Below are 57,251 nucleotides of genomic sequence, written 5' to 3'. Positions count from 1 at the left end.
GGGCACAGACGCGGCCGCACTGATCGTCCCCAGCCTGGCTACCTCGCTGACCGCTGTCCTCGACCAGCGCAAACTCCTCGCCACCAGGATCGAGGAACAGCTGGAAAGCCACCCTCTTTCCAAGGTCCTAACGTCATGCCGGGGATCGGCGTCAGGACCGGAGCCAGGATCCTCATCGACGTCGGCGACGGCAGTTTGTTCCCGTCCGCCGCCCACCTCGCCGCCTATGCCGGGCTCGCCCCGGCGACCCGCAGTTCGGGCTCCTCGATCCGCGGTGAGCAACCATCCCGACGGGGAAACAAGCAGCTCAAACGGGCCTTCTTCCTGTCCGCGTTCGCGACCCTCGCCGACCCGGTCTCCCGGGGCTACTACGACAAGAAGATCAGCCAGGGCAAGCACCACACTCAAGCCCTCCTCTGTCTCGCCCGACGACGAGCCGACGTCCTCTTCGCCATGCTCCGCGACGGCACCTTCTACGAACCACGTCCAGCAGCCGCATGAGAGGCAGGAGATCTGACCAGCGCCTACCGGTTCTGCCCGGCGCCGGGCACGTGAACGGCCACGTCGTAATTGCCGATCAGATCGGCAAGACCGCGCGGGCTCACGCCCTTCGCGTTCTGCTGCTCGGGATCGGCTCCGGCTTCCAGCAGTACCTGGAGCGTTGCCGGTCACCTCGGTAGTTGAACACCGCGTAGAACAAAGCGGTGTTGCCGTTGCTGTCGCCGACGTCCACGGGCGCAACCGCCGCCAGGAGGATCTCTGCGGCCGGCGCAGCCTGGGACTGCGCGGCAAAATGCAGCGGCGTCATCCCCGTCTTGTCCGCAAGGCCTGGATCCGCCCCATCCGCCAGGGCCGCCCTCAAGCCAGCGACGTCTCCATGCAAGGCGCCGTAGTGCACCAAAGTGCGAAGCACGATCGCCGCGTCCAGCGCCAGCACCGAGGCCGGCGGAACGTACGGCAAGGCTCCCCACGCCTTCCCCACCGCACGGGCTTACGGTGCGTGGGCGGCGGACCTGCTGCTCCCCAACGTCATCACGTTCACACCCGGCACCGTCGCCCACTGGGACCCCTGGTGCGACATGCGCAACGGCAAGGGCGTGAGCGAGGACATCGCGTCCGACATCATCAAGATGATCGTGAACCAGGACTTCTCCTCGGGCCTCGAACCTGGGCCGCTCCTGGACTACTTCCCCTACCTCTCTCCTCCTCCGAACAGCTGACCCGGTGGGGCTCGCGAGCCGGATCGCGGAACAGCGGCAAGTGAGCTCCGTCATGGACTATCTGACGCCCGATCAGTTCTACTTGCGGTGAGCGATGGCCGTGGGCGGTGCGGGGGCGGAGGGCGACGGGATGACAGGCAGTCAGGACGAACAGGGCCGGCCGGACGAGACGGCGGCGGCGCGGTCGGCGGCGGGCGTGCGGGACCACGGTGGCGGTGTGCGGTCCGTCGCCGTACCCATTCCGGACAATCCCCTGGGCCACACGCTGGTGTACGTCGTGGAAACCGACCGCGGGCCGGTCCTCGTCGACACCGGGTGGGACGATCCCGGATCGTGGGACGTGCTGGTGGCGGGCCTGGAGGTGTGCGGTACAGGGGTCGGTGAGGTGCACGGGGTCGTCATCACGCACCATCACCCCGACCATCACGGGCTGTCGGGGCGGGTGCGGGAGGCCTCGGGTGCCTGGATCGCCATGCACGCCGCCGACGCGGCCATCGTGCGGCGGGCCCGGGAGACCCGGCCCGAGCGGTGGTTCACCTACATGGCGGCGAAGCTGACGGCCGCCGGTGCGCCCGAGGAACACGTGGCGCCGCTGCGGGGCGGCCCCCGTAGGCGCAACTCTCCGCCGGGCCTGTCCCCTGCCCTTCCCGATCGCGAGATCCTTCCCGGCGAACTCCTCGACCTGCCTGGACGCCGGCTGCGGGGCGTCTGGACGCCGGGGCACACGCCGGGCCATGTCTGTCTGCATCTGGAGGAGGAGCATCCAGCCCAACTGCCGGGACATGGCCGCCTGTTCTCCGGTGACCATCTGCTCCCGGAGATCACGCCGCACATCGGCCTGTACGAGGACCCCGACGACACCACGGTCACCGACCCCCTCGGCGACTACCTCGACTCCCTGGAACGCATCGCCCGCCTCGCCCCCGCCGAGGTCCTCCCGGCCCACCAGTACACCTTCCCCGACGCGCCGGCACGGGTACGGGAACTCCTGAACCACCACGAGGAACGCCTCACGGCCCTCCGTATACTTCTCCAACAACCTCTGACCCTATGGGAGTTGGCCGTACGCATGGAGTGGAACCGACCCTGGGACCAGATCCCCTACGGATCGCGGAACATCGCCGTCTCGGAGGCGGAGGCCCATCTGCGGCGCCTGGTGAAACTGGGGCTCGTGGAGCCGGTGGCGGGGAGCGAGCCGGTCACGTACGTGGCGGTGCGGTGACAACTCCCGTGGACTCCTTGGAGCGGCTCCTCGCCGAACGTGCCTGTGAGCGTCTCGTCATCGACTTCGTCCGTCGGCTCGATCTCGGCGAGCCGTCCTCAGTCGCCGAGTTGTTCACGGAGGACGGGCGGTGGGAATGGCCGCCGCCGGGAGACGGACGGCGGGTGGAAGGTCGGGATGCGCTGGCCGCCTACTTCGGGTCCCGGCCGGCGGATCGGCTCTCCCGCCGGGTCATGTCCAACATCCTGGTCACGGTGAGCGGTCCAAAGACGGCAACCGCGACGTCGTACTTCCAGACGTATCGCGTCGACGGCTACGAGGGGGGCATGGTTCCGGCCGGGCCGCCTGCCCAGGTCGGACACTACGAGGACACGTTCCGCCGCGTCAGCGGGCGATGGCTGCTGGCCGCCCGCTCCCTTGTCCTGCCCTTCGGGGGCTGAACGACGCCCCTCGGCGATCGCGGCGGTCTCGACACCACGCGCTCACCGGCGCCCAAAGGAGGCATGCCGACTCGGCCTGGCAGCGATGTACAGCTGCCCCGGCACCAGTTGACGGATATCTGGTCCGCGCAGCGGGCCGGACGCCATACTCAGGGCACCGCTTTCGGGGAGGGCGCTGTGGCACGTGTGCTGAGCGGGTACTGGTTTCCGGGATTGTGGGTACGGCTGCTGGCACTGCAGCGACTGCTCCTCGTGCAATCGGAGTCAGTCTTTGGCTCGGCAGGCCAACTGCAGAACGGAGCGTGGGTCTTCGTGTGCTCCGACCCCCTGTGTGACGCGGGCACGGACCGCGTCCGCACGGTCTCGTCGAACGCGACACAGATGTGCTGCGCCCGGCCGATGGACTCCGCGGTGTACCGACAAGCAGAGGAGGTCGGACAACTCGGGACGCTCATGGGTGAGACGAACCTCGATGTCTTCATCTGTATCGGTTGCGTCGCATCCCTCCACTTCCCCAACTTCGCCATCGCGGCGGCAGCTGTGAATCCCGGGCAGCCGTGTCCACAGTGCGAGCTGCAACTCCTGGTGAAGTTCGGCACCTCGAGGAAGTCCTGAACATGCTCAAGGGACTGGTCTCCGCAAGTACCAAAGCCCTCGGCGGCTCACGCTTCAGCCTGCTCAATGTCCTTCCGGCCACCGTGAGCCGAACCGCCATCGAGCAACCACGCAGTGCCCGTGATCACGACGACAAGCCCGAACGCAATGCGCAAACGGTCCACCAGCGTCCCCTCCCGCGATGCGCTGAAGAGTACTGAAGCCCTGTCAGCGGCGATGGCCCGGCCCGCCAGGCCATATGCGGGTACTCGTGCTTGAGCCCTTCGGCAGCACGTCGATTCCGGTGTTCCGCGCGACGGCGGCTTCGCGCCCGCGTTCACCACCGCCGTCACCTCGATACCGGAGCGCAGCTCCTCGCGCTACCGACGTCGCAATCGGCCGTGCCTTTTCGCAGGTCCCCAGGGAGACGGCACTGGTCGTGACACGGCCCCGCTCAAGGCCTAGTTGGCGGCGGCGCTCTCGGACGTGATGAGCATCTCCGCCAGGTCGGCGAGGGTGGCGAGTTGGCGCGCGTTCATCTGCGGTGCGCGGGCGGCCAGCCGGACCAGGCCGCTCTCGCGCAGCCGGGACAGCGGGTCGGCCTGTGCCTCCAGCCCCTGCAGTACCGGCTGGAGCGCCTCGTAGAGCGCCTCGGGTTCGTCGGCGGTGAAGAAACCGGGCGGCAGTCCGAAGAACCGCCGCAGCCGGTCGGTGTGTTCGAGGCCCGGCATGCCGCTCTTGCGCCACTCGCTCAGCCACTGCCTGCTGGTGCCGGCGATCGCCGCGAGCTCGCCCAGCGAGTACCGCTTGCCGTCGGGCCGGCGCCGGTTCTCGCGGATGAAGTCCAGCCGCTGCCGCACCCGTTCGGCGAGCCCCGCCTCGGGCGCGGCCCCGTCGGCGAGCAGTTCGGCGACGGTCCCGACGGGGATCCCGGTGCGGTACGACAGGTCGGCCACGTCCAGTACCTCGGACAGCCGCCCCGGCCGTCCGGTCAGTTCCCCGAGCCGTGCCAGTACGCCGGTCAGCGGGGCATGGGCGTCACTCACCAAGGTCCCCCTGGAAAAACGTCGTTGACCGTTCGGCCCCCCGAGTGATCGATCGGCCGAACAGACGCGAGGTTATCGAATTCCCCCTCCCGCTCACCAGACATGACAAGGGCCACTGCGGAATTTGGCAGCAATCGTTGACATATGACGGTTCGCCAGGCAAGGATCGGGAAAGGATCACGTCACTTGGCCAGGGTCGAACCGACCCGTCCCGGGTGCCGCCTATGGGGGAGCGGCATCCGGGGCGACCAGCCGCCCGCCTCCTCCCGGAAGGTGAGGCGCACCGATGTCGCAGCCCGTCCTGCTCCTCGGCGCCGGCCGTCGGCGCGCGTACGACGAGTTCGTGCTGACGCGCGTCGCCGCGGCCCGCCCCGTGGTGCTGGTGGACGCCGCGCCGCCCGCCTGGGCCCGCCCCTGCCTGGCCGGTCAGCTGGCGGCGGACCCCGGCAAGGACGGGGCGACGGCGTCGGCGGTGGTGCGGTTCGCGGCCCGGCACCGGGTCCGCGGGGTGCTGGCCCACTCGGCCGAGTACACGGTCGCCGCCGCCAGGATCGCCGGGCAGCTGGGGCTCCCCGGCCCCTCCCTCGCCGCGGTCGCCGCCTGCGCCGACCCGGCCGCGCTGCGGGCCTCGCTCGTCGCCGGCACGGCCCCCGTCGACGACCCGGGCACGCCCAGGGTCAGTGCCGAGACCGTCGTCCTGGACGGAGAGATCCGCATCGTCGCCATCACCCGTACGACCCTGGGCCCGGCGCCCGCCCGGCAGCCGCTCCGGCACACCGTGCACGCCCACGACGGCCTGCTGCACAACCGTTTCCTGCGCCTGGCCGTCGACCGCGCCGTACACGCCCTCGGCCTCACCCGGGGTGTGCTGCACATCGGGATGCGGCTCACCGACCGTGGCCCCCGGGTCACCGACGTCACCCCGTGCCTGCCGGGCGACCTGATCCCGCTCCTCGTCAGACGGGCCACCGGCGTGGACCTCGCGCAGGCCGCCGCCGCGCTGGCCACCGGCGAGGTGCCGGACACCACGCCCACCCGGCAGCGGGCGGCCGCGATCCGGTTCGCGTACCCGGCCGCCACCGGCCGCCTCGACCACCTGGTCCTCTCCCCCGACGCGGCCCAGGAGCCCGGCGCCGACCGCATGATCCTCACCCAGGACGCCGGCCGGCAGGTCACCGCCGGGCCGCACGCGACCGCCGACGACCGGCTGGCGCTCTGGGTGGCCGTCGGCGAGGATCCCGCCGGCTGCGACGACGCCCTGCGCCGGATGGGCCGCCACCTGTCCGCGGGCATCGCCCCGATCGTGACAGCGGCCTGAACGCTTCACCGCACGCGCCGCGCCGTGCGGCCGCCAGCCGGCCGCGGCGCCGTCGTGGCGGGTCGGCGGTCGCCCTGTCCGGTCGACGGCCTTCGAGCGGCCTTCGCGGCCGGTCGGCGGTCGCCGTGTCCGGTCGGCAGCCTTCGGGCGGCCTTCGCGGCCGGTCGGCGGTCGCCGTGTCCGGTCGGCAGCCTTCGGGCGGCCTTCGCGGCCGGTCAACGGCCTTCGCAGCCGGTCGGCGGCCTTCGCGCCCGGTCGGCGGTCCGCCCGGACGGCCGCTCCATCACCAGGTCGGCCGCGACCCACAGCCGCCCCTCAGCTTCGCTTCGGCGGCCGGTAAAGTAGCCGGGTCGTCATCACCCGTACGGGGGAAAGCCGGTGCAAACCCGGCGCTGTCCCTTCCCTGGTTCTCGGCTTCGCCCGAACCGGGGACACCCCTGTCCGTGAGCCGTCGCACCGACGGTGAACCGGACCGCCCCGCGCGGGACGTTGATCGGCTCATGTGCGTCGGCACCCGCCGGCGCACGGCACCGTCGAGTTTCACGGAGCCGAGCCGCCGGGGGTGCCCCGTGCCGCCCGGCTCCCCCGCAGGGAGAGGCACCCGCCGATCATGACCGTCCTCCGCCGCAGCGCCGCGGTGCTGGCCGCCACCGCCGTCATCGGCGCCGCCACGCCCGCCATGACCGCGACGGCCGCCGACGACCCGTCCCCGTCCGCTTCGACGGTGCTCCCGTCGGGGCTGTTCGGCAGCACGGACCCCAAGTACGACGGCGTCTGGCGCCAGTCGCTCGCCCTGCTCGCCCAGCACACGGTGGGCGTGACCCCGGCCGTGAAGGCGGTGGACTGGCTGGCCGGGCAGCAGTGCGCGAACGGCTCGTACGCGATGTTCCGTGCCGAGCCGACCGCGGCCTGCGACGCCAAGGTGACGGTCGACACGAACAGCACGGCCGCCGCCGTACAGGCGCTGACGGCGGTCGGCGGGCACGACGACGCCGTCGGCAAGGCGGTGACCTGGCTGAAGGCGCAGCGGAACAAGGACGGCGGCTGGGGTTACACCCCCGGCTCGCCCAGCGACACCAACTCCACCGGCGTGGTGATCGGCGCGCTCGCCGCGGCCGGCGAGAGCCCGGCCGTGGCGGCGGACGGCCTCCTCGCCAAGTGGTCCATCCCCTGCGACGAGGCGGGCGGCGGCGGCCTCGCCTACCAGCCGGACAAGAAGGGGAAGCTGGCGGCCAACGCGGACGCGACGGCCGCCGGGGTGCTCGGTGTCCTCGGCAAGGGGTTCGCGGCGCCGGCCGGGAAGGCCCCGGCGGAGGGGTATGTCTGCGCCAACTCCGACAAGGCGCTGACACCGGCGGACGTGGCCCGCAACGGCGCCGCGTATCTGGCGGACGCCACGCACGATCAGGGGCACCTGGTCTCCACGCTCGCCGGCGCCAAGCCCCAGCCGGACTACGGCAACACCGCCGACGCGGTCGTGGCCATGGCCGCGCAGGGCTGGACCAAGCCGGCGCGCAAGCCGTACGCCTGGCTGGAGGCCCACGCCGTGCCGTGGGCGAAGCAGAGCGGACCCGCGGCCTACGCCGAGCTGATCTTCGCGGCGCACGCGATGGGCGCCGATCCGCGTGACTTCGGCGGTACGAACCTGGTGACGGCGCTCAACGCAACGGGCCCGGCCCCCGAGGCCGCGGCCGAGCACACCGAGGAGAAGCAGGAGAAGAAGTCGTCGGGCACCAGCGTCTGGTGGATCGTCGGTACCGGGCTCGTCGCCGGCATCGGCATCGGCTTCCTGTTCAGCGGGCGCCGGAAGCAGCGACAGCCGTGACCGGCGTCCGCCGTGCGGTGCTGCTGTTCGTGGCCGCGCTGGCCTTGCTGGCGACGGCCGCGCCGGCGGAGGCGGCCGGTTACCGCTACTGGTCCTTCTGGGAGCGGGACGGCTCGCGGTGGACGTACGCCACGCAGGGCCCCGCCACGGCGCAGCCGGACGACGGCGCGGTCGAGGGGTTCCGGTTCGCGGTGAGCGAGGACTCGGGGGACGCGTCGCAGCCACGCGGGACGGCGGACTTCGGGACGATCTGCGCCGACACGGCCGCCGTCCGGGGAAAGAAGCGGGTGGGGCTGGTCATCGACTTCGGTACGACGGCGGACGCGCCGTCCGCGCAGCGGCCGCCGGTGCGGCGGACCGCGTGCGCGGTGGTGCCGGACGACGCGACGGCGGCGGAGGCACTGGCCGCGGTGGCGAAGCCGTTGCGGTACGACGCGAACGCGTTGTTGTGTGCGATCGGGGGCTATCCGGAGAAGGGGTGCGGGGAGAAGGTGGCGGCGGGGGGTACGTCGGGCGGTGGGCCGTCGGTGGGGTTGCCGGCCGGGGTGGGGGTGGTCGTGGTGGTGGCCGCGGGAGCGTTCTGGCAGGCGCGGCGGCGGAAGAATGGGTGATCCTCACAGTGCGGGCGTGTGGGGGCTGGTCCCGCCCCGTGGCGGAGCCGCAGATCGATACAGCCCCGCGCCCCTGAAGGGGCGCTGCCCAGCCGTGACTCGCACAGCCGCGGGCGGTCGTGCCGCCGGGACGGCGGGTGGCACCCCGCTCGAACGGAGCCGAGAGCGGGGGAGGGTGGGCGACGGGGATCCTCCCGCTCGATCGAAGCCGGGAGTGGGGGAGGCACCCCGCACGCGCGGGCCGGCGGAACTCCCCGGCCCCCGGCGCCGGCGCCGCTCCCCCGTACACCCCGGTGCCTGGTGGCTCTGGGCGCTCTGCCTCGGGGTCGCCGCCTCGCGGACCGCCAACCCCCTCCTCCTCGCCCTTCTCGTCGCGGTCACCGGCTACGTCGTGGCCGCCTGCCGGAGCCGGACGCAGGGGTCCCGTTCCTACTCCGCCTTCGCCAGGCTCGCCCTGGCCGTCCTGCTCGTCCGCCTCGCCTTCACCGTCCTCCTCGGCTCCCCCATCCCCGGCTCGCACACCCTCGTCACCCTCCCCGAGGTGCCGCTCCCCCACTGGGCGCAGGGCATCCGGCTCGGTGGCCGGGTCACCGCCGAGGCACTGGCCTTCGCCCTCTACGACGGCCTCCGGATCGCCACCCTGCTGATCTGCGTCGGCGCCGCGAACGCGCTCGCCGATCCGGCCCGTCTCCTGAAGTCGCTGCCCGGCGCCCTGTACGAGCTGGGCGTGGCCGTGGTCGTCGCCCTGACCTTCGCGCCGAACCTGATCGCCGACGTGCAGCGGCTGCGTGCCGCCCGCCGGCTGCGCGGCCGCCCCGACTCCGGCGTCCGGGGTCTGCTCCAGGTCGGGCTGCCGGTCCTGGAGGGCGCGTTGGAGCGCTCGGTCGCCCTCGCCGCCGCGATGGACGCGCGCGGTTACGGCCGCAGCGCCGACGTACCGGACCGGGTCCGTCGTACGACGGGCGCGCTGACCCTCGGCGGGCTGCTCGGGGTGTGCGCGGGAACGTACGGGCTGCTCACCGCCGAGGGCGGCGGTTACGCGCTGCCCCTGCTGCCGGCCGGGGTGGTCGCCGCGCTGGCGGGGCTGCGGCTCGGTGGCCGCCGTTCGCTGCGCACCCGCTACCGGCCGGACGCGTGGGACGCGCGGGCCTGGCTGGTGTCCGGGTCGGGCGCCGCCGTCGCCGGGCTGCTGGCGCTCGCCGCGGTGCGGGATCCGGACGCCCTGCATCCCGGGGTGGTACCGCTGGTCGCCCCCACGCTTCCGCTGTGGCCCGCGGCTGCCGTGCTGCTCGGGCTGCTGCCCGCCCTCGTCGTGCCGAAGGAGCCGTCGTGATCCGTTTCGAGGACGTCTCCGTGACGTACGAGGGTGCGGCCCGGCCGGCCGTCCGGGGCGTCGACTTCGAGGTGCCGGAAGGTGAACTCGTCCTGCTGGTGGGCCCGTCCGGTACCGGCAAGTCGACGATCCTGAACTCCGTCAGCGGGCTGGTGCCGCACTTCACCGGCGGTACGTTGCGCGGCCGGGTCACCGTCGCGGGGCGGGACACCCGGACGCACAAGCCGCGTGAACTCGCCGATGTCGTCGGCACGGTGGGCCAGGATCCGCTCGCACACTTCGTGACCGGCACGGTGGAGGACGAACTCGCCTACGGGATGGAGTGTTTGGGGATCGCCCCGGCCGTGATGCGGCGGCGGGTGGAGGAGACCCTCGATCTGCTGGGGCTCGACGGGCTGCGGGACCGGGCGATCGGCACGCTCTCGGGCGGGCAGCGGCAGCGGGTCGCGATCGGGTCGGTGCTCACCCCGCATCCGGAGGTCCTGGTCCTCGACGAGCCGACCTCCGCGCTCGACCCGGCCGCCGCCGAGGAGGTGCTGGCCGTGCTCCAGCGGCTGGTGCACGACCTGGGGACCACGGTGTTCCTGGCCGAGCACCGGCTGGAGCGGGTGGTGCAGTACGCCGACCGGGTCGTGCTGCTCCCGGAGCCGGGGGCCGCGCCGGTGTGCGGCACTCCCGCCGAGGTGATGGCCGTGTCGCCGGTGTGTCCGCCGGTGGTGGAGCTGGGGCGGCTGGCCGGGTGGTCGCCGCTGCCGATGACCGTGCGGGACGCCCGGCGCCGGGCGGGCGGGCTGCGGGAGCTGCTCTCCGGGCGGACGCCGGCCCATCGGATGCCCGCCGCCCCCGCGGCTCCCGCTCCCACCGCCACCGCTCCCCGCTCGGGGCGGGCCGAAGCCCAGGAGCCCGGCGCCGCACCCGCCACGGCTCCCCGCACCGGGTGGGCACCGCGTCGACGGTGGCCCGCCGCCCCCGGCGGTCCCCGCGCCTGGCGGCCCGGAACCCAGCGGTCCGCCGCCCCGGCCGGCCCAGCGGCCCCCGCCCCTCCCCTCGCCGAGGTCCGCTCCCTCGCCGTCCGCCGGGACCGGGTGGACGCGCTGTGCGGTGTCGATCTCACCGTCGCGTCCGGCGAGACCGTCGCCCTCATGGGCCGTAACGGCGCCGGGAAGTCCACGCTGCTGGGCATCCTGGTCGGGCTGGTGGAACCGGGCTCCGGGACGGTCCGGGTCGGCGGCGCGGTGCCGCATCGCACCCGCCCGCGTGACCTCCTGCGCCTGGTCGGTCTGGTCCCCCAGGAACCTCGTGACCTGCTGTACGCCGACACGGTCGGCGCCGAGTGCGCGGCCGCCGACCGGGATGCCGGAGCGGCGCCGGGGACCTGCCGTGAGCTGGTGTCCGGGCTGCTCCCCGGGGTCGCCGACGGCACCCATCCCCGCGATCTCTCCGAGGGGCAGCGGCTGGCGCTGGCGCTGGCCGTGGTGCTGACCGCCCGGCCGCCGCTGCTCCTGCTGGACGAGCCGACCCGGGGCCTGGACTACGCGGCGAAGGCCCGGCTGGTCGGCGTGCTGCGCGGGCTCGCCGCCGACGGGCACGCGATCGTGCTGGCCACGCACGACGTGGAGCTGGCCGCCGAGGTCGCGCACCGGGTCGTGCTGCTCGCGGAGGGCGAGGTGATCGCGGACGGGCCGACGGACGACATCGTCGTGTCCTCGCCGTCCTTCGCCCCGCAGGTCACGAAGGTCCTCGCGCCGCAGCGGTGGCTGACCGTGGCCCAGGTGCGGGAGGCACTGGCATGACCGGCCCGGTGCGGCTCGGCCCCCGCTCGCTGGCCGCCCTCCTCCTCGTCAGTGCCGTCGGCGTGGTCGCGGTCGGCTGGCCCTTCCTCGCCCCGCCGTCCTCCCGGCTCACCTCGCACGCCCAGGACGCGCCCTGGCTCTTCGCGGGCCTGCTGCTCCTGCTGGTCGCCGTGCTCGGGGCGACGATCTCCGAGTCGGGGCTCGGTCCGAAGGCGGTCGCCATGCTCGGGGTGCTGGCCGCCACCGGTGCGGCGCTGCGGCCGATCGGTGCGGGCACCGCCGGGATCGAGCCGATGTTCTTCCTGATGGTGCTGAGCGGGCGGGTGCTGGGGCCGGGCTTCGGGTTCACCCTCGGCTCGCTCACCATGTTCGCGTCGGCGCTGCTCACCGGCGGGGTGGGGCCCTGGCTGCCGTTCCAGATGCTGGCGATGGGCTGGTTCACGATGGGCGCCGGGCTGCTGCCGGGAGCCGGGCGGCTGCGCGGGCGCGGTGAGCTGGCACTGCTGGCGGGCTACGGCTTCCTGGCCGCGTTCGGCTACGGCATGGTCGTGGACCTGGCCGGCTGGCCGCTGCTGGCCGGCACCGCCTCGAACATCGCCTTCGACCCGCACGCCGGACCCGCCGCCAATCTGGCCCGGTTCCTCGCCTACAGCCTGGCCACCGCCATGGGCTGGAACCTGGGCCGGGCCCTGTGCACGGTCGTCCTCACCCTCGTTCTCGGGCCGGCTCTGCTGCGGGCGCTGCGCCGGGCGACCAGGAGGGCCGCTTTCGAGACCGCGGTCACATTCGACGGCCCCGGGGCGTGAGGCGTCGTACGCATCCGGTGACGCGACCGGTGAAGCACCCCACATGACGCACGTCACCTACGGCACCGGGTAGTAGTCAGACTTTTCCCAAATGTCCGATTCGACAGGGCCCCTGACCTGCACATTGAGAGCCACGCCACACAACGGGCCATCACCGCCTATGCGACCACAACTAGTAAAAGGGGTGATTGCGGACGTCTTTCCGGCCTGCTTGTCTGGACGACGTCGCCAGGCACCACCGGCCCCCAGCGGGCCACGGAGCCGACGCACACGGCCACCGCCTACGGGGGGTTCCGGAGCACGGCGACCCCCTGTCCCCGACGAACGAGGTTCTCCGTGTCCGTGTCCATCATCCGCCGCATCGCCTCCCCGAAGAAGGTCCTCACCGCCGCCGCCGTGGCCGCCGCCACCGCCGGTATGGCGCTGAGCGCGGCGCCCGCCCAGGCCGCCACCGGCTCGGCCTCCTCCGCTCAGGCGATCGCGCACAAGATGATCCCGGACGCCGCGCAGTTCAACGCGTTCAGCAAGATCGTCTCGCATGAGAGCGGCTGGAACCCCAGCGCCACCAACAGCTCCTCCGGCGCCTACGGCCTGGTCCAGGCCCTGCCGGGCTCGAAGATGGCGTCCGCCGGGTCCGACTGGAAGTCCAACCCGGCCACCCAGATCAAGTGGGGTCTGGACTACATGAACTCCCGCTACGGCAGCCCGACGGCCGCGTGGAGCTTCTGGCAGGCCAACGGCTGGTACTGAGCCGGCCGACCCGCTCCCCCCTGCACCTCGGCACCCTCGCCCCCCTCCTCCCGGGCGAGGGTGCCGACGCTTGTCCGGACGTGGTGGACTGATGTCCCAGAGCCGCCGATCCCCGGGGCCACCGAACTCCGGAGCCGGCGAACCCCGGGGCCACCGAACCCCGGAGCCGGCGAGCCGCCCGGTCCGGCGCGTCCCCACCGGAGGAGCGATGCCCACGGCGACACCGACCCCCGATCCCGAGACCCGCGGCGTGCGGCTGGTGTTCGTACTGCTGGCCCTGACCTTGCTGAGCGGCATGATCGACGCCGTCAGCTATCTCGGCCTGGGGCATGTCTTCACCGCGAACATGACCGGCAACGTGGTGGTCCTGGGCTTCGCGGCCGCCGGGGCCCCCGGCTTCTCCGTCCCCCACTCGGCGGCCTCGCTGGCCGCCTTCCTGCTGGGCGCGGCGGTGGGCGGCCGGGTCGCGGCCCGGTTCGGCGGCGGCTCCCGCCGGCGGTGGATGCGGGTGACCCTGGCCACGGAGGCGGTCCTGGTGGCCGCGTCCGCCGTGGTGGCCTTCGCCCGGCCCGGCGGGACGGCGACGACGTACACCCTGATCGCGCTGACCGCCTTCGCGATGGGTGTGCGCAACGCGAACGTCCGCAAGCTGGGGATCCCCGACCTGACCGCGACCACGGTCCTGACGACGACCCTGACCGGCCTGGTCTCCGAGTCCCACCTCGGCGATGCCACCAGGCCGCGCTCCCCGCGCCGGGTGGCCGCCGTTCTCGCACTGATCGCCGGCGCGGTCCTGGGCGCCTGGCTGGTCCTCCACGAGAACCTGGGGATCCCGCTGCTCGTCGCGGCGGTGGTCGCCGGGGTGCTGGCGGTGGTGGCGTCCGGGCGGGAGTGACGGGAGCGTGCGGCACCGGCGTCTCGGGGGAGGCAGGAACGGGGCGTAGGGAGGGGGTGCTCCTGCCTCCCTCGGGGCGGGCCGGCGGCGCCGGGAGCCGTCGGCCCGGGTCGAGGGGTCAGGCCGTGGTGACCTGGAGGTGCTTGACCCCGTTGATCCACGCCGAGCGCAGCCGGTCCGGGTCGCTGACCAGGCGCAGGGTCGGCATCGCGTCGGCTATCGCGTTGAAGATCAGGTCGATTTCGAGGACGGCGAGGGACTTGCCCAGGCAGTAGTGCGGGCCGCCGCCGCCGAAGCCGAGGTGGGGGTTGGGGTCGCGGGTGATGTCGAAGGTGTCGGGGTCGGCGAAGACCTCGGGGTCGTGGTTGGCCGAGGCGTAGAAGACACCGACCCGGTCGCCCTTGCGGATCAGCTTGCCGCCCAGCTCGGTGTCCTGGGTGGCGGTGCGCTGGAAGGAGTTGACCGGGGTGGCCCAGCGGACGATCTCCTCGGCGGCGGTCGAGGGGCGCTCGCGCTTGTAGAGGTCCCAGGCCTCGGGGTGGGTGAGGAAGGCGTGCATGCCGTGGGTGATGGCGTTGCGGGTGGTCTCGTTGCCGGCCACCGCGAGCATCAGCACGAAGAAACCGAACTCGTCGGAGTTCAGGTTGCCCTCGTTTTCGGCCGCCACCAGCGTGGAGACGATGTCCTTGGCCGGGCACTGCTTGCGGTCGGCGGCCATGTTCATCGCGTAGGCGATCAGCTCGGTGGCCGACTCGGCGCCCACCTCCTCGGTGATCGCGTACTCCGGGTCGTCGTACGAGATCATCTTGTTGGACCAGTCGAAGATCTTGGCCCGGTCGTCCTGGGGGATGCCGATCAGTTCGGCGATCGCCTGGAGGGGGAGCTCGCAGGCGACCTCGGTGACGAAGTCGAAGGGGCCCAAGTGGGCGCGGGCCGCGTCGGTGATCGCCAGCGCGCGGGCGCGCAGCCGGTCCTCCAGGGCGCGGATGGAGCGGGGCGTGAAGCCGCGCTGGATGATCTGGCGGACGCGGGTGTGCTCGGGCGGGTCCATGTTCAGCAGGATCAGCCGCTGGGCGTCGATCGCGTCCCGCGGGATGTGCTCGGTGAAGCGGATGATCGCCGTGTTGAGCCAGGACGAGAAGAGCTCGGGGTGCGTGGAGACGAACTTGACGTCCGCGTGCCGGGTGACGGCCCAGTAGCCGTCGTCCGCGAAGCCGGCTATGCCGTGCGGCTGTTCGATCCAGCGGACCGGTTCCGCCCGGCGCAGCTCGGCGAACTCCGGGAGCGGCACCCGGTGATGGAGCAGATCGGGGTCGGTGAGGTCGAACCCGTCGGGCAGTGCGGGACAGGGCATGGCGGCTCACTCCCACCGTGTACGAACCTGGATACGTATGTCTTGCGGCGCCTATCTGACGGCCCATCAGAAAAAGCCGGCTGCCGTGAAGGTAGTAACGGGTTCTACAAGTCGCAAGGGGCACGGTCACCCCAATTGCATGCACCCCCCTTGCGGTTGCGGACAGGCTGTCAGCAGACTGCACACAGAACTGGTACGCGTTCTAGTTCTGCGTGGCGGGCCGGGCCGGGACGCCCCTGCGCCGCGCGGGTGACCGAGGAGAGGACCGAGCCCCCATGGCCGCGGAACCCGTGATCGTCGAAGCCGTACGTACCCCCATCGGCAAGCGCGGTGGCGCGCTGGCCAATCTCCATCCCGCCTATCTCCTGGGCGAGACCTACCGTGAACTCCTCGGCCGCACCGGCATCCCCGCCGACTGCGTCGAGCAGATCGTCGGCGGCACGGTGACCCACGCCGGCGAGCAGTCCATGAACCCCGCGCGTACGGCCTGGCTGACCGTCGGGCTGCCCTACGAGACCGCGGCGACGACCGTCGACTGCCAGTGCGGCTCCTCGCAGCAGGCCTCGCACATGACCGCCAACATGATCGCCGCCGGGGTCATCGACGTCGGGATCAGCTGCGGGATCGAGGCGATGTCGCGGGTGCCGCTGGGCTCCGGTTCCAAGCACGGGCCGGGCAAGCCCTTCCCCGACGAGTGGAACGTCGATCTGCCGAACCAGTTCGAGGCCGCCGAGCGCATCGCCCGCCACCGGGGCCTGACCAGGGAGAACGTCGACTCGCTCGGGCTGCTCTCACAGGAGCGGGCGGCGTACGCCTGGGCCGAGGAGCGCTTCAAGCGGGAGACCTTCGCCGTGCAGGTGCCGACTACGGAGGAGGAGCAGCACGCCGGGCAGGGCATGTGGCGCCTGGTCGACAAGGACGAGGGCCTGCGCGACACGTCCATGGAGGCGCTGTCCGGCCTGAAGCCGGTGATGCCGACGGCGGTCCACACCGCGGGCAACTCGTCCCAGATCTCGGACGGGGCGGCCGCCATCATGTGGGCGTCGAAGCGGATGGCCCGCGCCCTGAAGCTGCGCCCGCGGGCCCGGATCGTCGCCCAGGCCCTGGTCGGTGCCGACCCGCACTTCCACCTCGACGGCCCGATCGACGCGACCCGGGCCGTGCTCGGCAAGGCCGGCATGACCCTCAGGGACATCGACCTGGTCGAGATCAACGAGGCGTTCGCGTCGGTGGTGCTGAGCTGGGCCCAGGTCTTCGAGCAGAGCCTGGACAAGGTCAACGTCAACGGCGGCGCGATCGCCCTGGGCCATCCCGTGGGGGCCACGGGCGCCCGCCTGATCACCACGGCCCTGCACGAACTGGAGCGCACGGACAAGGAGTTCGCCCTGGTGACCATGTGCGCGGGCGGCGGCCTGGCCACCGGCACGATCATCCAGCGGCTCTAGCGGACCGGGCCCGCCGGACGCGGTCCGCCCCCGCGCCGCGGCGACGGGCGAACCGCCGGCCGCCGCCTCGACACCACGCGGCGGGGCCGGCGCCGGCACGGGCGCGCCGCGGTGCTCCGGGTCCCTCTAGTGCGTCAGAAGCCCGTCGAGCAGCCAGGGAACCTCCTTCTTCGCCCTGACCGGGGAAGGAACAGGGACCGCCCTGGAGGGTCCGTGCCGCCCGCGACTGGCGACGAGGCGGTCGGCCTCCGACGTCCTGCGGTAGTACACCCGGCTGCCCTCCCGTGTCCGGTTCAGCAGCCCCACCCGGTGCAGCCTGACCAAGTGGTACGACACGGTGGACGCGCTCATGTGCAGGCGCCCGGCGAGTTCCGTCGTCGTGCGCGGGCGTCCCAGGTCCGCCAGCAGGGCCAGCCGGGCCTGTCCGATGACCCTGCCGAGCGGGTTCGCCCTCGCCTGCCCGGCCGCCGCGGCGTCATCCGTGGGGCCGGGCCGCACCGGGTAGGCGAGGTGGATGCCGTTGTCGCCCCACGGGTCGTCACGGAGCATCCACGTCTTCGCCAGCGGTGAGGGATGCAGCACGACCTCCTTGGCGTCGGACACCGTCCAGGTGCGTTCGTCCTGGATCCGCAGGGCACCCGACCGGTACGAGAGTGCCGGGTGCAGGGAGCCGAGGGCCGCCCCCAGGCCGCGCCGCGCCATGGCGGCGGCACGGTAGTGGATGTCGCCCTCGATCAGGGACTGCACGGCGCACCAGCGCAGGGCGAGATACTCCCGCCAGAAATGGCCCAGCTCCAGCGCGATCCGCTGGGCGAACGAACGCTCACCGCGCTCCAGCTCGGTCAGGACCTTCCGCAGGCCGGGCGACTCCGAACGCCCGTCGGCCCGGGCGGACTTGAGGAACCTTCCCATCTGACGCGCAACCACGCTGCTGGGCGTCGCGGCCACCAACTGGAGTTCGGCCTCCGCGGAGGCCGTGCCGTCCCCGCCCGGGAACATGAAACCCGGCACATGGGACCCCGCTTCACACTGGAGCGCACTGACTAATTGCATTTCACGGCGGGCCGGGATATCCCTGGCTTTCCAATCGGATCGGCGCACACCGTCGACAGACGTCATTCCAAAATTGAGCATGAAACCCATCTGGGCGAGCGGGGAAATCGCAAATCGCACTCCCATCAGAGCGTCCCGGTCCAGACGAATCAGAATCACATTGCCCCCGTTCTCCGACTCCATGAAAACCGCTGATGTGGTCAACAATGAGCGGCGTGATACAGGCGCAGGAGACGGCGACACCCACCCCCTGACGATCCGGTGAGATCCTCGCACGGCCCCCAACGGTCCGCCAGGCCCTTTCCTCCTCCCACGCCCTGCGAGGGGTGAATAATCCAGACACAAGGGAGGTTCACCATTAAATGGAATCGCCAGATAAAGGACATTCGAACTCACTCGAAACCTCGCCGAATCCGGATCAGCGCGGGCAATGCCCGGGACGGGCGTAAACGACGATCCGGGCGCCGCGCACCTCAATTCGGGAACAGACCCGGAAGTCGGTCCTGAGCGTCCGCCGCTTGACCTCCTCCTGGGGGAAGGGGTCGAGGGGCTGCCCGGCGGGGTCGGTCAGCGCGATGACGCGCCGCGCTGCCAGGATGTGCCGCCTGATGTCGGCCGCGGGCAGTTCGACGCCTTGCAGGGTGCCGGAGGCGCGCGGCGACACGGCGAGCGCCAGGTCGTCGAGCCGGCCGTAGACGGACGGGTACGACAACAGCCACTCGCGGCGCCTGGCGGGCATGAACAGCACCCCGTCCCCGGTGTGCGCGGTCCTCTCGACGGCGTGCACGACGGCGACCACGTCGTCCTTGCGGCTCTCCGGAGAGCGCACCGCCAGCGACCACGGAAGCAGCACCGCGACCGCGACGACGGTGAGCAGCAGGGCGGTCAGGGCACGGGCCGCGGGTGCGAGCCGGTACCGCTCCGCGAACGCCCGGTCCAGTACGGCCCCGGCGGACAGCGCCGACCCCACCATGCCGTACAGGACGTAACGGTCGACGTACCACGGCTTCACCAGGGAGACGGTCATCAGCAGGCCGGTCGGGGCGATCAGCAGCGGCAGGGCGAGGGCGGTCAGGGTGACCGGCGCGGAGCCCGCCCGTCCCCCGGCGAGCAACCGGCAGAGCAGCACACCCACCCCGGCGATCACCAGGAAGTCGAACCAGGCGGCCGCGCCGGGGCGCCCGAGCCAGCCGAGCTGCTGTCCGGACTGCCCGGCACTCACCAGGGCCAGCGGCAGAACGCTCACCAGCACCGCGGTCGAGGCGGCCGACAAGCGTCGCCACACCGGACGAGGCACCCGCGACCACCACAACGTCAGCCCATGGGCCACCACCGCCAGCGCGGCGAACTCGTGCAGCCAGCAGGCCAGCGCGAGAACGAGGGCGTAGGCCGTCCACCAGCGGCGGCCGGGCCCGGTCGCCTCGACGGCCCGCAGCAGGAAGTACGTGGCCCAGGTGACGCCCGCGGTGACCAGCGCGTACGAGCGGCCCTCCTGTGCGTACTGCTGGATCACCGGCAGCACCGCGAACACCAGCCCGGCGAGAGTTCCGGCCCGGGTACCGGCCAGCCTGGCCCCGATCATCCCCACTCCGGCCGCCGCCAGGGCCGTCGCCACCGTCGAGGGCAGCCGCAGGGCGAGCAGGCCCCCGTCCCACCCGGCGAAGACGGCATGCATGAGGAGGTAGTACAACCCGTGCACGGCGTCGATGTGATGGAGCAGGCGCCACAGGTCGCCCAGCGACCGGTGGGCGACCTGGTAGGTGACCGACTCGTCGCGCCACATGCTGTTCTGCCGGCCGATCCCCCACAGGCCCAGGGCCAGTGCGGCCCCGGCCGGGACGACCGAGGCCACCGGCGCCGCACGCGCGCGCGGAGCCGCCGGCGGGGTCGTACCGCCGGGGAGGGTTCGTACGGGGTCCATGTGCCGGCTGATGGTTTTCTCCTCGGTCAGCAGTGTCCGTCACGTGCGTACACCTCGATCCTGGCCGGGCCCGCGGTCGCGGTGCGGCAGCGGGTGAAGTACCCGCGCAGGACGGCCTCCTTGGTCCTCTCCCGGTCGTTGGTCTCGGCGCGCTCCCGGGCGGGCTCACGGATCACGACGATCCGTGAGACGCGCAGCATGCGCCGCCGGATGCTCCCGGGCGTCGACTCCGTGCCGTACAGCGTGTGTGAGACGCGTGGCGAGGCGGCCAGCGACAGGTCCGCCCGGCCGTACGCGATCCGCTGCGGTCCGAAGGTCCAGACCCGGCGGCTGCCCGGCAGGAAGAGCACCCCGTCACCGGGTTCCACCGTCGCGCGTACGACGCGGCCGACGGCCAGGACATCGTCGGTCCGGCTGTCGGGGACGCGCAGCCGCGTACCCACCGGTCCCACCGCGGCCAACACCCCGGCGACGGCCCCGAGCACCAGGAACGCGCGCGCCCGCCGCGACTGCCACCACGCCTCGAACGCGGCCCCGGCGAGGAGTGCGAGCCCGGCCTGGGCGTACAGGACGTACCGGTCGACGTAGAGGGGTCGCACCGTGGAGGCCAGCAGGAGCAGGGCCGACGGCACCACGAGCAACGGCACGGCCAGGGCGCCGAGCTCCCCCGCGCGCCGCCCGGCAGAACGTCCGCGAAGCGCGGCGCAGCCGACGCCCGCGCCCGTGACCAGCACGAACCCCAGGACGTCTCCCCCCGGGGACACCTCGATCCAGGCGACCTGCCCGGTCTGCCGAAGACTGAGCACGATGACGGGTGCCGTCACCGTCACCGCACAGCAGAACGCCGCTCCCCAGGCCGCGACGACCACCCGTGGCGGCCGGAGGGCGAGCAGGGTCACGCCGTGTGCGACGAGTGCGAGCAGCGCGAACTCGTGGACCAGTCCGGCCAGTCCGCCCAGTGCCGCGTACCCGGCCCACCCGCCACGGCGGCGTTCGGCGCACGCCCCGAGCAGCACCCGGGTCGCGGTGACGACAAGCAGGGTGACCAGCGCGTAGGACCGTCCCTCCTGCGCATAGCGCTGGACCGCGGGAAGCAGGGCGAACACCATGCCCGCGGCGAGTCCGGCCCGCGGGCCGACCAGCCGCCGGCCCAGCGCGGCGACGCCCGCCGTGGCGCACGCCATGGCCAGCACCGAGGGCAGCCGCAGGGCGACGAGCCCGCCGTCCCAGAGCCGGAACACGGCGGACATCAGCAGGTAGTAGAGGCCGTGCACGGCATCGGCGTGCCCGAGCGTCGCCCACAGCACCGCGAGCGGGCGGTGGGCCATGTCGTAGGTGACGGCCTCGTCCTGCCACAGCGATCCCGCCCGGCGGATGCCCCACAGACCGAGCAGCAAGGTCGACGTCGCGGGGAGCAGGACGGTGGCGCACGCCGGCATCCGGATCCGCGGGGCGGGGGGCCGGGGCGGCGCGCCGGGACGGACGAAGGCGGTGCGCTGTGCCGTGGCGATGGCCGGCTCCTCTCGCACAGGTGCTGGTGTCCGCCCTCGTGCGGGTCGGATGTCCGGAGTCAACCGGCCGGAGGATTGATAGTCAGCGGTCGCCCGGGCCGCCTATCAATCCCTGATCCCGTACCGTGAAGCGCTGTTCGTTCGGTGCCGGCGAAGGGGGAGCAGTGGGACGGGCCGAGAAGCCGCTGGATCCGGACGCGGGACCGGCGGAGCGTTTCGCCCACGGACTGCGCGAACTGCGCCGGCGGGCCGGCAGCCCCACCTACCGGGAGATGTCCCGCCGGGCGGGCTACTCCGCGCCGACCCTGTCCGGTGCCGCCGCCGGCGACCGGCTGCCGTCGCTGCCGGTGGCCCTGGCCTATGCCACGGTCTGCGGCGGGGACGAGCAGGAGTGGCGGTCGCGTTGGCAGGACGCCGGCACCGCACTGGCGGCCCTGCCCACGCCGGACGCGGCGGACGAGACCGCCCCCTATCGGGGGCTGGCCCGGTTCGGCACGGAGGACAGCAGTCTGTTCTTCGGCCGGGACCAACTCGTCGACGAGGTGGTCGGCCTGACCCTCAAGCACCGGTTCGTCGCCCTCGTCGGGGCCTCGGGCAGTGGCAAGTCCTCCCTGCTGCGCGCGGGACTCGTACCCGCCCTGCGCAACCTGGACGAGCGGGACGGCCGGCCGTCCGTCATCCGCCTGTGCACGCCCGGCGAGACACCCCTGCGCACCCACGGCGACCTGCTCCGGACGGCGGCGGGCGACGGGGACACGGTGGTCGTGGTCGACCAGTTCGAGGAGGTCTTCACGCTCTGTCACGACCCCGAGGAGCGCGCCGACTTCATCCGCGCCCTCCTCGGCCACCCGCCGGGGACAGCCGTGGCGGACGGCCCCGCACCGGCGGCACCCGGGTCCCGGCTGCGCGTGATCATCGGGATCCGCGCCGATTTCTACGGGCGGTGCGCCGGGCACGCCGAACTCGTCGACGCACTCAACACGGCGACCCTGCTGATCGGCCCCATGGCTCCGGAGCACGTCCGGGAGGCGGTCGTGAAACCGGCGGCGGTCGGTCGGCTGACGGTGGAGCGGGCCCTGACCGACCGGATCGTCGCCGACGTGGCGCAGGAGCCCGGCGCCCTGCCGCTGATGTCCCACGCCCTGCTGGAGCTCTGGCGTCGCCGCCGGTCCCGGACTCTCACCCTGGACGCCTACCGGAGGATCGGCGGGATCCAGGGTGCCGTGGCGCACACCGCGGAGGAGGTCTTCGCGCGCTTCGACCGGGAACGCGCCGAACTCGCCCGGTCGATGCTGCTGCGCCTGATCACCCCGGGCGAGGACGCGCCGGACACCCGGCGCCCGGCGGACCGCGCCGAACTGGTCCGGTCCGAGGAGGCGGAGGCCGTGCTCGAGGCACTCGTCCGGGCCCGGCTGGTGACCGTCGACGGCACCGGTGCCGATCTCACGCACGAGGCGCTCATCACCGCCTGGCCACGACTGCGCGGCTGGGTGGAGTCGGACCGCGAACGGCTGCGGCTGCACCGGCGGTTGACGGAGGCCGCACGGGACTGGGAGGCCCTGGGCCGGGACCCGGGAGCCCTGTACCGCGGCGAGCGGCTGGTCGCCGCGCGGGGCGCCTTCCTGGCGGCGGACGGCCCGGAGGCCGATCTGACGCCGGCCGAGCGGGAGTTCCTCACCGCGAGCATCCGCAGCGGACGCTATGTGCAGCCCGTCCTGGTCCTGGCCCGGCGGTTCGTGCGCAGCCAGTGGTGGCTGGTGTTCCGGCTGGCCCTGGTGTGCTCCGTGGTGATCTGGACGGTCTGGTTCCTCAATCGCCCGCACTCCTGAGCACCGCTCGGGACGCCGCGAGGTGACGCTCCTTCGCCGCTGCCAGTCGCGCGAAGTAGGCCTTGTTCTGGCGGATGTCCCGCTCCTCGATGCCTCGCTCGGTCTCGCTCAGCAGGGTGACGAGTCCGGTCTGTCCCTTGCAGGTCACGTCGGCCACCGCGGTCTCCCGCTCGGCGCGCGAGAGCTGGTCGGTCCTCGCCCAGCGCGGGTCCTCGGAGGCGGCGTAGAAGTCCTTGTACGGGTGCCCCCGCTGCTTCATGCAGCGGACCCAGGCACGCATCGCGGGCGTCACCCGCGGGCTCTTCAGCGCTTCGTCGAGGCTGTCGACGTTCAGTCTGTTCACGAGGTCCTCGTTCTCCTCGTTCCCCCGCGCCAGGCGGTCCCCCGCGAGCTTGTAGCAGCCGTCGGTGGGGTCGGTCGCCGCCTTCCGCGCTGCCGGGCTCATGCGGGCGTCGCGGTCCATCTTCTGGGCCGTGACGTCGGTGGACCCCAGCAGCCGGGCGTTCGTCCGGTAGCCCATCGCCGTGGCGACCGGCATCTCGATGACGCCGTAGCGCCGGCGGTTGCGCAGGTCCTGGTACTGCTTGCGGTGGGTGATGGCCTCGTAGCCGTAGCCGCGCTCCTTCATACAGGCGCGGGTGAGGACGTCCTTGGCACTCTCGATGAGGTAGATGTCGTTGACCGACAGCTGGTAGCGGTCGAAGGGCAGCACGAGTCGGGCGACCGCCTTCGTCGGCTCCGGTGCCGCCGCCAGCACGGTCCTGGGGGCCGCCGCCTCGGGGGAGGCCGTGCACGCCGTGACGAGCAGCCCTAGGGCAGCCGCCACCGCCGGCCAGTACCTGGTCATGGTCCCTCCACGGGGAAAGAAACCGGGCGGCGCCGGGGGCCGGCGCCGCCCCGGGGCCTCAGAGGAACTTCACGCAGCTCGCCTTGTTGTCGAAGTTGTTGTTGCTGAAATCGGAGTCCTTGCTGTTCGGCTTCGCCGTGTAGGAGGCGCCCGAGCAGGAGGTACCGACATCCCACAGGCCCACGTAGGAGCCGGTGTTGTTTTCCATCGAGCTGCCGCCGTTCTGGGCGAAGGCGCTGGTGCTGCCGGACCAGTACTTGTTGTTCAGCTCGACGTCGGAACTGCTGAAGTTCGCGTGGCGGCCGCCGTAGTTGTCGTCCTCGTAGAGGACGAAGTAGGTGGCCTGGACACCCGACTCGGCCGCCGAGGCGTTCGCGGCCATTCCGAGAGCGCCACCTGCCGCCAGGGCCAGTATTCCGACGGCTACACCCAGCTTGCGCGTCATTCGCTGTCTCCCGTGTGTATCGGTGATGTTCCGAGGCGGCGTTCCATCCGCCATGAACATTTCATCCCGACACTGCCGCGAGGCACAGAAGTTTCGACAAGACTCGAATGTGGCACCGGAAGGATTGCCGCGCTGTAATCGCGCGGTCGATCACAGCGCCCCTCTCACCGGACGCGGTACCTCTTCACCGCCTTCCCCCTCGGCCGGCGCACGGGTCGCCGCGCCATGGCGCGGCCCCGACAGCAGGTAGGTCAGAGCGAATCCCGCGGCCACCACGGTGGCGCCGCCGACCGCGTCGAGAACCCAGTGGTTGGCCGTCGCGACGATCGCGGACACGGTGACCAGCGGATGCAGCAGCCCGAGCGCCTTCATCCACCACCTGGGAGCCAGTACGGCGATGACGACGCCGCACCACAGCGACCAGCCGAAGTGCAGGGAGGGCATGGCCGCGTACTGGTTGGTGACCGCGGTCATCGCACCGTAGTCGGGCTGGCTGAAGTCCTGGACGCCGTGCACGGTGTCGACGAAACCGAGCCCGGGCATCAGGCGCGGCGGAGCCAGCGGGTAGAGCCAGAAGCCGAGCAGACCCAGCAGCGTGGCGATGCCGAGCGAACTGCGCGCCCACCGGTAGTCCACCGGGCGCCGGACGTAGAGCACACCGAGGATCACCAGTGGCACCACGAAGTGGAACGAATCGTAGTAGAAGCTGAGGAAGTGCTCCAGCCGCGGCAGCCGGACCACCGTGTGGTTGGCCCACTGCTCGATGTCGATGTGCAGGGCCTTCTCGATCGAGTGGATCTGGTGCCCGTGTTCCTCCGCGACGGCACGGCCTCCGCCCGCAGCGGTCCGTACGGAGGAGTAGGCCGCGTAGCAGACCCGGATCAGCAGCAGTTCGAGCAGCAGGCTGGGCCGGGTGAGCGCCCTGCGCCAGAACGGCAGCAGCGGCACCCGCGGCCAGCGCGCCGGAACCGGCGCCGCGTACACGGTCGGCACGGGTGACCGGTAGTGCGGCGAGGCGGTCGACAGGAACGGCACGGCTGTGGCCGCGGCCAGGGCCGCGAGCAGCACCAGGTTGTCGCGCAGGGAGTACACGGCGGACACGTTCGGCAGCAGCATCTCCGTCGGCAGCGTCACCACCAGGACCACCACGACCGGCCACAGGTACCGGTCCGAGGCCTGTGCGCCGACCCGCCCGACCATCGCCGGCAGCACCCACAGCAGCTGGTACTGCCAGGCGGTCGGCGACATCACCACCACCGCGCAGCCGGTGATCGCGACCGCCAGCAGCAGCTGCCCGTCCTGGGCGTAGCGGACCGCGCGGCGCAGCGCGAGGACGGCCACGGCCGCGGCGAGCGCCAGGAACAGGACGATCTCCAGCGGGCCGCTCAGCCCGAGCCGCAGCAGGGCGCCGTGCAGCGACTGGTTGGCGAGCGCGTCCGCCTCGCCGCCGAGGCCGACGCCGGCCGTGTGGTGGACCCAGTAGGTGTACGAGTCGTGCGGCATCGCCGCCCAGGCCAGCACCGTGCACGCGGCGAAGGTGACGGCGGTGGCGAGGGCGGCCCGGCGGCGGCCGGTGAACCAGAGCAGCGGGGCGAACAGCAGCAGGGCCGGCTGAAGGGCGGCGGCCAGGCCGATGCAGAGTCCGCCGTCGCGCTGCCCGCGGGCGGCGAAGCAGCCGAGCAGCACCAGCAGGACCGGGATGATGCTGGTCTGGCCGAGCCAGAGGGTGCTGCGGACCGGCACCGAGAGCATCAGCAGGCTGATGGCGACCGGCGCGGCCAGCAGCTCGGTACGACGGCTCACCGGCTGGGGCAGCGCGCGGGCGGCGACCAGGCCGAGGGCGACCACCAGCAGCAGCGTGCCGAAGGTCCAGCCCCAGCCGAGGGCCTGCTCGGCGGCCCTGGTGAGCGGCTTGAGCACCAGCCCGCCGAACGGGGACCCGGTGAACTGGGTCGAGTCGTACAGCGAGCCGTTGACGTGCAGCACGCCCTCCGGGCCGACCCAGGTCTCCAGAGTCGTCAGCCGCTCACCGCTCGGGGTGCCGAGGACGACGGCCATCTGCCGTACGGCGAGGATCGCGGCCACCGCCCACAGCCCGAGCCGGGCCATTCTGAACCGCGTCCCTGGTTCCGCTCCCCCGAACGCGTCTCCCGGTCTCCCGCTGTGTTCCACGTCCGCCACGCCGCGCCGGCCTCCCGCCCCGCTCGTCCGCCCTGAGAACCCTGAGAACCCCTATGAGGCTCCCATTCCTTTCTGTGAGAGACGCGGGCAACCCCCTCTTCACCTGATGTCCGTCCGCGTTCCGCCCGGAAGGCGACGGCGCGGAGGGGTGCGCCTGCCTGCGTGGAGCGCGACAAGGATCACAGTGCGTGGTCTGCATACGGGCGCGGGAGCGGGCATACGTCCCTGCGTACACGGCATTTAGCTGCAAAATGCACGGATGCGTGTACGCGACGTAACGGGCCCAAATCCTCCTATCGTCGCTTTCCGACCCGTCCGGCGCCGTGCGGGCCGCGCCCCCGTCCCCGTCGAAAGGTAGGCGAGCCCCGTTTTGGCGACCGCCACAGCCGTCACCCCGTCCGTCAAGATCCCCGGCCCCCGTACGGCCGCCCCCGCGCCGACCGTCACCGACCCCGCGCTGGTCAAGCGCGCCGTGAAGGCGGCCGCGCTCGGCAACGCCATGGAGTGGTTCGACTTCGGCGTCTACAGCTACATCGCGGTGACCCTGGGCAAGGTCTTCTTCCCGTCCGGCAACCCGACCGCCCAGCTGCTGTCCACGTTCGGCGCCTTCGCCGCCGCCTTCCTGGTCCGCCCGATCGGCGGCATGGTCTTCGGCCCGCTCGGCGACCGCGTGGGCCGCCAGAAGGTCCTCGCCGTCACCATGATCATGATGGCGGCCGGCACCTTCGCGATCGGCCTGATCCCCTCGTACGCGACGATCGGCGTCGGCGCCCCGATCCTGCTCCTCGCCGCCCGCCTGGTGCAGGGCTTCTCGACCGGCGGCGAGTACGCGGGCGCGTCCACGTTCATCGCCGAGTACGCGCCGGACAAGAAGCGCGGCTTCTTCGGCAGCTGGCTGGAGTTCGGCACACTGGCCGGCTACATCGGCGGCGCGGGCCTGGTCACCCTGATGACGGCCCTGCTCTCCGACGGCGACCTCACCTCCTGGGGCTGGCGCATCCCGTTCCTGATCGCGGGCCCGATGGGCATCATCGGCCTCTACCTGCGGATGCGCCTGGAAGAGACCCCGGCGTTCGCCGCCGAGGTCGAGAAGTCGGAGCGGTCCCGCCCGAAGGTCCCCCTCCGCGACATGATCACCGGCCAGTGGCGGGCCCTGCTCCTCTGCATGGCCCTGGTCCTGGTCTTCAACGTCACGGACTACATGCTCCTGTCGTACATGCCGAGCTATCTGACCAGCGAACTGAAGTACGACGAGACGCACGGCCTGCTGGTGGTCCTCGCCGTCATGACCCTGATGATGATCGTCCAGCCGTTCGCCGGCGCGCTCACCGACCGCGTCGGCCGCCGCCCGGTGATCGCCGCGGGCTGCGCGGGCTTCCTGCTCCTCTCCGTCCCGGCCCTGCTCCTGATCCGCCAGGGCAGCCTGCTCGCCGTCGGCCTCGGCATGGGCGCCCTGGGCCTCCTCCTGGTCTGCTTCACGGCAGCGATGCCGGCGGCCCTCCCGGCCCTCTTCCCGACCCGGGTCCGCTACGGCTCCCTGTCGATCGGCTTCAACGTCTCGGTGTCCCTCTTCGGCGGCACGACCCCGCTGGTGGTGACGGCCCTGATCGGAGCGACGGGCAACATGATGATGCCCGCGTACTACATGATGGCGGCGGCGGTCATCGGCGGCTTCGCGGCCTGGCGCATGACAGAAACAGCAGGCAAGCCCCTCCCGGGCTCGGCGCCTTCGATAGAGGGCACCACCTGAGACCCGCCCCCGTCAGGGCGCGCGGGCGCCCGTGACCGCCGGAAGCGCGCGGGCGCCCGTCACCGCCGGGGCGCGCGGGCGCCCGTCAGGGGCGCGGGGCGGTATCGATGTGCGGCTCCGCCGCGTGGGCTCGACCAGCCCCCGCCCACCCGCGGACGACGGACAACGCTCAGCCCCCAACCTCCCGGCCCCACCCCACCTGCGCCGATCGAACCAACCGGGCCTCCCACCCGTACCGTCGGTAGACAGACGGTAGCCGTCCGGAAGCGCACCCCCTGGGACGACGCCTTCCGCTATACCGTCTGAAGGTCCTGATCGACGGTACGGCGGAGGGCATCGGTTCATGATCGGCCAGCGGCGACCCCGCCGACGCACGCGTTTACTCACGGTCCTCCTCCTGCTCGCCGGCATCCAGCTCGGCCGGCTCGCCGCCCCCGCCTTCGCCTGCGGCTGCGGCGCCCTCGTCCCCGGCGGCCGGCAGCAGGTCGCCGTCGGCCGGGAGGAGTCGGTCCTGCGCTGGGACGGCACCCGCGAACAGATCGTGATGCGGCTGACGGTCGACGGCGACGCCGACCGCGCCGCCTGGATCATGCCCGTCCCGCACCGCGCCACCGTCGCCCTCGCCGACCCGGCCCTCTTCGACGAGCTGCACACCCTCACCGCCCCGGTGCACCGCACCCGGTACCACTTCTGGCCCCAGAACGGCGACTGGCCCCTCACCACCGGCGGCACCACGACGGCCGGCCCGCCCGACGGCGCCGCGAAAGCCCCCGGCGTCGGCGTCGTCGGCCGCCGGCGGCTCGGCCCGTTCGACGTGGCCCAGCTGACCGCCACCGACCCCGGCGCCCTGGACGGCTGGCTGCGCAGCAACGGCTTCCCGTTCCCGTCCCGCCTGGACACCGCGCTACGGCCGTACGTCGAGCAGCGCTGGGAGTACGTCGCGGTCAGGCTCGCCCCCGAGACCGCGGGCACCACGCTGAACGGCGCCCTCGACCCGCTGCACCTCGCCTTCGCCAGCGACCGGCCCGTCTACCCGATGCGGCTGTCCGGGCTCGCGGCCACCCCGCAGTCGCTGGGCCTGTACGTGCTCGCCGCCCACCGCATGGAGCCGCGCGCGGCGATCGGCGGCGAGCCCCCGAGGGTCGTCTACGCCGGCCGTCTCAGCCGTCCGACCGGCGATCTCCGCGAACTCGCCGTCGGCACCCCGTATCTGACGGCCATCGGCCAGGAGTTCCCCTACCCGTCCCGGATCTCCGACGACCACGTGCTGCGCCGGGCGTCCTCGGACACCCCCTTCCAGCAGGTCGTCTACGAGGACCGGCTGCGCGAGGCGGCCGGGATCCCGCTGTGGCTGCTCACGGTCGGCACCGCGCTGCTGCTGGTCGTCACGGTCACCTCCCTGGCGGCCGTACGACGCTCCCGCCGCCCGGTCCCGCCGCCACCGCCGGTACAGCCCCCACCGCCGGTGCAGCCGCCCTCGCCCCCGGCCCAGCCCCCTGCGCCGATCGGCTGAGTTCCGTCCGGCACCGGGGCGGTGGATCACCGAGTCACCCGCCCCCTAAGTAGTGCTAAGCAGGTAGCCGTCACTGGACGGTTACCGGATATCCGAAAGGCAGCGGACGCATGAGCGGCTCTCAGCTCTGGGACGACGTCGACTTCTACTTCACCAGCCACCTCTCACCGGACGACGAGGCGCTCCAGGCGGCCCTGCGCGAGAGCGAGGCCAACGACCTCCCGCACGTCAACGTGACCGCCAACCAGGGCAAGCTGCTCCAGCTCCTCGCACAGCTCCAGGACGCCCGGAGCATCCTGGAGATCGGCACCCTCGGCGGCTACAGCACCATCTGGCTGGCCCGCGCCCTGCCCGCCGACGGCAGGCTGATCTCGCTGGAGTACAGCGCCCGGCACGCCGAGGTGGCGGTCCGCAACATCGCCCGCGCCGGCCTGGAGCGGCTCGTCGAGGTGCGGGTCGGGCCCGCCCTGGAATCGCTGCCCAAGCTCGCCGACGAGAACCCGGCCCCCTTCGACCTGGTCTTCATCGACGCCGACAAGGCCAACAACCCGCACTACGTGGAGTGGGCGCTGCGGCTCACCCGCGCCGGCAGCCTGATCGTCGTCGACAACGTGGTGCGCGGCGGCCGGATCGCCGACGCGGACAGCAGCGAACCGGACGTGGTCGGCACCCGTGCCGCGATCGAGCTGATCGCAGCCCACCCGAGGCTGAGCGGTACGGCGATCCAGACGGTCGGCAGCAAGGGCTACGACGGCTTCGCCCTGGCCCGCGTACTGGCCTAACCCGGCCTCGGCCCGGCCGGGGTCGGATCCGCCGGGGTCGGATCCGACCGGGTCTCAAGCCTCGTGGTAGAAGCCCACGTTGACGCTGCGCGGGGCGGTGCGGTCCCGGACGACGATCTCGCCGGAGCCGCCCCGGGGCAGCGCGACCGTGCCGCCGTACCCGATGGCCTGGGCGTACTCGCCGACGGTCAGCAGTACCTCGGAGGACGGTTCGGCCTGGGAACCGCGCAGCCAGGTGACCTGCCAGCCGCCCTCGGGCCCGCACAGGAACTCCAGGTGCACCCGGGAGACGAACAGCCAGTTGTCGGGCGTGGTGAGCCGGCAGGCGGAGGCATCGCGGCCCACTCGCAGCACGGCGCCCGGTTCGCTGGGAGCGTCGGCCATGAGCATCCCGGCCGTCTCGCCCGCGTCCCCGGACACGGAGGCCATGGTGAGTTCGAGCACGTGCGTTCCCCCTGCGCGGTTCCTGAATCGTTCGTGGATCTCCGGCGCATGATAAAACGCCCGACGGGGTGGCGTCCGGCACAATGAAGTCATGACCGAGCGAAAGCCACCCGGGGTGCCGTTCGAATCCTGGGTCGACAAGCAGATCCTTGATGCGCAACGGCGCGGTGACTTCGATCGACTTCCGGGCACGGGCGAGCCGTTGCCGGCCGACCTGGACACGTCCTACGACGAACTGTGGTGGGTCAAACGGAAGTTGGCCCGGGAGGGCCTGGCGATGCTGCCCCCGGCCCTCGCGCTGCGCAAGGAGGCCGAGGACGCTCTGGCGGCCGCCTACGCGGCCCCCTCGGAGCGGATCGTCCGCAAGATCATCACGGAGGTCAACGTGAAGATCCGGGAGATGATGTTCAAGCCGCCGCCCGGGCCCCCGCTGGGCAAGAAGCCGTACGACGTCGAGGAGGTCGTACGCGAGTGGCGGGAGCGCCGGGCGGCGGCCGAGGCGGCTGCGGACTCAGATGTGTAGCAGCCGGTCCGCCAGTTCGCGGTAGTCGCGCAGGGCCAGCCGGAGCTGTTCGGTGTCGGCCGTGCCGGGGTGGTCCCGGTCGGTCTCCTGCCAACTGCCGCGCAGGGTACGGCGGCGCCGGTCGACGGCGTCCGTGAAGCGGGCGCTGAGTTCCTCGACGGCCCGGTCGGCCTCCTCGACGGCCGCGCGCGGCTCGTCGACGAAACCGGTGACCGCGTGCTGGAGGCGCCGCTCAAGCTGTCCGCACTCCTCGTTCGGCATCAGCCGGCCGTCGTCCGCCGCCGACCGGTCGTCGTCGCGTGCCGGCCGGTCGTCGTTCGGCATCCGCCGGTCGTCGTCGCGTGCCGGCCGGTCGCCGCGGGCCGCGTCCGGGGCGTGGCCAGGACCCCGGCCGGCCACCAGCACCGCCTGCCCGGACGCCTCTTCCCGGTCGTCCATACGCTCCGGTGCGATGCCCTCCCGCCCCGGGGTGACCCCGCTGACGGAGGCGTCGCCCCGGTCGGTCGTGCCCTCGGTCGTGCGCTTGGCCGTGCCCTCGGTCGTGCGCTCCTCGCGTCCCGGCATCGCTTCGTCGCCGGGATATATGTCGCCGCTGCTCCTCGGCTGGCGGCCGTTCCCTGTCCTCGCGTCGGTCATGTCGGTCAGCTCTCCTTCGGGCGGCTCCGGTCGGCGGACCAGGGCAGATGCGGATGGCCGCCGGTGTCGGCACCGACACCGGCGCGGTGGCGGCCGGTCTCGCCGGCCGACGAGGTGACCAGGTCGTCGAAGAGGGAGCGGGCCTCGATCATGGCCGTGCGCATCTCCTCGGTGCCCGCCTGGTTCTGCTGGGCCCCGTCCACGGGCGCCTGGGCGGCGCGGTGGACGCGGCGGTACCCGTCGACGTGGTCGGCGTGGTGTACGGACAGCGCGGCGACCTGGTCGTCGAACTCGGCACCGGCCGGGAAGCCACGGGCGGCCGCCACCTCGGCGAGCAGCCGGTCGATCTCGGTCACGGACTCCCGCGGCGAGTCGACGAAGTGTTCCTGTGCGGTCGTCCAACGGGCCGCGTAGCGTTCGCGCTCCGCCGGTTCCAGCGACCGCTCGTGCAGGTCGCCGTGGCGCTGCACCCGTTCGGCGAGCTCCTGCTCGGCCGCCTTGGTGTCGCCGCTGTGCTGGGCCACGGCACGCTCGTACTCGGGCCCGAAGCGCTGCTTCAGGCCGTGTGGGCCGTGGCTCCTGGAGCGCGCGGCCAGCACGGCCGCGACGACGACCACGGCGGCCACGATCACGATCGCGATGATCAAGCCTGTGGACATGGTTGCCTTCCGGTGTCTCGGCCCGACGGGCCGGCTCGCCCTCCGGGTGACCCGTACAGCGCCCCGCAAACAGACCCGACCACGCAGCGCAACGGGACCCGCACCGAATTCGATTGCGCGACCCACCCCGACCCAGCCGAGACTGCCGTCCATGGCCACCTGGACGATCACGCCGGAACACCCCGACTCACCCGTCGCCGCCGCCCTGTGGCGGGCGTACTACACGGAGGTCAGCGACCGCTGGTACCTGCGCCACGAGGGCCGGCGAACCGACCCGGCCGAGCTGGAACGCGAGATCGCCGCCCGGCCGGGATCCGAACTCGCCCCGCCCACCGGGCGGTTGCTGATCGCACGGTACGACGGCGAGCCGGCCGGCAGCGCGGGCGTACGGCTCCTGGACCCGGCCACCGCCGAACTCACCCGGGTCTTCGTGCACGAGGGGCTGCGCGGCAGGGGCGGTGCCGCGCTCCTGGTCGCGGCGGCCGAGGACGCGGCCCGCACGCTCGGGGCCGGGCGGCTCGTGCTGGACACCCGCACCGACCTCGTCGAGGCCCGCACCCTGTACGCACGGCTCGGCTACACCGAGACCGAGCCGCACAACGACGACGCCTACGCCGAGCACTGGTTCCGCAAGGAACTCGTCAACTGACCTGTCGGGAGGCCGGGTTCTGGGGCTGTTCGCGTTCGGTGCCGCACAGTTCGTCGGTCAGGTCGCGCACCAGGCGGTCCAGATCGGTGGGCCGGTCCGGGCTCCACCAGTCGCCGAGGAGGTCGGCCAGGGACTCCTCGCGGGCCTTCGCGAGCCGTTCGGCGGTCTCGCGGCCCTGCTCGGTCAGGGTCAGGTCGAGGCCCGTGCGGTCGACGAGATGCCGCTCCTCCAGCTGGCGGGCGCCCTCCAGGACGACGACCATCGGGACGGCCCCGCGCTCGGCGAGCCGGCCCGGCTCCACCGATCCGTACCTGCGGATCCGCAGCAGCAGCCAGCCTGCCGCGGGCAGCAGGTCCGCCCCGGCCCGCTCGTTGATCTTCCGGTAGATCTCCCGGCGGCCCTCCCGGGTGCCGAGCAGCGACAGGGCCCGGCAGCACTCGTCGTACGACGACCGTTGCACCGGGTTGGGCGGGATGGTCTCCGACGCGTCCGGCGCGGTGACCGAGCCGCGCAGCCGGTCCTCCTTGAGGAACCAGGCCAGGACGAAGCCGAGGGCGGCCACCGGGGCGGCGTAGAGGAAGACGTCGGTGATGGAGGACGCGTACGCGTGCAGGGCCGCCGGGCGCAGCGTGGGCGGCAGTTCGGCGATGCCGCGCGGGTCCGCCTTGAGGGTGTCCGGGGTGACACCGGCCGGGAGGCGGACGCCCTGGAAGGCGTCGGCCAGCTTGTCGGCGAGGCGGCTCGCGAAGACCGAGCCGAAGATGGCCACGCCGAAGGAGGCCCCGATGGAGCGGAAGAAGGTCGCGCCGGAGGTGGCGACGCCGAGGTCCTCGTACGAGACCGAGTTCTGCACGATCAGCACCAGCACCTGCATGACCAGCCCGAGGCCGAGGCCGAAGACGAAGAAGTAGCAGCTCATCTCGATCGTCGAGCTGTGTTCGTCGAGCCGGTGGAGCAGCAGCAGGCCGAAGGCGGTGACGGCGGTGCCGGCGATCGGGAACACCTTCCAGCGGCCCGAGTGGCTGACGATCTGTCCGGACAGGGTGGAGGACAGCAGCAGCCCGATCACCATCGGCAGCATGTGCACGCCCGACAGGGTCGGCGAGATGCCCTGCACGACCTGGAGGAAGGTCGGCAGGTAGGTCATCGCGCCGAACATCGCGAAGCCCACGATGAAGCTGATCACGGCGGCGAGCGTGAAGGTACGGATGCCGAAGAGCTTCAGCGGGAGCACGGGTTCGGCGGCCCGCCGCTCGACGGCCACGAAGGCGACGGCGAGCAGCACCCCGAGCACCGCGAGCCCGATGATCTGCGGCGACCCCCAGCGCCAGGTCGTGCCGCCCAGCGAGGCCACCAGCACCAGGCAGGTGGCGACGGCGGCGATCAGCAACGTGCCGAGATAGTCGATGACATGGCGGGCGGTCCTGCGCGGTATGTGCAGGGCTACGGCGATCACGGCGAGCGCGACCACGCCGACGGGCAGGTTGACGTAGAACACCCAGCGCCAGCTCAGATGCTCGGTGAGCACTCCGCCGAGCAGCGGCCCCAGCACGCTGGTCGCGCCGAAGACGGCACCGAACAGCCCCTGGTAGCGCCCCCGTTCACGCGGCGGTACGAGGTCCCCCACGATCGCCATCGACAGCACCAGGAGCCCGCCGCCGCCCAGCCCCTGCAGCGCGCGGAAGCCGATCAGCTCGCCCATGTTCTGGGCCATCCCGCACAGGGCCGACCCGACGAGGAAGATCACGATCGCCGCCTGGAAGAGCCGCTTGCGCCCGTACTGGTCACCGAGCTTGCCCCACAGCGGGGTGGCGGCGGTGGAGGCCAGCAGGTAGGCGGTGACCACCCACGACAGATGCTCGAGCCCGCCCAGGTCGCTGACGATCGTCGGCAGCGCGGTCGACACGATGGTCTGGTCCAGCGCGGCCAGCAGCAGACCGAGCAGCAGCGCACCGATGGGGACGAGCACATTGCCGGGTACGTGCTCCGCGTCCTTCGCCTGGGTGTGCGTCATGTCCAGGGCCATGGAGACCTCCCGGGTGTGCTTTCAGCCATCTTCCATCGTGGACGGTGTCACCCGGTATGGCCCGTCGAGCCCTCTTCGCACCCCCTGAAACAAGGGGATCCGACGAACGGTGTGTGGGTGCCCCGCATAATCTGTGGAGTTCGTGAGGGTTCGCGAGGCGCGTGAGGGGAGGGACGAACACCGTGACGGATACGACCGGGGGCCACCTTTGCCCGGAGTGCGGGGCGCCGAGGGGGCGGGACAACACCCCCTCCTGCGACTGCACCCGGCGGGCATCCGACGCACTGCGCGACGCACGTACGGCAGAACAGGCAGCCGCAGAGGACTTCGACCCCCTGCGCATACGCCCGTACGTCGACCTCTCCGGGGCCGGGACTGGGACCGGGGCCGACGGCCAGGCCGGGGTCGGAGCCGACGGCCGGGCCGGGGTCGGGGCCGACGGCCAGGCCGGGGCCGACGGCCGGGCTGGGGCCGGGGTCGGAGCCGACGGCCAGGCCGGGGCCTGGACCGAGGCCGACAGCGGCCGGGGGGCTGAGGGCGGGGCCGAGGCTGACGGCGGGGCCGAGGACGGTGGTGGGAAGGGCCGGGCGCTGCCGGTGGTCGAGTCGGCGACCGTGCCGTTGCAGGTGGTGCGGGAGGCGGTGGGCGCCGGTGGGGAGCCCGGGGAAGCCTCCGTGGCCTCTGCCGGTCAGGGAGAACCCCGTCGGCGCCGGCCTCGGCGGGTGCTGGTCCTCTCGATCGCCGGGGCGGTGATCGGGATCCTCGCGGTGGCAGGTTTCGCGAGCGGCCTGTTCTCCCATGTGACGCCGACGCGGGACACGGCGGCGCCGCAGGATGTCCGGGAGAGCGTTCCCGACGTGACGCCGAGCACGGGGTCGCCTTCGACGGCGGCGCCGGTGACGTCGGCAGCAGCGCCGGCGTCGGCCGTGCCGGCCGCGTCCACGCCCGTCGGCACGAGCGCGTCGCCGACGGCCTCGTCCTCACGGACGGCGAGCCCGGGTCCGTCCGCGACCGCGTCCCGCTCGGCCAGGCCGACCCAGTCGGCGTCGACGACCGGCACGGCCGCCTCCGCGCAGCCCACGTCGGCGCCAGTCCTGCGCCCCGGCGACAGCGGCGCCGAGGTGACGGAGCTCCAGCTGCGGCTGACGCAGCTGAGGCTGTTCTCCGGGAAGGCCGACGGCCACTACGACCGCGAGACGGAGGATGCGGTACGGACGTACCAGCTGGCGCGGGGGATCCTGACGGACGAGTCGGGGGTGTACGGGACGGCCACGCGGGCGGCCCTGGAGTCGGAGACGACCGAGCCGTAGGGAATCGACAGCGCCGCCCTCGTACGAACGCATCTCGTACGAACGCATGAGGAAACCACCGGCCAGCGTACTAACCTGCCACAAGGTGAGTCGTGGTGACCTGTGCCGGGGGGCGGTGGCCTGATGTTCAGGCGAAGGGATCCTTCTCAGAACGACCGTGTGACCAGAGAGATGAAACAGTTCTTCTCCGGCGTACGGCGCGGCAGGTACTCCAACGCCGAACAGATGGCCGTCGAGTACGGCAAGTTCCTGTGGAAACGCAGTCGGTCAGTGACTCTCGTCGAGGACAAGAACCGCACCCGGTCGCGGTTCTATCTGGGACTTCAGGTCGGCGACGATCGGCACGGGTTCGAGAAGGTCACCAAGCGGGCGGCACTGATCTCCGACACCTTGCTGCTGGCCCACGATCCCACGGCCACGATCCACTTCCTCGGTGCCCAAGGGTCGGTCCGAGACACCAGCGGCATGGGCGGAGCAGTCGCCAACGGTCAACTCGGGCTACAGCACATAGTGGACCAGAACAACCGGGCGACCCGCTACGGCATGCACTGCCCGGACCTGGACGCCCTCGGCCAGTGGCTGCTGGACGCACAGCCCCTGCTCGAAGCCGGTCTGGCCTGGTACTTGCCGACGTACTCGACCGCCTTCGTGGAGACCCGCGGGGGAGTACCGACACAGCTGACCGCGGCCGAGCGGGCAAGGGCGGTCGACTACCTCATCGAGGACGGCCGGGCCATCGATGCGTCCGGAGCCGACCCCATCAAGAGCCAGCTGATCCGACCGATACTCTCCATCGAACTGCCGTTCATCGACGGGGTCGGCCTGCGTGATTTCAGCCGGATCACGGTGGGCGAGTTCAACTCCTACTCCGCGTTCCGCGACTATCTCCGACTGAAGCTGCTCGACCTTGATCCGGCGCTGAACGCTGTCGATTCGGAACGCCAGCTCCTCAAGCTGGCATTGGAGATCAAGGAACAGATTCGCGCGTCCCGGGCCGAGATGGAACAGGCCAGACACAAGCGGTTCCTTTCCGCCAGCGGCGCAGCGGTGGGCACCGTGGGAGCCGCGCTCGTGGCGGTCTACGGTCCCGCGCTGGAGTCCGCCGTCGGCGTGGTCGGAACCAGTGGCGGCATCTGGGCCGTGATCAACGCTCTCGCCGACAACAGCACCCATCGCCTGCGCGAGGACAGATGGCACTACATGTGGACGCTTTCCCGCACGGCCGGCTTGTAGTACCGCGCGCCCGGCACCCCGCACACCGCCCGTCCCGGCCCGGCCCCGGGCCGGCGGCCCGACCGGCCGCAGGGGCACTCCCGCCCTTCACCTCAGCCGACGCGCACCCGGAGCGAGCCGTCCTCCGCGACCTCCACCCTCACCCCCGTGAGGTCCCGCACCACCGCGTCCGGACCGTGCACGCCCGCCCGGGCGCCGACGCCCACCACCCGCATCCCCGCCGCGCGCCCCGCCGCGATCCCCGCGCCCGAGTCCTCGAAGACCAGGCAGTCTGCCGGAGCGACGCCCAGTTCGGCCGCTCCCTTCAGGAAGCCCTCGGGGTCCGGCTTGCTCGCGCCCACCGACTCCGCCGTGATCCGCACGGCCGGCAGCGGCAGCCCGGCCGCAGCCATCCGCGCCGTCGACAGCGCCACGTCCGCCGAGGTCACCAGGGCGTGCGGCAGTCCGCTGAGCGAGGCGAGGAAGGCCGCGGCACCCGGGACCTCCACCACGCCGTCCATGTCGGCGGTCTCCTCGGCCAGCATCCGCGCGTTGTCCGCGAGGTTCTGCTGCACCGGCCGGTCCGGCAGCAGCACGGCCATGGAGGCGTGCCCCTGACGCCCGTGGACGACCTTCATGACCTCGTCGCCGTCCAGCCCGTGCCGCTCGGACCAGTTCCGCCAGATGCGTTCGACGACGGCGTCGGAGTTGACGAGAGTGCCGTCCATGTCGAGCAGGAGGGCGCGGGCGGTGAGGACGGTGGCCGTCATCGGGCAGCTCCTAAGCAGGCCGGGCAAAGCAAAACAGAGCGGCCCCGCCCGCCGGTCAGGGAAAACGGGCGGGAGCCACTTTGTTTCTCCACGGTACAAAACAGAACGGCCATCCCGCCACCTCCGTCGCCGACCGTTCAACGACTCTTCAGCTCGCCGGACCCCCCGGCGGGACGCGTCCGGCTCAGCCGGCGATCGCCTCCCACAGGCTCCACACGCCCAGCGCCAGCATCAGCACGGCCGCGATCTGCGTGATCAGCCGCAGCGGCACCTTCTTCATCAGCGCCTTGCCGCCGACGATGCCGAGTCCGGCCACCGCCCACAGGCCGAGCACCGCGCCGAGGCCGACGGAGAGCGGGTCGTCGTACCGGGCCGCGAGGTTCGCGGTCATGATCTGGGTGAGGTCGCCGAACTCGGCGACCAGGATGAGCGTGAACCCGGTACCGGCGACCTTCCAGAAGGACTGGTCGGCGGGCTTGCGGATCTCCTCTTCCTCCTCACCCTTCTTCAGCAGCAGCACGGCCGCGCCGCCGAGGAAGAGCACGCCGGTCAGGGCGTGCACGATCTGCTGCGGCAGCAGGGTCAGCACACTGCCGGCCGCGACGGCGAGCACGACATGCAGGAGGAAGGCGGCCGCGACGCCCGCGAAGACGTAGGACGCCCGGTAGCGCGTACCCAGGACGAGGCCGGCGAGCGCGGTCTTGTCGGGCAGTTCGGCGAGGAAGATGACGCCGAAGACGAGCGCCGTCACGGTGATGCTGATCAAGGGTCCTCAATCGGTCGGGGCCACCCCACCGAGAGTGCTGCACTTCGCGCGGAACACACGACACCTCGGCACGGCAGCACACATGGATCACCCGCGCCGTTGTACGGCACAGGCGTGCACTGCTTGCCGAAGGTCTCGCTGGCGGCCTCGTGATCGAGGTCCGCCTCCGGGCGCCGGCTCAGACGAGCTGAGCAGTATGTCGACGGTCCGGCGAAGAGCTACTCCCCTTCAACGCCCTCCACGGTACGTGACCACCGCACCGATTTCCAAGGCCGAAGATCCCGCCTGTGAGTCACGTCCCACATCTTGTCGTGTCATGAACACGTCACTAGCTTCTTACCCAACGCTCACCCCCCGGCAATACGGCAGCGCGAGCATTCCCTCGCCCGCGCTCCAACACCCCACCCCCACCAGGGAGTTCGCATGCCGAAGTTCTACGCGCGTCGACGACTCAGCATACTCGCGGCATTCACCGGCCTGATAGCCTCCGTCGCCCTTTTCAACTCCCCGAGCGCCTCGGCCGCCCTCCCCACCCCGGTCAGCGCGTCCACCGCCCGCACCTACCTCGCCTCGCTCACCGTGGCGACCGAGGTCAGGACCGGCTACGCGCGCGACCTGTTCCCGACCTGGGACACCATCAGCGGCACCTGCAACACCCGTGAGTGGATCCTCAAGCGCGACGGTTCCAACGTCGTCACCAACTCCGCCTGCACCGCCACCAGCGGCAGCTGGTACTCCCCCTACGACGGCGCCACCTGGACCGCCGCATCCGACGTCGACATCGACCACCTCGTGCCGCTGGCCGAGGCCTGGGACTCCGGTGCCCGCAACTGGACCACCGCCCAGCGCGAGTCCTTCGCCAACGACGTCACCCGCCCCCAGCTGCTCGCCGTCACGGACAACGTCAACCAGTCCAAGGGCGACCAGGACCCGGCCACCTGGATGCCGTCGCTGACGTCGTACCGCTGCACCTACGTCCGCGCCTGGGTCCAGGTGAAGTACTACTACGACCTCTCGGTCGACTCCGCCGAGAAGAGCGCGCTCACCAGCTACCTCTCCGCCTGCTGACCCACCCGTGAGACAGCCCGGCAGACAGCCGGGCGCACAGAAGGTCCCGCTTCCCCCGCATTTCGGCCACGCTCCACCCCCCTTCCCGCTCTCTTTCCCGCGTCGCGGCCTCCCCGCCGACCTCCGCCGTTCCGTACCGTACGGGGCGACGGAGGCTAACCGACCGGGGAAGAGGGCGGGCGAACGTGGCCGAACTGCGCCTGGGACCACTGCTGAGGTACACCGACGGCTCGTCGGCGACCGTCTGGGTCGAGACGAGCCGTCCGTGCACCGCCGAGGTCCACTGCCCGGACGGGGCCGGCGGCACCGCGCGCACCTTCCAGGTGGCGGGCCACCACTACGCCCTGATCACGGTCGCCGGGCTGGCCCCGGGGACTTCGTCGTCGTACGAGGTGATCCTGGACGGCTCGCGGGTGTGGCCGCCCCCGGACTCCCGTTTCCCGCCCTCGGTGATAGGCGTTCCCGCCGAGGGCGACGAACTGCGGGTGACCTTCGGCTCCTGCCGCTGGGCCGCTCCCCCGGCCGACGGCCAGGACCCGGTCGGACCCGACGCCCTGGACAGCCTCGCCGCACGCGTCGCCGCCGGCGGTGAACGGCCGGACGTACTGCTGCTGTTGGGCGACCAGGTGTACGCCGACGAGACCTCGGCGGCGACCCACCACTGGCTGGCCGCCCGCCGCGACCTGTCGGACCCGCCCGGCGCCGAGGTCGCGGACTACGAGGAGTACACCCGCCTCTACTACGAGTCCTGGCTCGATCCCGAGGTGCGCTGGCTGCTGTCCACCGTGCCCAGTTGCATGGTCTTCGACGACCACGACGTCATAGACGACTGGAACACCTCCGCCGCCTGGCTGGCCGACGTGCGGGCCACGCCCTGGTGGCAGGAGCGGCTGCTCAGCGGGCTGATGTCGTACTGGGTGTACCAGCACCTGGGGAACCTCTCCCCGGCCGAGCTGGCCGCCGACCCGCTCTACACGGCCGTACGCGCATCCCCCGACGGCACCGACGAGCTGCGCGCCTTCGCGGCCAAGGCCGACGCCGATCCCGCCTCGGTGCGCTGGAGTTACCGGCGCGACTTCGGGCGGGTGCGGCTGCTGATGGTGGACACCCGGGCCGCGCGGGTGCTGGACGAGCACAACCGCGCCATGCTCGACCCCGGCGAGGCCGAGTGGCTGCGCGAACAGGCGCTGACCGACCGGGAGTCGTACGACCATCTCCTGCTCGGCACCTCGCTGCCCTGGCTGCTGCCGCATCTCATACACGACCTGGAGAACTGGGACGCGGCCCTGTGCCGGGGCGAACGGGGCGCCCGCTGGGCGAAGTTCGGGGAGCGGCTGCGCCGCGCGGCCGACCTGGAGCACTGGGCGGCCTTCCCGGCCTCCTTCGCCGAACTGGCCGGCCTGATCGCCCGCACCGGCTCGGGCCCCGGGGCGCCCGCATCGATCTGTGTGCTCTCCGGCGACGTCCATCACGCCTACGTCGCCGAGCCCGCGTGGCCGGCCGGCACCGGGCCCGCCTCCCGTGTGCTGCAACTCACCTGCTCGCCAGTCCACAACTCCGTGCCGCCGACGATCCGGGTCGGCTTCCGGTTCGGCTGGAGCGCCTTGGCCCGGTTCCTCGGCCGGCGGTTCACCCGGCACGGACGCTGTGCGCGACCTCCGGTGACGTGGCGGAAGAGGGGCGGGCCGTGGTTCGGCAACCAGCTCATGACGCTGACCCTGCACGGCCGTTCGGCCCGGCTGCGGCTGGAGCGGGCCCGGCGGAACGGGACCCTGGAGACCGTGGAGGAGTCCACCCTCACCGCCCCATGAGGGACATCCGAGGCGGGTGGGGCGCGCGTTGGCTTCTGTTAATGGCGACGGCATGATGAGGCGGACCGTCCGCTTCCCCATCCCGTGCGGGCGGTGTTCCTGCCAAGCGCCCCCACCCGCCCGGGAGTCACGTCCTTGTCTGCCTCGCCCCAGGAATCCGCCCCGGTCGCCGTCGCCCTGGTCGGCGCCGGACCGCGCGGCACCAGCGTCCTGGAACGCCTCTGCGCCTCCGCACCCCAGCTGCTGCCCCCGGGATCGCGCCTCACGGTCCATGTGATCGACCCGGCGCCGCCGGGCCCGGGCCGGGTCTGGCGTACGGCGCAGCCGGCGGAGCTGCTGATGAACACCGTGGCGAGCCAGGTCACCCTGTTCACCGACGACAGCGTGGAGTGCTCGGGTCCGGTCCGGCCCGGCCCCAGCCTGCACGAGTGGGCGGCCGGCGAACTGGACCCCGACGACTACCCGACCCGCGCCCACTACGGCCGCTACCTGGAGTGGGTGTTCGCGAGGACGGTCGCCCGGGCACCGGAGGCGGTCCGCGTCGAGACCCATCGCGCCCGTGCCGTACGGCTCGCCGACGCCCCCGACGGCCGCCAGACGCTCACCCTCGACGACGGCCGCACCCTGCCCGGTCTGGCGGCGGTGGTGCTGGCCCAGGGCCACCTCCCGGCGACGGCGGCCCCCGAGGACCGCCACCACGTGGCACACGCCGCCCGGCAGGGCCTGCGCCACATCCCGCCCGCCAACCCGGCCGACGTCGATCTCACCCCGATCGCCCCCGGCGAACCGGTGCTGCTGCGCGGTCTCGGCCTCAACTTCTTCGACCACCTCGCCCTGCTCACCACCGGCCGGGGCGGCCGCTTCACCCGTACACCGGCCGGCGGCCTGCGCTACACGCCCTCCGGCCGCGAGCCCCGCCTGTACGCGGGCTCCCGGCGGGGCGTCCCTTACCAGGCACGCGGCGACAACGCCAAGGGCCCGTACGGCCGGCACAGCCCGCTGTTGCTCACCCCCGAGGTGATCGCGGGCCTGCGCAAACGCGCGGACTCCGGCGAGGCGCCCGACTTCCTCGCCGAGGTCTGGCCGCTGGTGGCGAAGGAGGTGGAGACGGTCTACTACACCGCCCTGACCGGCGACCCGGGCCTCACCGAGCGCTTCCTCGCGGCCGACGGCCGGCGCGCGGAGAGCGCCGTACTCGACGAGTCCGGCGTCCCGGCGGCGGACCGCTGGTGCTGGGAGCGCCTCCAGCACCCGTACGGGGAGCGGGAGTTCACCGGTCCGGCGGACTGGCGCGACTGGCTCCTCGGGCATCTCCGCGAGGACGCGGCACAGGCCGCCCTCGGCAATGTGCGCGGCCCGCTCAAGGCGGCCCTGGACGTGCTGCGCGACCTGCGCAACGAGATACGGCTGGTCGTCGACCACGGCGGCCTGACCGGCGCGTCCCGGCGGGCCCACCTGGACGACTGGTACACCCCGCTCAACGCGTTCCTGTCCATCGGCCCGCCCCGCCGCCGTGTCGAGGAGCTGAGCGCGCTGCTGGCGGCGGGCGTGGTGGAGGTGCTGGGCCCCGGCCTGGAGGTGGACCGGGCGGACGGCGCGTGGGTGGCCCGCTCCCCGACGGTCCCCGGCTCGGTGGTCCGGGTGACCACGCTCATAGAGGCCCGCCTCCCGGAGCCGGACCTGCGCCGTACCGCCGACGAACTGCTGGCCGGGCTGCTGCGGGAGGGCGCGTGCCGCCCGCACCGGGTGGACGGCCACGAGACCGGGGGGCTGGACGTGACACCGCGCCCGTACCGGCTGATCGACCGCCACGGCCTGCCGCACCCGAGACGGTTCGCCTTCGGCGTGCCCACGGAGGGCGTGCACTGGGTGACCGCGGCGGGCGCCCGGCCGGGCGTGGACTCGGTGACCCTGTCGGACGCCGACGCGATCGCACGGGCGATCCTCCGGACGGCCGCCCCCGAGGCGGGAGAGCGGCCGGTCCTGCCGGGTGCCCGGGACACGCCGGTGGCCGTTTAATCCTTTGCGGATTCCGCAAACCCCCCGTGAAATTCCTGTCACACCCCCCGCGTACGCTGTATGGCTGACGTCGGGGGGCGCAACTGGACAATCACGGGGGAACCGTCGTGTGGGAAAGCATGGGGTCGCTGGAGGCCGGGCCATGGATATACGCCATGGTGGCCGTCTCCGTGCTGCTTGATGTGTTCCTGCCGGTCCTGCCCAGCGGCGTGCTGGTCATCACCGCGGCCACGGCAGCGGCGGCGGGCACCGGGGCGGCTCCCGGGCACGTCCCGCACGTCCTTCCCGATATCCTCGCGCTGACCTTCTGCGCCGCCGCCGCGTCGGTCCTCGGCGACCTGGTCGCCTACCGGCTGGCCTGGCGCGGCGGGACCCGCCTGGACCGTGCGATCGCCCGCTCCCGGCGGCTGAGCAGCGCGCAGGAACGTCTCGGCGAGGCCCTGACCCGGGGCGGCGGCGCGCTGGTCATACTCGCCCGCTTCGCCCCGGCCGGCCGCTCGCTCGTCTCCCTGGGCGCCGGCGCGACCCACCGCCGCGTCCGCGAATTCCTCCCCTGGTCCGCCCTGGCCGGCCTGACCTGGGCGGTCTACAGCGTCGCCCTCGGCTACCTGGGCGCCCAGTGGCTGGGCGCGACCTGGCTGGCGACGGCGGTCTCGGTGGTGGCGCTGTTCGGGGCGGGGGCGGGAGCGGGGTTCCTGATGCGAAGACGCCCGGCCTGACGCGTCACCTGCCGCATCGGCCACGGGCAGCCGTGCCTCCGCCAGGCCTCCCCCAGCACCTCAACCGGCCTGCGAGCCCCGGGTCTCCCCTGGCACCTCAACCGGCCTGCGAGCCCCAGGCCTCCCCCACACCTCAACCGGCCTGCGAGCCCCGGGTCTCCCCCGGCGCCTCGAGCGGCCTCAACCGGCGGCTTCGCGTACAGCCTGCCCCCGCACCTCCAGCCCGCCGAGCAGCTCGGCGGTGGCCGCCGCCACCGCGTCCACCGCCCGCTCGAACACCTCCTGGTTGTGCGCGGCCGGCGCCCGGAACCCGGACACCTTCCGCACGTACTGCAACGCGGCAGCACGGATCTCCTCCTCGGTGGCCTCCTCGGCCAGCTGAGGCGGACGCAGGGTCTTGATACTCCGGCACATGTCCCCAGTCTCCCGCAGCTCCCCTCCCTCCTGCGAGGATCCTCCTGTGGCGGCCACCGCTCCCGGGGCCGACCGACGAGAGGACAACCCCATGGCGAACACGCCGAACACGCCGGACACCCCGGACACCCCGGACACCCCGGACTCCCCGGACAGCCCTGACAGCCCTGACAGCCCTGACAGTGCACCCGGCCCCCGGCTCACCGTCGCCGTTCTCGGTCCCGGCGGCGTGGGCGGACTGCTCGCGGCCCTGCTCTCCCGCGCCGGTCACCGCGTGCTGTGCCTGGCCGGCGACGAGACGGCCCGCACCCTGCGTACCGCCGGAATCCAGGTCCGCAGCACCCTGTTCGGCGACTTCACCGCCGCAGTGGAGGCCGACACGGTCCTGCGCGAACCGGTCGACGCCGTCCTGATCACCGTCAAGGCCACCGCCCTGGACGCGGCCCTCACCCGGATCCCGCCCACGGCCGTCGGCGACGCCCTCCTCGTGCCGTTCCTGAACGGCGTGGAGCACCCCGCGCTGCTGCGTGCCCGCTACGCCCCCGACCGCGTGGCCCCCTCGGTGATCCGCGTCGAGTCCACCCGCCCGGCCCCCGGCCTGGTCGAACACACCAGCCCCTTCGTGGAGATCGACCTGACCGGCGCCAAGGTCCCCCGCCCCCGCCTGGAGGCCCTGGCCGGGGCCCTCACCGCGGCCGGCCCCGCCGCCCGCGTCCTGGACGACGAGACCACGGCCCTGTGGGCGAAGATGTCGTTCCTCGCGCCCTTCGCCCTGCTCACCACCCGCTACGGCCTCCCCCTCGGCGAGACCCGCACCCGGCACCGCGACGAACTGGCCTCGCTCGTCGCGGAGACGGCCGCGGTCAGCCGCGCCTGCGGCGCCCCGGTCGACCCGGCGCAGGCCCTGGCCCGCTACGACGCCTTCCCGCCCGCCGCCAAGTCCTCGATGCAACGCGACGCGGAGGCCGGCCGCCCCCTCGAACTCGACGCGATCGGGGGCGCGTTGCTGCGGGCGGCGGACCGTCACGGGGTACCCGTGCCGGTGACGGCCCGTATCGTGCGGGAGCTGCGCGAAGCCGGGCACTGAGCAGGTCGGGCGAGGTCGGCTGCGGTCCGGCTACACCCCTAAGGGGCGCGGGACACGACCGGCCACGACGGCGCCGCAGCCGAACGACGGCACATCACCGCGCCTCGGGCGGAGCGCTCAGCGGCTGTCCCGCCCGGCGGTCCGGGCGGCGGCGATGAAGGCGGCCATCTTCTCGCGGCTCTTGACCCCCGGCGCGGTCTCCACACTGCTGGAGACGTCCACGCCGTAGGGGCCGAAGGCCTCGACGACCCCGGCCACGTTGTGTTCGTCGAGGCCGCCGGCGATGACGACCTTCCCGGGCACATCCGCGACCCAGGCGGGGATGTCGGCGAACACGCCGCTGCCCGCGCTGGCGTCGTAGAAGAAGTACTGGAGGGCCTCCGGCCGCTCGGGCGGGGTGCCGGAGGCGAGGGCGAGGTTCGGGACGGCGGCCGTCTCGTAGATCTGGACGGTGTCGACGTGCCCGGCGACCTCGGCCGTCTCGGCGTACGTCAGGGCGACGGCGAAGACCGGGATCCGGCCGCGGGCGTACCCGGCGAGTTCCAGGGCCCGCCCGGGCGGGCAGTACCGCTTGCTCTTCGGGGTCACCACGATCCCGATCGCGTCGTACCCCAACTCGACGGCCCAGTCGATCTGCTGCTCCTGGGTGAGCCCGCACACCTTCACGAACGTCGACTGCTGCCCGTTCATCCTGTCCCCTGCTCCGTTCTCCCGCCCAGCGGGAACGCGATCTCCGCCTCCAGGCTCTCACCCGAGGGCGGGGCGTTGTCAGTGGTGGCTGCCAGGATCACCGGCATGACGGACACGATCGAGGAATGGCGGTCGCTCCTGGCGCGGTGGAGCCAGGAGTGGGCGGACGCGCAGGACGCGGACACGCCGGAGGGCGAGCGGCAGGCGCGGGACGAGGAGCCGTTACGGACACGGTGGCTGGGCTTCCCGCCCGCGTCCGAGGAGCGGATACGCGCGCTGGAGGAGCGGCTCGGGCACCGGCTGCCGCCGTCGTACCGGACGTTCCTCGCGGTGACCGACGGCTGGCGCCACGCTGGCGGCTTCGTCTGGCTGCTGGCCGGCACCGAGCAGGCCCGGTGGCACGAGGACGCGTCGCTCCTGGCCGGGATGTGGGGGCGGGCGCTGCAGGTGGACGTGGAGTCGGACGCCACCTACGTCCTGCTGGACCCGGGGGACGCGGACGCCTCCGGCGAGTGGGCCGTGTACACCTGGGCGCCCTGGCACGGGGACCAGCCGACGCGGTACGGCTCGTTCGGGGCGTTCATGGCGGCGATGTACCGGCAGTTCCACAGCCTCGCGGTGAGCGGCTCGGAGCGGACGGGGACGGAGTTCGCGAACGCCACCACGCGGGCCCAGGACGCGGCCGTGGAGGCGGCGCGACTGGACGCGCTGGGCGGGCGGTACGAACAGGCCGAGACCGCGCTGGCGGAAGCGCTGTCGTACGGCAGGCCGCGGGCGGCCGGGCTGCGCGACCAGATCCGCCGGCTGCTCGGCCATACGTACATGGTGTACTTCCACGGCCTGGCGGCCGACCCCGTGTACGTCCCGGAGGTCGTGCCCGTGCTCCTGGCCGAGCACGCGCGCATGCGCCGGGACCAGGAGCTGTCGCCCTATGACCTGCCCGGCGCCTCGGACACGGTGCGCGAGGCGGCGGGCGGGATCCTGCGCCAGGTCCGGGAGGGCACCTTCCGCTACACCGCCGAGGGCCCTTTCGGCCGCGCCGTCGAAGAGGCCCGTGAACAGGCACGCTGGGGCGAGACCGACGCGGCCTGGCACACCCTGCGGGCCGCGCTGCCCGAGTGGCGTCCGCTCAGCGCCGACCATCTCGCCCCGATCGGCCTGTGCGCCGACCCGCTCCTGGGCCCCCTGATCACCCCGGAGCGCGGCCGGGAACTGCTGGCCACACCCCGGGCGGGACAGCCGGGCGACGCCCCGCCGCGCACCGCCGACCTGGAACCGCCGGGCCTGGCCTGGGCGGCGGACGGAGACCCCGGCAACTTCCTGACGTCGTACCGCTTCCTGCTCGTGGAGGGGGTGGCACCGGCCGAGCTGCCGGCCCTGCTGGGCGAGGGCGAAGCCACCGTCCTCAACGACCCGTCGACGCTGTGGGAGGCGCGGAGTCGCTTCCGGGGCGGTGCGGACACTCCCCCCTGGGCGGACCAGCCGCTGATGGCCGTGGGCCGGGCGGGCCCGGGCTGGAGCTTCGCCTTCGCACCGAGCCCGGGCGGGCGCTTCGACGAACGGTGGTTCGTCTCCCCGGGCCTCGCCGCCTCCGCGGGCACCCGCGTGGTGACGGTATGGAGCGAATCCGGCCACGGGCGCCCGGCCGTCTTCCACCTCTCCGTCGCGGAGGACGGCGAGGAACGGTACGGCTGCACGCTCCGCGACACCGCGGCCGACATCCGGGGTCCCGTACCGGAGGCGTTCCTCTCCCCGCCGGACGCGGCGCTGCCGGCCGAGGGCCGGCAGCGCCGCGCCCTGGAGGCCCTCGCGGCCGAACTCCACGTCGGCTTGCCACGGTTCGCGCTCACCCGGGGCCGCCTGCACACCTTCCGCACCCGCCCCTGGAACCGGCCTCCGGGGCCGGGAGAGACGTACCTGACGGTCCGGGTGGAGTTGGGGCGACCGTAGGGGGCGGCGGTAGCGCTCCACCCACCCCCTACTCGAACACATGAACCCCACGAACCAGCTCGCCACCCAAAATCGAACAGGCGTACCATTGCCGCGTGGCTGCGACCTATGACTTTCCGAGTGACCTCCTCGCCGGTCAGGAGGAGCTGCACCAGGTCCGGGCCGAGCTGTCGGCCCTGCTGAAGCGGCTCCCCTGGTCGGTCGAGCCGCTGGACGGATTCAGTGACGGCGGCGGCTGGCGCAAGGTGGAGCGCCCCGCCTCCCCGGGCTGGACCGAGGACGAACAGGCCGAGGTGGAGAAGCTGCGCCGCCGCGAACACGAACTCGCGGTCTTCGTCAGCGGCCACCGCTTCTGGGCGGAGGTCACGGCAACGGACCGGGTGAACGCCCGAAGCCACCTCAAGCACGCGCGCGAGGAGGCCTGAGAACGTGAGAGGACCCCGGCCGCATCGGCCGGGGTCCTCTCACGACGTGGGCGCGGACGGTTTCGAACCGCCGACATCCTGCTTGTAAGGCAGGCGCTCTACCCCTGAGCTACGCACCCGAGACGAGTCGACAGCCTACATTGCCCAAGGCGCTGTCCCGCAAACCCGTATCCGGGCCGAACCGGCCGGGAAGTACCGCGGACCGATCCCGCGAACCGCGAACTGACCGGCCCGTGTGTTCGTCTTTCACTGGTGGGAGAATGTGAGCACCGCCAGCACACTGGGGCGCACCGCGGCACGGGAGAGGGAGAAGTGACGGCGACATCGGCGACTTCGGCGGCATCCGAGCAGTCGTACTCGCCCCCCGAGCGGGACCGACGCACTCCTCTTTGGGACATTGTCACCCTCGTGAGCCTGCCGTTGCTCGCCGTGCTCGTGGTGCCGGGGGCGTTCGCCGGGGGCGGTACCCGGCGGTGGTTCGGCGGGCGCGCGGAGAGCCAGCGGGCCGAGGCCCAGGCGGCCAAGGACGCCGCGGCCAACGCCTTCTACGAGCTGGACACCGCCCAGCGGGATCTGCGGATCTCCATAGAGACCATCTCCGCCGTCGACGACACGCCGGCCGCCCGTCGTGCCGTCTCCGACTTCGAGGCGCTGGGGCGGCGGATCGACGAGGTCAGCAACCGGTACATCCAGGCCATCGACGCCTACGACCTGGACCGGGACGATCTCGAAGCCGCGGTCGCGGCGCGGGCGCGCGGGGAGATCTCCGGGGCCAAGGACGAGCTGGTCCGGGTCAAGGGGGAGCTGGACCGGTTCGGGGAGTCGCTCGGGCCGCTGCTGGGCAAGGCCGAGACGCAGCTGGCACGGCTCGCGCCGGCCGTGGAGCGGGCCCGGCAGGCGCTGCTGGCGGCCAGCAACGCGCTGGATGCCGTGCGGAAGACCCCGATCAGGGCCGATGAGTCGGCGGCTCGGCTGGCCGCGCTCGCGCCGGAGCTGACGAAGCTCAACCAGGGTGCCGGACAGCACGGTGTGCAGGCCACGCTGGAGCGGGCCGGGCGGGTGCAGCGGGAGGCCGAGGCGATCCGGGTCGAGGCGGAGCGGCTGCCGGAGAAGGCCGCCGAGATCGATCACCGGCTGGTGAGTCTGCGCACCCGCGCGCAGGCGCTGACCACCCGGGCCGGGCAGGTGGACCCGGTGCTGAGCGAGCTGCGGCGGCGGTTCTCGGCCGCCTGCTGGCAGGATCTGCAGCAGGTGCCCCGGCAGGCCGCGGAGAACGTCCGGCAGGCCGAGCAGAAGCTGAAGGAGGCGCAGGCCGCCCGGGACGCGCAGAAGTGGGCGGACGCCACCTCGCTGCTGTCCACCGTGCGGGCGCTGCTGAACGGCACCGACGAGGCGGTGTCGGCGGCCGGTGACCGGCTGGCCCGGCTGAACGCCGTGCAGAAGGATCCGCAGGCGGAGATCGAGCGGACCCGGTTCGCGATCCGGGACGCGCAGCGGCTGGCGATGTCCGGACGCAACAGTCCCGATCCGCGGCACGCGCGGCCCCTGGACGACGCGGTGGCCCGGCTGGAGCGGGCGGTCGGGACGCTGGAGGGGCGCCATCCCGACTACTGGCACTTCCTGACCGAGACGGAAGCGGTACGGGCGTCGGTGGCGCGGGTGGTCGGGCAGATCCGGGAGGACCGGGGCACCGGGCATCCGTGAGCCGTTGCCGACCGGTCGGCGCGGGCGGATATTGGGTAGGCGACCTGCATTCGAGATCAGGAGGCGGAGATGGCCTCACACGTGACGCACCCGGGGACGCGGCGGCGGATCATGTTCGACGAGGCGCTGCCCGTCGACCACCGCCTGAACAGGGTCTACCGGATCGGGGCGGCCCTGATGGGCCTGTTCCTGCTGGCCTTCGGCATCCTCGGGCTCACCAACAACATCGGGTTCTTCGACACCGGCGGCAACACCGCGATCGGTCTGAACACCAACGGCGCGCTGAGCGTGCTGTCGATCTGTGTCGGCGTCCTGCTGTTCGTCGGGATGGTGATCGGCGGGAACTTCGCGTCCACGTTGAACATGGTGCTCGGTGTGCTGTTCATCCTGAACGGCTTCCTGTTCCTGGGCCTGCTCGACACGGACTCGAACTTCCTGGCCTTCAGGATCCAGAACGTGCTGTTCAGTTTCGTGGTGGGCATCGTGCTGATGGTGTTCGGGATGTACGGCAGGGTCAGTACGAACCTGCCGCACGACAACCCGTACTGGCGGGCCCGCCACCCCGAGGCGGAGCAGCGGGCCATCACCTCCGGTGATCAGGTGCGGTAGGCGTAGTAGTACGCGTTCGGGTACGACGCGACGAGGCTCGCCACCGACCGGCGCAGGGTGTTGTTCGAGTGGTACGTGACGTACGGGATGCCGTTGCTCTTGTACGTCACGATCATCGTGTGGTCCTTGGACCCGTCCCGGTCGAAGTCCATCTGGAGGACGTCGCCGACCTCCAGCTGGTAGACGTTGGCGAGCGGGGTGGTCCGCTTGGAGTTCTGGGCGAACCAGGACCACTCGTTGACGCCGACGAAGGAGTCCGACTGGATGTCGGCGGTGCCGAACCACTTCGTGTAGTCGTAGACGTAGCCCGGGACGTGCTTCCAGCCGCCGGCCTTCAGGGACTGGCTGACGAAGTTGGTGCAGTCGCCGCCGTCCGCGTGGCCGTTGAAGTCCGGGTAGTCCTTGTTGTAGACGTTCCAGTACTTCTCGGCGTAGGCCGCCATGGCCTTGTAGTCGTACGTGGTGCTGGTCTTCGGGGCGGCCACCGGGTTGCGGGTGGTCGCCGCGCGCGCGGCGTTCGGCATGGTGTCGCCGTCGTCGCCGGTGGCGGGCGCCTTGACCGAGGGCTTGGACAGGGTGTTGACGGCGAGGCCGCCGTCGTCCGTGTCCTTGATGGTGGTGAGCTGCCAGGTGCCCTGCTGGTCCGCCTTGAAGGTCAGTTCGTGGTGGGACTGGAAGCCGGTGGTCTTCGGCGCGTCGCCGGTGGCCTTCGCGTAGGTCAGCGTCGTGGTCTCGGTGACGTCGGCCTTGGCGGTACGGCCGGTGACGCGGGTCGCGTCGAGCGTGACCCGGGTGTTGCCGGCGCTGTACGTCTCGCCGAGCTTGGCGAGGTTGTCCTGGCGGCCGCGCAGCTGGGTCAGCGCGGAGTTCTCGTCACGCGACTGGGTGCTGGACAGGCGGACGTCGCCGGAGAAGCGGGACGTGCTCTGCTTCGCGGTGGCCCCGCGCACGAGGGCCTGGGTGCGGTCGGTGAAGACCGCGTCGGCCAGCTTCTGGAAGGTCGCCTTGGTCGCGGCGTCCACGGTCGGGTCGTCGACGACGGCCGCGCCCGCGCTCCAGTTGGGCACGAGGGCGACGCCGGCGACGACCGAGGCGGCCGCCGCCGTGACTATGGCCGTACGGCTGCGCTTACGGCTCAGTTTTCTGGATTTCAATGGTGTTTCCCCTCTACGCCGGTACACCTACCGGGCGACGGCATCTTCGCACGGCATGTGTGGCTCCTGTGAAGGGGGTTGCATCTGGGAATCGCTTTCCGTGCCCGGTACTTGAACCGTGTCACCCGCTGTGGCCACTGCGCCGTGGTCACCGCGCCGTGGTCACTTGACGATGGTCGACCAGTCGGCCGGGGCCTGCGCCGGGTCCAGGGAGCGCAGCCGGGCGAGGGTCTCCGGGTCCTGGGCGTCCATCCAGTCGGACAGCTCCTTGAAGGAGACGCACTTGACGCCCTTCTTGGTGCAGATCTTCGGGATGATCTGGTCGATGGCCTTCATGTAGATGCTGCCGTTCCAGTCCTCGAAGTGGTTGCCGATGAACAGCGGGGCCCGGCTGCCGTAGTAGACGCGGTTGAAGCCGTTCATGTAGGAGTTGACGGTTTCCTGCTCCCAGGTGGCGTACTGGGACGAGTCGCCGTCGACCTCGCCGTTGGACTGGTTGTAGAGGAAGTTGAAGTCCATCGACAGGGCCTGGATGTTGTCGCCGTAGGGCAGCAGTTCCAGCGGGAAGTTCCAGAGGCCGTTCTTCTTGGACGGCCATATCTGGTAGTCACCGGGGGAGCTGGCGTCGTACTTCCAGTTGTAGCCGTACTTCTGCAGGGCCTTGAGCAGGTTGGGCTGGCCTTCCAGGCAGGGGGCGCGGCCGCCGACGACCTCCTGCTTGAAGTCGAAGGGCAGGGCGGGGATGTCCTTGAAGCCGGTGTTGGTCTTCCAGTTCTCCACGAACTTGTAGAACTGGTCGATCTCGCTCTTCCACTGCGCGACGCTCCACTCGCCGCCGCCCTTCTTCTCGCAGAAGTGGCCGTTGAAGTGGGTGCCGATCTCGTTGCCCTGGTTGTAGGCCTCGCGCAGCTGCTCCAGCGTGGTGCGGATGTGTGCGTCGGTGGCGTAGTCGATGGCGGCGTCGCCCGGGGAGTGCATCGGCCCGGTGTAGAGCGACTTCTTGCTCTTGGGCAGCAGGTAGATGCCGGTGAGGAAGAAGGTCATGTGGGCGTTGTACTCCTTGGCCATCTCCCGGTAGTGCGAGAAGAGATGGTCGTCGCCCTCCAGGGCGCCGTCCCAGGAGAAGACGACGAACTGGGGCGGCTTCTCACCCGGCTTGAGCTTCTCGGGCTTCAACTGGTCGGTCTGCGGCCCGGTGTACGACGTCGACCCGTCCCCGAGGATCTTGGTCTTGCCGTCCCACTTCGGGCTCGCCGACGCCGACGGGGAGGCCTTTCTGGTGCCGGCGGCGGTGGGTGCCGTGTCGTCCTGTCTGGTGAGCACCAGATAGCCCGCGACGAGGGAGGCGACGACGAGGAAGGCGGCCAGGGTCAGGAACTCCGGGCGGGCTGGACGGCGGTCACGGACGGGCGCCTTGCGGCGGTGGCCGCCGGTTGTCGGCTTCGTGCGGGGCTTCATGCGGGGCTCATTCTGCGGGTGATGTGGGGAGCTTCGGGCTTCGGTGGTCAGTCAAGGCCCATGGCCTGTGCCCAGACCGCGTACGGGACGTTGTCGTCGCCGGTGCCGGCGAGGCCCTTGAGCGGGAGCGGCTCCAGGGATTTGTTCAGGTCGATGCGGTAGACGACGACGGACGTGGTCACGGACGAGGCCGTGCCGGTGTACCAGGAGGCGGTGTCCTTGCCGGTGGCGTGGGTGGTACCCGCCTTGCCCGCCGCCCCGGCACTGGCGGAGGCGGTCGGGTGCGCGAGGCGGAACGATTCGGTGAGCGCCTGCTGGACTTCCTCGGCCACGTCGTCGCGGACCGCGCGGGTCGGCTGCGGGGTGTCGAGGACGACCCGGTGGCCATTGCGGGTGATCTTGGCGACCGAGTACGGCTCGGTGTGGTTGCCGCCGGCCGCGAAGGTGGCGTAGCCGCTCGCCATCCGGATCGCGCTGGGCGTGGAGCTGCCCATGGAGAGCGTCGGCACCTGTGCCCCGATGCTGTCGGAGAGCAGCCCGGAGGCCACCGCGGTGGACCGCACCCGGTCGAGCCCGGTGTCCATGCCGAGTTGCATGAACGGTGTGTTCACGGACTGGGCGAGGGCCTGGCCCAGGCTGATCTGTCCATAGGACGTCCCGTCGTCGTTGTTCGCGTGGACCTTCTTGCCGCTGCGGTCCCAGTACGGCCCGTCCGGTGTCGTGACGGGGATCTTGTCGTTCCCGTCGTAGAGGGTCTCCGGGGTGACCGGCGTGGCGGCCCCGCCGCGCTCCTTGTGGACGCCGTTCTGGAGCCCGGCGGCATAGACGAAGGGCAGGAAGGCGGTACCGGCCGGGACGGTGGTCGAGTTGGACTCGTTGTAGCCCTGCGTACGGTGGTCGGGTCCGCCGTACACGGCGACGATCCGGCCGTCGGTGGCGACCGAGGCGGCGCCGTAGTGCGCGGCCCCGGCGAGCTCGGGGTCGCTCTCCTTGGCCGCCTTGCGGGCCTTGATGACCGCCTTGGTGAGGGTGTCCTCCTTCTTGCGGTCGAAGGTCGTGTAGATCTGGTACCCGCCGAGGTCGAACTGCTTGTCCGAGATATGGGCGGACTTCTTGGCGTACTGCTGCGCCAGTTCGACCAGATAGTCGCTCTGGCTGCCGGTGTCGTAGACCTTGTTGTTCTTGATCGGTTCCGGGAAGGTCTTGTACGTGGCCCGCTCGGCCGGCGACAGTTTGCCGATCTTGACCATCCGGTCCAGGATCCAGGACCAGCGCTCCACCGCCCGCTTGTGGTTGGCCTTGCTCAGCGTCGGGTCGTAGAGCCCGGCGCCCTTGAGCAGCGAGGCGAGCATGGCGGCCTGGCTGGCGTTCAGCTGGCCGACGTCCTTGCCGTAGTAGGCCTGGGCTGCGCGCTGGATGCCGTACGTCCCCCGGCCGAACCAGCTGGTGTTGAGGTAGCCCTCCAGGATCTGGTCCTTGCTCATCCTGTTGTCGAGCTTGAGGGAGATCATCGCCTCGGTGAATTTACGGCTCACCGTCTGGTTCTGTGTCAGATAGACGTTTTTCACATATTGCTGGGTAATGGTGGACCCGCCCTCGGTGTCCCCTTCACCGACCGTGCGATACAGGGCCCGGGCTATGCCTTTGACGGAGATACCGGGGTCGGAGTAGAAGCTCTCGTTCTCCGCCGCGAGCACCGCCCAGCGCACGTCCACCGGTATGTCCTTGAGCGGCATGTCCTGCCGCTGCACCCAGCCGGTCCGGGCCATCGGCGTCCCGTCGGACCAGAAGTAGACATTGTCCTGCTGGGTGGCGTACGTGTTGAGGTTGGACGGTATGTCCGTGGCCGCGTAGGCGACGACGAGGAACAGCCCGGTCAGGCCGATGCTCACGAAGAAGCCTCCCAGCCACTGGCGCCAGGACGGCATCCAGCGCCGCCAGCCGGTCCGGCCGGGCCGCGGGTACATCGGCCGCAGCTTCCGCGCGTACGGGGCCAGTGGCGCGAGTCGGGGCCCCACGAGGGCCCGGAGTCTCGCCACCGCCGCCAGCACGCGTTCACGCGGCGACGGGCGGGCGCTGCGGCGCCGCTCGGCGCGGCCGCCCGAGGCCGCCGACTCCGCCTCCGGCTCCGGCTGCCGTTGCTCGGGCACCCGGATCTGCATCGTGACGTCCGCCCGCAGGGCGTCCACCTTCAGATGCAGGGTCTCGTCATGCCTCGGCGGATCCGGCTTCTTCCGCCGCTCCCCCGCACGGGGTGCCGGGATGTCGCCCGCGCCCTCCGCCGCCTTCGCGGCGTCGGCCTTCTCGGCCCGCAGGGCGTGCAGCTCGTTCCACAGCGCCTCCGCCTTCTGCCGTGCGACCTCCTGCGCACGCTGAGCGTCGTCGCCCTTCTCCCGCAGAGCATGCTCCGCACGCAGGCCGTCGACCTTCAGATGCAGGGTCGCGTCCGGCTCGAACGGCTTTCGATCCCGGGTTCCGGCCTGGTCATTGCCGTCCTCCGGGTCGCCCGTCCGCTCCGATGCGTCCGTCACGACTGCGTCTCCCCTCGCACTCGGTCTTGCGCGCGCGGTTACGGCCTGACCCGCGATTGATCGCAGGATGCCGCGCGCGCTGAAAACTGCGGGCTAGGCTCTTGGCGAGCCATCGCTACTGAACAGGGGGTCC

50 protein-coding genes, 1 tRNA gene and 1 pseudogene (1 of these 52 running past the window's edge) are annotated in these 57,251 nt (G+C 72.0%); 31 read left to right on the top strand and 21 right to left on the bottom strand.

Annotation, left to right across the window (positions count from 1 at the left end; genetic code table 11):
• Positions 1–501 (top strand): annotated as a pseudogene (locus tag AB0D59_RS35195) (transposase); its annotated part reaches 182 nt to the left of the window's first position; the annotation flags it as partial.
• 100 nt (positions 502–601) lie between these two features.
• On the opposite strand, the gene AB0D59_RS35190 reads toward AB0D59_RS35195, so the two are convergent.
• The gene (locus tag AB0D59_RS35190) at positions 602–898 is read right to left on the bottom strand and encodes an ankyrin repeat domain-containing protein (RefSeq protein WP_362574615.1); all 297 of its coding nucleotides are present in this window, start codon (positions 896–898) and stop codon (positions 602–604) included.
• Positions 899–902: 4 nt separating this feature from the next.
• On the opposite strand from AB0D59_RS35190, the gene AB0D59_RS35185 reads away from it, so the two are divergent.
• The 4 genes from AB0D59_RS35185 to AB0D59_RS35170 all read left to right on the top strand — a co-directional run bounded on the left by AB0D59_RS35185 (position 903) and on the right by AB0D59_RS35170 (position 3,697).
• A complete protein-coding gene (locus AB0D59_RS35185; RefSeq protein ID WP_362574432.1) occupies positions 903–1,220 on the top strand; it encodes a hypothetical protein in 318 nt (105 codons plus the stop codon).
• 130 nt (positions 1,221–1,350) lie between these two features.
• On the top strand, positions 1,351–2,442 hold the full coding sequence (locus tag AB0D59_RS35180) for an MBL fold metallo-hydrolase (protein ID WP_362574430.1): 1,092 nt from the start codon (positions 1,351–1,353) through the stop codon (positions 2,440–2,442).
• Positions 2,443–2,450: 8 nt separating this feature from the next.
• On the top strand, positions 2,451–2,882 hold the full coding sequence (locus AB0D59_RS35175; RefSeq protein ID WP_362574613.1) for a nuclear transport factor 2 family protein: 432 nt from the start codon (positions 2,451–2,453) through the stop codon (positions 2,880–2,882).
• 617 nt (positions 2,883–3,499) lie between these two features.
• Complete coding sequence (locus AB0D59_RS35170) at positions 3,500–3,697, top strand: hypothetical protein (protein ID WP_362574428.1); 198 nt, start codon at positions 3,500–3,502, stop codon at positions 3,695–3,697.
• A gap of 240 nt (positions 3,698–3,937) precedes the next feature.
• Here the strand turns inward: AB0D59_RS35170 and AB0D59_RS35165 are convergent, their stop codons facing one another.
• Positions 3,938–4,522, bottom strand: a complete 585-nt coding sequence (locus AB0D59_RS35165; RefSeq protein WP_362574426.1) for an XRE family transcriptional regulator — start codon at positions 4,520–4,522, stop codon at positions 3,938–3,940.
• Positions 4,523–4,808: 286 nt separating this feature from the next.
• Between AB0D59_RS35165 and AB0D59_RS35160 the strand changes: the two genes are divergently transcribed.
• The 8 genes from AB0D59_RS35160 (at position 4,809) to AB0D59_RS35125 (ending at position 13,853) form a co-directional block, all read left to right on the top strand.
• On the top strand, positions 4,809–5,840 hold the full coding sequence (locus AB0D59_RS35160; RefSeq protein WP_362574424.1) for a hypothetical protein: 1,032 nt from the start codon (positions 4,809–4,811) through the stop codon (positions 5,838–5,840).
• A 610-nt stretch (positions 5,841–6,450) separates the two neighbouring features.
• The gene (locus tag AB0D59_RS35155; protein ID WP_362574422.1) at positions 6,451–7,665 is read left to right on the top strand and encodes a prenyltransferase/squalene oxidase repeat-containing protein; all 1,215 of its coding nucleotides are present in this window, start codon (positions 6,451–6,453) and stop codon (positions 7,663–7,665) included.
• Positions 7,662–8,276 carry an SCO2322 family protein gene (locus AB0D59_RS35150; protein ID WP_362574420.1) on the top strand — a complete coding sequence of 205 codons (615 nt, stop codon included), beginning with the start codon at positions 7,662–7,664 and terminating at the stop codon, positions 8,274–8,276. The genes AB0D59_RS35155 and AB0D59_RS35150 overlap by 4 nt, the downstream gene beginning before the upstream one ends.
• Before the next feature lie 214 nt (positions 8,277–8,490).
• Positions 8,491–9,609, top strand: a complete 1,119-nt coding sequence (locus AB0D59_RS35145) for a CbiQ family ECF transporter T component (protein ID WP_362574418.1) — start codon at positions 8,491–8,493, stop codon at positions 9,607–9,609.
• Entirely contained in the window at positions 9,606–11,402 is a 1,797-nt protein-coding gene (locus tag AB0D59_RS35140) for an ATP-binding cassette domain-containing protein (protein WP_362574417.1), read from the top strand. Before AB0D59_RS35145 ends, AB0D59_RS35140 begins: the two co-directional genes overlap by 4 nt.
• Positions 11,399–12,208 (top strand): ECF transporter S component, encoded by an 810-nt coding sequence (locus tag AB0D59_RS35135; protein WP_362574415.1) that lies wholly within the window; start codon positions 11,399–11,401, stop codon positions 12,206–12,208. Before AB0D59_RS35140 ends, AB0D59_RS35135 begins: the two co-directional genes overlap by 4 nt.
• A gap of 336 nt (positions 12,209–12,544) precedes the next feature.
• Positions 12,545–12,958: a transglycosylase SLT domain-containing protein gene (locus AB0D59_RS35130; RefSeq protein ID WP_362574413.1), complete on the top strand. Its 414-nt coding sequence runs from the start codon at positions 12,545–12,547 to the stop codon at positions 12,956–12,958.
• A gap of 208 nt (positions 12,959–13,166) precedes the next feature.
• Positions 13,167–13,853, top strand: a complete 687-nt coding sequence (locus AB0D59_RS35125; RefSeq protein ID WP_362574411.1) for a YoaK family protein — start codon at positions 13,167–13,169, stop codon at positions 13,851–13,853.
• Between the two features lie 118 nt (positions 13,854–13,971).
• Here AB0D59_RS35125 and AB0D59_RS35120 read toward each other — a convergent pair whose 3' ends face one another.
• Positions 13,972–15,207 carry a cytochrome P450 gene (locus AB0D59_RS35120; protein WP_362574409.1) on the bottom strand — a complete coding sequence of 412 codons (1,236 nt, stop codon included), beginning with the start codon at positions 15,205–15,207 and terminating at the stop codon, positions 13,972–13,974.
• Positions 15,208–15,482: 275 nt separating this feature from the next.
• Between AB0D59_RS35120 and AB0D59_RS35115 the strand changes: the two genes are divergently transcribed.
• Positions 15,483–16,652 carry a steroid 3-ketoacyl-CoA thiolase gene (locus AB0D59_RS35115; RefSeq protein WP_362574407.1) on the top strand — a complete coding sequence of 390 codons (1,170 nt, stop codon included), beginning with the start codon at positions 15,483–15,485 and terminating at the stop codon, positions 16,650–16,652.
• A 126-nt stretch (positions 16,653–16,778) separates the two neighbouring features.
• Here the strand turns inward: AB0D59_RS35115 and AB0D59_RS35110 are convergent, their stop codons facing one another.
• The 3 genes from AB0D59_RS35110 to AB0D59_RS35100 form a co-directional block, all read right to left on the bottom strand.
• Positions 16,779–17,663: a helix-turn-helix domain-containing protein gene (locus AB0D59_RS35110; protein WP_362574405.1), complete on the bottom strand. Its 885-nt coding sequence runs from the start codon at positions 17,661–17,663 to the stop codon at positions 16,779–16,781.
• Between the two features lie 460 nt (positions 17,664–18,123).
• Positions 18,124–19,626: a glycosyltransferase family 39 protein gene (locus AB0D59_RS35105; RefSeq protein WP_362574403.1), complete on the bottom strand. Its 1,503-nt coding sequence runs from the start codon at positions 19,624–19,626 to the stop codon at positions 18,124–18,126.
• Between the two features lie 26 nt (positions 19,627–19,652).
• Positions 19,653–21,155, bottom strand: a complete 1,503-nt coding sequence (locus AB0D59_RS35100) for a glycosyltransferase family 39 protein (protein WP_362574401.1) — start codon at positions 21,153–21,155, stop codon at positions 19,653–19,655.
• A 146-nt stretch (positions 21,156–21,301) separates the two neighbouring features.
• On the opposite strand from AB0D59_RS35100, the gene AB0D59_RS35095 reads away from it, so the two are divergent.
• Complete coding sequence (locus tag AB0D59_RS35095) at positions 21,302–22,966, top strand: hypothetical protein (protein WP_362574399.1); 1,665 nt, start codon at positions 21,302–21,304, stop codon at positions 22,964–22,966.
• Here the strand turns inward: AB0D59_RS35095 and AB0D59_RS35090 are convergent.
• The 3 genes from AB0D59_RS35090 to AB0D59_RS35080 all read right to left on the bottom strand — a co-directional run bounded on the left by AB0D59_RS35090 (position 22,947) and on the right by AB0D59_RS35080 (position 26,439).
• Positions 22,947–23,813 (bottom strand): hypothetical protein, encoded by an 867-nt coding sequence (locus tag AB0D59_RS35090; protein WP_362574397.1) that lies wholly within the window; start codon positions 23,811–23,813, stop codon positions 22,947–22,949. The two genes, AB0D59_RS35095 and AB0D59_RS35090, sit on opposite strands and share 20 nt — an antisense overlap.
• Positions 23,814–23,871: 58 nt before the next feature.
• Positions 23,872–24,258: a peptidase inhibitor family I36 protein gene (locus tag AB0D59_RS35085; RefSeq protein WP_362574395.1), complete on the bottom strand. Its 387-nt coding sequence runs from the start codon at positions 24,256–24,258 to the stop codon at positions 23,872–23,874.
• Positions 24,259–24,408: 150 nt separating this feature from the next.
• Positions 24,409–26,439 (bottom strand): bifunctional glycosyltransferase 87/phosphatase PAP2 family protein, encoded by a 2,031-nt coding sequence (locus AB0D59_RS35080; protein WP_362574393.1) that lies wholly within the window; start codon positions 26,437–26,439, stop codon positions 24,409–24,411.
• A gap of 406 nt (positions 26,440–26,845) precedes the next feature.
• Between AB0D59_RS35080 and proP the strand changes: the two genes are divergently transcribed.
• From proP to AB0D59_RS35065, 3 genes are all read left to right on the top strand, one after another.
• Complete coding sequence (proP, locus tag AB0D59_RS35075; RefSeq protein WP_362574611.1) at positions 26,846–28,189, top strand: glycine betaine/L-proline transporter ProP; 1,344 nt, start codon at positions 26,846–26,848, stop codon at positions 28,187–28,189.
• A gap of 343 nt (positions 28,190–28,532) precedes the next feature.
• Positions 28,533–29,702 carry a DUF2330 domain-containing protein gene (locus AB0D59_RS35070; RefSeq protein WP_362574392.1) on the top strand — a complete coding sequence of 390 codons (1,170 nt, stop codon included), beginning with the start codon at positions 28,533–28,535 and terminating at the stop codon, positions 29,700–29,702.
• A gap of 110 nt (positions 29,703–29,812) precedes the next feature.
• Complete coding sequence (locus AB0D59_RS35065) at positions 29,813–30,484, top strand: O-methyltransferase (RefSeq protein ID WP_362574390.1); 672 nt, start codon at positions 29,813–29,815, stop codon at positions 30,482–30,484.
• A 54-nt stretch (positions 30,485–30,538) separates the two neighbouring features.
• Here AB0D59_RS35065 and AB0D59_RS35060 read toward each other — a convergent pair whose 3' ends face one another.
• Positions 30,539–30,928 (bottom strand): hypothetical protein, encoded by a 390-nt coding sequence (locus AB0D59_RS35060; protein ID WP_362574388.1) that lies wholly within the window; start codon positions 30,926–30,928, stop codon positions 30,539–30,541.
• Positions 30,929–31,019: 91 nt separating this feature from the next.
• On the opposite strand from AB0D59_RS35060, the gene AB0D59_RS35055 reads away from it, so the two are divergent.
• Positions 31,020–31,451 carry a DUF1992 domain-containing protein gene (locus AB0D59_RS35055; RefSeq protein WP_362574386.1) on the top strand — a complete coding sequence of 144 codons (432 nt, stop codon included), beginning with the start codon at positions 31,020–31,022 and terminating at the stop codon, positions 31,449–31,451.
• Here AB0D59_RS35055 and AB0D59_RS35050 read toward each other — a convergent pair.
• Together AB0D59_RS35050 and AB0D59_RS35045 are read right to left on the bottom strand one after the other, a co-directional pair.
• Positions 31,440–32,015 (bottom strand): hypothetical protein, encoded by a 576-nt coding sequence (locus tag AB0D59_RS35050; protein WP_362574609.1) that lies wholly within the window; start codon positions 32,013–32,015, stop codon positions 31,440–31,442. The two genes, AB0D59_RS35055 and AB0D59_RS35050, sit on opposite strands and share 12 nt — an antisense overlap.
• A gap of 77 nt (positions 32,016–32,092) precedes the next feature.
• Positions 32,093–32,746, bottom strand: coding sequence for a hypothetical protein (locus AB0D59_RS35045; protein ID WP_362574384.1), 654 nt, complete (start codon positions 32,744–32,746; stop codon positions 32,093–32,095).
• A 151-nt stretch (positions 32,747–32,897) separates the two neighbouring features.
• Between AB0D59_RS35045 and AB0D59_RS35040 the strand changes: the two genes are divergently transcribed.
• Positions 32,898–33,395, top strand: a complete 498-nt coding sequence (locus AB0D59_RS35040; protein WP_362574382.1) for a GNAT family N-acetyltransferase — start codon at positions 32,898–32,900, stop codon at positions 33,393–33,395.
• Here the strand turns inward: AB0D59_RS35040 and AB0D59_RS35035 are convergent.
• Positions 33,388–35,421: an MFS transporter gene (locus AB0D59_RS35035; protein WP_362574381.1), complete on the bottom strand. Its 2,034-nt coding sequence runs from the start codon at positions 35,419–35,421 to the stop codon at positions 33,388–33,390. The two genes, AB0D59_RS35040 and AB0D59_RS35035, sit on opposite strands and share 8 nt — an antisense overlap.
• 182 nt (positions 35,422–35,603) lie before the next feature.
• Here AB0D59_RS35035 and AB0D59_RS35030 point away from each other — a divergent pair, with 182 nt between their 5' ends.
• Positions 35,604–36,731: a peptidoglycan-binding domain-containing protein gene (locus AB0D59_RS35030; protein ID WP_362574379.1), complete on the top strand. Its 1,128-nt coding sequence runs from the start codon at positions 35,604–35,606 to the stop codon at positions 36,729–36,731.
• Between the two features lie 159 nt (positions 36,732–36,890).
• Positions 36,891–37,964: a hypothetical protein gene (locus AB0D59_RS35025; protein ID WP_362574377.1), complete on the top strand. Its 1,074-nt coding sequence runs from the start codon at positions 36,891–36,893 to the stop codon at positions 37,962–37,964.
• A 92-nt stretch (positions 37,965–38,056) separates the two neighbouring features.
• Here AB0D59_RS35025 and AB0D59_RS35020 read toward each other — a convergent pair whose 3' ends face one another.
• On the bottom strand, positions 38,057–38,713 hold the full coding sequence (locus tag AB0D59_RS35020; RefSeq protein ID WP_362574375.1) for an HAD-IA family hydrolase: 657 nt from the start codon (positions 38,711–38,713) through the stop codon (positions 38,057–38,059).
• 184 nt (positions 38,714–38,897) lie between these two features.
• Positions 38,898–39,479, bottom strand: coding sequence for a TMEM165/GDT1 family protein (locus AB0D59_RS35015; protein ID WP_362574373.1), 582 nt, complete (start codon positions 39,477–39,479; stop codon positions 38,898–38,900).
• 423 nt (positions 39,480–39,902) lie between these two features.
• Here AB0D59_RS35015 and AB0D59_RS35010 point away from each other — a divergent pair, with 423 nt between their 5' ends.
• The 4 genes from AB0D59_RS35010 (at position 39,903) to AB0D59_RS34995 (ending at position 45,096) form a co-directional block, all read left to right on the top strand.
• Entirely contained in the window at positions 39,903–40,547 is a 645-nt protein-coding gene (locus AB0D59_RS35010; protein WP_362574372.1) for an HNH endonuclease family protein, read from the top strand.
• 185 nt (positions 40,548–40,732) lie between these two features.
• Positions 40,733–42,358, top strand: a complete 1,626-nt coding sequence (locus tag AB0D59_RS35005) for an alkaline phosphatase D family protein (protein ID WP_362574370.1) — start codon at positions 40,733–40,735, stop codon at positions 42,356–42,358.
• A gap of 135 nt (positions 42,359–42,493) precedes the next feature.
• Complete coding sequence (locus AB0D59_RS35000; RefSeq protein WP_362574368.1) at positions 42,494–44,377, top strand: FAD/NAD(P)-binding protein; 1,884 nt, start codon at positions 42,494–42,496, stop codon at positions 44,375–44,377.
• Between the two features lie 107 nt (positions 44,378–44,484).
• Positions 44,485–45,096: a VTT domain-containing protein gene (locus AB0D59_RS34995; RefSeq protein WP_362574366.1), complete on the top strand. Its 612-nt coding sequence runs from the start codon at positions 44,485–44,487 to the stop codon at positions 45,094–45,096.
• Between the two features lie 180 nt (positions 45,097–45,276).
• Here AB0D59_RS34995 and AB0D59_RS34990 read toward each other — a convergent pair whose 3' ends face one another.
• Positions 45,277–45,510 carry a DUF2277 domain-containing protein gene (locus tag AB0D59_RS34990; RefSeq protein WP_362574364.1) on the bottom strand — a complete coding sequence of 78 codons (234 nt, stop codon included), beginning with the start codon at positions 45,508–45,510 and terminating at the stop codon, positions 45,277–45,279.
• A gap of 91 nt (positions 45,511–45,601) precedes the next feature.
• Between AB0D59_RS34990 and AB0D59_RS34985 the strand changes: the two genes are divergently transcribed.
• Positions 45,602–46,597: a 2-dehydropantoate 2-reductase gene (locus AB0D59_RS34985; protein WP_362574362.1), complete on the top strand. Its 996-nt coding sequence runs from the start codon at positions 45,602–45,604 to the stop codon at positions 46,595–46,597.
• A gap of 117 nt (positions 46,598–46,714) precedes the next feature.
• Here AB0D59_RS34985 and AB0D59_RS34980 read toward each other — a convergent pair whose 3' ends face one another.
• Complete coding sequence (locus AB0D59_RS34980) at positions 46,715–47,287, bottom strand: hypothetical protein (RefSeq protein WP_362574360.1); 573 nt, start codon at positions 47,285–47,287, stop codon at positions 46,715–46,717.
• A 105-nt stretch (positions 47,288–47,392) separates the two neighbouring features.
• Here AB0D59_RS34980 and AB0D59_RS34975 point away from each other — a divergent pair, with 105 nt between their 5' ends.
• Positions 47,393–49,237, top strand: coding sequence for an SMI1/KNR4 family protein (locus AB0D59_RS34975; protein ID WP_362574358.1), 1,845 nt, complete (start codon positions 47,393–47,395; stop codon positions 49,235–49,237).
• Positions 49,238–49,332: 95 nt separating this feature from the next.
• Entirely contained in the window at positions 49,333–49,662 is a 330-nt protein-coding gene (locus AB0D59_RS34970; protein ID WP_362574356.1) for a hypothetical protein, read from the top strand.
• 47 nt (positions 49,663–49,709) lie between these two features.
• On the opposite strand, the gene AB0D59_RS34965 is transcribed toward AB0D59_RS34970, so the two are convergent.
• Positions 49,710–49,781, bottom strand: a tRNA-Val gene (locus AB0D59_RS34965).
• Between the two features lie 277 nt (positions 49,782–50,058).
• Between AB0D59_RS34965 and AB0D59_RS34960 the strand changes: the two genes are divergently transcribed.
• Together AB0D59_RS34960 and AB0D59_RS34955 are read left to right on the top strand one after the other, a co-directional pair.
• On the top strand, positions 50,059–51,366 hold the full coding sequence (locus AB0D59_RS34960; protein ID WP_362574608.1) for a hypothetical protein: 1,308 nt from the start codon (positions 50,059–50,061) through the stop codon (positions 51,364–51,366).
• 69 nt (positions 51,367–51,435) lie between these two features.
• Positions 51,436–51,975 carry a DUF4383 domain-containing protein gene (locus tag AB0D59_RS34955; protein WP_362574355.1) on the top strand — a complete coding sequence of 180 codons (540 nt, stop codon included), beginning with the start codon at positions 51,436–51,438 and terminating at the stop codon, positions 51,973–51,975.
• On the opposite strand, the gene AB0D59_RS34950 is transcribed toward AB0D59_RS34955, so the two are convergent.
• The 3 genes from AB0D59_RS34950 to AB0D59_RS34940 all read right to left on the bottom strand — a co-directional run bounded on the left by AB0D59_RS34950 (position 51,963) and on the right by AB0D59_RS34940 (position 56,749).
• Entirely contained in the window at positions 51,963–53,129 is a 1,167-nt protein-coding gene (locus tag AB0D59_RS34950; RefSeq protein WP_362574353.1) for an amidase domain-containing protein, read from the bottom strand. The two genes, AB0D59_RS34955 and AB0D59_RS34950, sit on opposite strands and share 13 nt — an antisense overlap.
• 162 nt (positions 53,130–53,291) lie before the next feature.
• Entirely contained in the window at positions 53,292–54,587 is a 1,296-nt protein-coding gene (locus AB0D59_RS34945) for a hypothetical protein (protein WP_362574351.1), read from the bottom strand.
• Positions 54,588–54,634: 47 nt separating this feature from the next.
• The gene (locus AB0D59_RS34940; protein WP_362574606.1) at positions 54,635–56,749 is read right to left on the bottom strand and encodes a transglycosylase domain-containing protein; all 2,115 of its coding nucleotides are present in this window, start codon (positions 56,747–56,749) and stop codon (positions 54,635–54,637) included.
• Positions 56,750–57,251 lie beyond the last annotated feature (502 nt).

This window comes from Streptomyces sp. NPDC048417 (assembly GCF_040651615.1).
Lineage (GTDB): Bacteria > Actinomycetota > Actinomycetes > Streptomycetales > Streptomycetaceae > Streptomyces.
Note: the sequence above shows the minus strand (reverse complement) of the source record. Positions and strands in the feature narration are given on the sequence as shown.

Bases quoted from the DNA above. Each gene is read 5' to 3' on its own strand.
- AB0D59_RS35180 (WP_362574430.1), top strand. From the start codon at position 1,351: ATGACAGGCAGTCAGGACGAACAGGGCCGGCCGGACGAGACGGCGGCG.
- AB0D59_RS35170 (WP_362574428.1), top strand. From the start codon at position 3,500: ATGCTCAAGGGACTGGTCTCCGCAAGTACCAAAGCCCTCGGCGGCTCA.
- AB0D59_RS35160 (WP_362574424.1), top strand. From the start codon at position 4,809: ATGTCGCAGCCCGTCCTGCTCCTCGGCGCCGGCCGTCGGCGCGCGTAC.
- AB0D59_RS35155 (WP_362574422.1), top strand. From the start codon at position 6,451: ATGACCGTCCTCCGCCGCAGCGCCGCGGTGCTGGCCGCCACCGCCGTC.
- AB0D59_RS35135 (WP_362574415.1), top strand. From the start codon at position 11,399: ATGACCGGCCCGGTGCGGCTCGGCCCCCGCTCGCTGGCCGCCCTCCTC.
- AB0D59_RS35125 (WP_362574411.1), top strand. From the start codon at position 13,167: ATGCCCACGGCGACACCGACCCCCGATCCCGAGACCCGCGGCGTGCGG.
- AB0D59_RS35120 (WP_362574409.1), bottom strand. From the start codon at position 15,207: ATGCCCTGTCCCGCACTGCCCGACGGGTTCGACCTCACCGACCCCGAT.
- AB0D59_RS35115 (WP_362574407.1), top strand. From the start codon at position 15,483: ATGGCCGCGGAACCCGTGATCGTCGAAGCCGTACGTACCCCCATCGGC.
- AB0D59_RS35105 (WP_362574403.1), bottom strand. From the start codon at position 19,626: ATGGACCCCGTACGAACCCTCCCCGGCGGTACGACCCCGCCGGCGGCT.
- AB0D59_RS35090 (WP_362574397.1), bottom strand. From the start codon at position 23,813: ATGACCAGGTACTGGCCGGCGGTGGCGGCTGCCCTAGGGCTGCTCGTC.
- AB0D59_RS35085 (WP_362574395.1), bottom strand. From the start codon at position 24,258: ATGACGCGCAAGCTGGGTGTAGCCGTCGGAATACTGGCCCTGGCGGCA.
- AB0D59_RS35070 (WP_362574392.1), top strand. From the start codon at position 28,533: ATGATCGGCCAGCGGCGACCCCGCCGACGCACGCGTTTACTCACGGTC.
- AB0D59_RS35065 (WP_362574390.1), top strand. From the start codon at position 29,813: ATGAGCGGCTCTCAGCTCTGGGACGACGTCGACTTCTACTTCACCAGC.
- AB0D59_RS35055 (WP_362574386.1), top strand. From the start codon at position 31,020: ATGACCGAGCGAAAGCCACCCGGGGTGCCGTTCGAATCCTGGGTCGAC.
- AB0D59_RS35050 (WP_362574609.1), bottom strand. From the start codon at position 32,015: ATGCCGGGACGCGAGGAGCGCACGACCGAGGGCACGGCCAAGCGCACG.
- AB0D59_RS35045 (WP_362574384.1), bottom strand. From the start codon at position 32,746: ATGTCCACAGGCTTGATCATCGCGATCGTGATCGTGGCCGCCGTGGTC.
- AB0D59_RS35040 (WP_362574382.1), top strand. From the start codon at position 32,898: ATGGCCACCTGGACGATCACGCCGGAACACCCCGACTCACCCGTCGCC.
- AB0D59_RS35035 (WP_362574381.1), bottom strand. From the start codon at position 35,421: ATGGCCCTGGACATGACGCACACCCAGGCGAAGGACGCGGAGCACGTA.
- AB0D59_RS35020 (WP_362574375.1), bottom strand. From the start codon at position 38,713: ATGACGGCCACCGTCCTCACCGCCCGCGCCCTCCTGCTCGACATGGAC.
- AB0D59_RS35010 (WP_362574372.1), top strand. From the start codon at position 39,903: ATGCCGAAGTTCTACGCGCGTCGACGACTCAGCATACTCGCGGCATTC.
- AB0D59_RS34990 (WP_362574364.1), bottom strand. From the start codon at position 45,510: ATGTGCCGGAGTATCAAGACCCTGCGTCCGCCTCAGCTGGCCGAGGAG.
- AB0D59_RS34985 (WP_362574362.1), top strand. From the start codon at position 45,602: ATGGCGAACACGCCGAACACGCCGGACACCCCGGACACCCCGGACACC.
- AB0D59_RS34980 (WP_362574360.1), bottom strand. From the start codon at position 47,287: ATGAACGGGCAGCAGTCGACGTTCGTGAAGGTGTGCGGGCTCACCCAG.
- AB0D59_RS34975 (WP_362574358.1), top strand. From the start codon at position 47,393: ATGACGGACACGATCGAGGAATGGCGGTCGCTCCTGGCGCGGTGGAGC.
- AB0D59_RS34955 (WP_362574355.1), top strand. From the start codon at position 51,436: ATGGCCTCACACGTGACGCACCCGGGGACGCGGCGGCGGATCATGTTC.
- AB0D59_RS34945 (WP_362574351.1), bottom strand. From the start codon at position 54,587: ATGAAGCCCCGCACGAAGCCGACAACCGGCGGCCACCGCCGCAAGGCG.
- AB0D59_RS34940 (WP_362574606.1), bottom strand. From the start codon at position 56,749: ATGCAGATCCGGGTGCCCGAGCAACGGCAGCCGGAGCCGGAGGCGGAG.